Genomic DNA, 56,138 nt, shown 5'->3' on the forward strand with positions numbered 1-56,138 from the left:
AACGGCCACCTGCCTGCATCGGCCGGGATGCGCATCCCGGCCGATGCAAGCAAGTAAACCACATCTCATCCACACAAGCCCGAGGATGACGGAGGAGAGGAGAAGGCGACCTACAAGTTGCTCGGCGGTCGTCGGGCTATCGGGCGATGATCCCCCGCTCGTCACGACGACGGGTTGGAGGCTTCCACCACGGCAAGGGCGGCCATGTTGACGACGCCGCGGGAGGTGACCGACGGCGAGAGGATGTGGGCAGGCATGGCGGCGCCGAGGAGGATGGGGCCGACATGCAGGCTGTCCGTCGTCATCTTCACCACGCCGAGCGTGATGTGGGCGGCGTCGAGGTTCGGGAAGACGAGGAGGTTGGCTTCGCCCGTCAGCGCCGAATCCGGCATGACGCGCTGGCGCAGTGCCTCGGAGATGGCGGCATCGCCGTGCATTTCGCCGTCCGCCTCCAGCGTCGGGTCCATCTTGCGCACGAGTTCCATGGCCCGGCGCATCTTGAAGGCGCTTTCCGAATCGCGCGAGCCGAAGTTGGAGTGCGAGACGAGGGCGGCGCGCGGCGTGATGCCGAAGCGGCGGATTTCGTGTGCCGCCATCACCGTCATCTGCGCGACGGCTTCGGCCGTCGGCTCGCAGGTCACGTAGGTGTCGGTGAGGAACATGGCGCCGCGCTGGGAGATCAGCAGGCTGAGCGCCGAGAAATCGAGCGCGCCGTCCTTCTTGCCGATGATCTGGCTGACGTCGCGCAGGTGCCGGGCATAGCGGCCCTCGACGCCGCAGATCAGCGCATCGGCCTCGCCGCGCTTGACGGCGAGCGCGCCGATGACCGTCTGGTTCGTGCGCACGATCGTCCGCGCAGCTTCCGGGGTGATGCCCTTGCGGCCGACGATGCGGAAATAGTCGTCGACATAATCGCGGTAACGCGGATCGTCCTCGGGGTTCACCACCTCGAAGTCGGTGTGCGGGCGGATGCGCAGGCCGTAGCGCTTGAGGCGCGTTTCGATGATATGCGGGCGGCCGATGAGGATCGGCCGGGCGATCTCCTCCTCCAGCAGCACCTGGGCGGCGCGCAGCACGCGCTCGTCCTCGCCCTCGGCGAAGATCACGCGCTTCTTCTCGGCCTTCTTCGCCGCGGCGAAGATCGGTTTCATGATGAAGCCGGAGCGCCAGACGAAGCGGTTGAGCTGGTCGAGATAGGCGTCGAAATCGCTGATCGGGCGGGAGGCGACGCCGGTCTCGGCGGCCGCGCGCGCCACGGCCGGCGCGATGCGCAGGATGAGCCGCGGGTCGAAGGGCGAGGGGATGAGATAGTTCGGGCCGAAGCTCGGCGTGTCGCCGGAATAGGCGCGGGCGGCGACGTCCGACACTTCCTCGCGGGCGAGCGCGGCGATGGCGCGCACCGCCGCCATCTTCATCTCCTCGTTGATCGTGCGCGCGCCGCAATCGAGCGCGCCGCGGAAGATGTAGGGGAAGCAGATGACGTTGTTGACCTGGTTGGGGAAGTCCGAGCGGCCGGTGCAGATCATCGCGTCGGGGCGGGCGGCGCGCGCCTCCTCCGGCATGATTTCCGGCGTCGGGTTGGCGAGCGCCATGATGAGCGGCTTTTCGGCCATGCGCTGGAGGAGTTCCTGCTTCAGCACGCCGGCGGCCGAAAGGCCGAGGAAGACGTCCGCCCCGTCGATGCTTTCGGAAAGGGCGCGCTTGTCGGTCTCCTGCGCGTAGACGGCCTTCCACTGGTCCATCAGCGCCTCGCGGCCCTTGTAGACGAGGCCCTCGATGTCGTGGACCCAGATGTTCTCCACCTTCGCGCCGAGGGCGACGAGCTGGTTGAGGCAGGCGAGCGCCGCCGCGCCGGCGCCAGAGGCGACGATCTTGGCCTCGTGCAGCGACTTGCCGGCGAGCTCCAGCCCGTTCAGCACCGCGGCGGCGACGATGATGGCGGTGCCGTGCTGGTCGTCGTGGAAGACGGGAATGTCCATCTTCTCGCGAAGCTGGCGCTCCACCTCGAAGCATTCCGGCGCCTTGATGTCCTCGAGGTTGATGCCGCCGAAGGTCGGCTCCAGCGCGGAGATGACCTCGACCATCTTGTCGACGGTCGGCGCGTCGATCTCGATGTCGAAGACGTCGACGCCGGCGAATTTCTTGAAGAGGACGGCCTTGCCCTCCATCACGGGCTTGGAGGCGAGCGGGCCGATATTGCCGAGGCCGAGCACGGCCGTGCCGTTGGAGACGACGGCGACGAGGTTGGAGCGGGCCGTGTAGTCGGCGGCGGTATCCGGATCGTCGCGGATGGCAAGGCAGGGCGCGGCGACGCCCGGCGAATAGGCGAGCGCCAGGTCCCGCTGGTTGCCGAGCGGCTTGGTGGGCGTGATCTCCAGCTTGCCCGGGCGGGGGTGACGGTGGAAGAAGAGGGCCTGCTGGTCGATGTCGCCGCTCGCTGGGCCGTTCTGCGTCCTCGATTTGTCACCCGTGCTCATGTCGTCCTGCCCTGTATCGTTTTTCCTGCGACCTTTCCGGACATGGAAACGCCGCGACGTGAAGTTTTACGAGTCTTCCATAAAGCCGCAATCGGCGCCCCGTGCAATGGCTATTTGTCGATCGAAATTGCATAGGTGTGTCATCAATCTGAAACAGGAGTCTGGTTTTCAACGGGATGAAAGGCGCCCCTTCGGACGACGATCGCGGCGGCCGGCCACCCGGAGACAGATGCATGACCGCGACCCCCGCCAATCCCGACGTCCGCCACTTCCGCACGCTCTTCATCTCGGACCTGCATCTCGGCTCGAAAGCGGCCAAGGCGGACTTCCTGATCGATTTCCTGCGCCACCACGAGGCCGAGACCATCGTGCTCGTCGGCGATATCGTCGACGGCTGGCGGCTGAAGCGCAACTGGTACTGGCCGCAGGCCTTCAACGACGTGACGCAGAAGTTCCTGCGCAAGGCCCGCAAGGGCACCCGCATCATCTACATTCCCGGCAACCACGACGAGTTCCTGCGCGATTTCCCCGGCACGCATTTCGGCGGGGTGGAGGTCGCCGACCGCATCATCCACGAGGCGGCCGACGGGCGGCGTTATCTCGTGCTGCACGGCGACGAGTTCGACGTGGTGGTGCGCCATGCCCGCGTCGTCGCCTATCTCGGCGACTGGGCCTATGACGCGGCGATCGCGATCAACGTCGTCTTCGCCGCCGTCCGCCGCCGGCTCGGCCTGCCGTACTGGTCCTTCTCCTCCTGGGCCAAGCAGCAGGTGAAGACGGCGGTGAACTTCATCGGCGAGTTCCAGAAGGTGGTGGTCGAGGAGGCGCGGCGCAACGATGCCGACGGCGTCATCTGCGGCCATATCCACCATGCCGTCATCACCGAGATCGACGGCATCCGCTACATCAACAGCGGCGACTGGGTGGAAAGCTGCACGGCCATCGCCGAGCACCATGACGGCAGGATGGAGCTGATCACCTGGCAGAAGGTGGCAAGCCGGCCCGCCGAGGTGGTGCCGGTCTTACGCGACATGCCGGCGCTGGCCGCGCCCGAGGCCGCGTAGCGCCGGGCGGGCTTGGTAGAAATAGCGGATTGGCGGGCATGGGCCGGCGTGCTAGAGCCGGCAGCGTTCCAACGCAGGTTCCCCGCCAATGACGTCCCCTTCCGGGTTTTCCCCGACCGCCGGCGCGCCGCCGTTCTTCGCCGTGCGCATCGCGCTCGTCTTCTGCGCGCCGATGATGGTCAACGGCATCGCGCTGCCGTATTTTCCGGTCTGGCTCGAAACGCTCTCGATGAACGATTTCGAGATCGGCATCGTGCTGGCGGTGCCGCTCTTCATCCGCGTCTTCACCGCGCCGGTCGCCGGCGTCATCGCCGACCGGCTGGGCGAGCGCTCCATCGTGCTGTTGTGGTCGGGCGTGCTGTCGCTCTCCACCGCGCTTGCGCTGTTTGCGGCGGGCGGCTTCTGGCCGGTCCTTCTCCTCTACACCCTGCAGGGCGCGGTCTATTCGCCCTATGTGCCGATCACCGACGCCATCGCGCTTTCCGGCGTCAGGCGCTGGAATTTCGACTATGCGCGGATGCGGCTGTGGGGCTCGCTCGCCTTCATCTTCGCCACCATGGCCGGCGGCTGGCTCGCCGGGCTCTACGGCGGGGGAATGGTGCTTCCGGCGATGGCCGCCGCCTTCGTGCTGACGGTCTTCGGCGCGCTGATCGTGCCGAAGATCGGCAAGCCGCGCCGGCCGTCGCCGATTGCCGCCATCGCCTCGGTGCCGGCGGGCGGCACGCTCCGCCAGCGCGACGTGCAGCTGATGCTGATCGGCGTCTCGCTGGTCAATGCCAGCCATGCCATGCTCTACGCCTTCTCGGTGATCTACTGGCGCAAGCTCGGCTTCAGCGGCACGGATATCGGCATCCTGTGGAGCGTCGGGGTCCTGGCCGAGGTGATCCTCTTCCTCTTCGCGGTGCGCCTGCGTCGCCGTTTCAGCCTGTGGTCGATGATGATCTTCGGCGCGATGATGGCGGTGGGCCGCTGGCTCGTCTTCCCGCTCGACATGGGTTTTGCCGGTTATTTCGCGCTGCAATGCGCGCACGCCTTCACCTTCGCGATCCTCCATGCGAGCGTGCAGAGCCGTCTCGTGGAGCGGGTGGCGGAAGAGCAGGAGGCGGCCGCGCAGGGCCTCTATTTCTTCTACACAGGCATCTTCATGGCGCTCGCCACCTTCGTCTCGGGCTATGCCTACAACTGGTACGGCGTGCACGGCTTCTACCTGATGTCGGCGATTGCCGCGGTGGGGCTCGCCTTCGTCGTCGCCGGGCGCGTTGCCGCGCTTGCGGCCGGCGATCAGCCCCAGAGGGCGGCTTCCGGCGGATAGACGTCGGAGCCGTCATAGTGGAGGCCCGGCACTCTGTCCTCCGCGAGCAGCAGCGGGCCGTCGAGGTCGACGAAATCGGCGTCCTGCGCCAAAAGCACGGCCGGCGCCATGCCGAGCGAGGTGCCGACCATGCAGCCGACCATCACCTTGAGGCCGTGCGCGCGCGCCGCCGCGCGCAGCGCCAGCGCCTCCGTCAGTCCGCCGGCCTTATCGAGCTTGATGTTGATCGCGTCGTAGCGGTCGGCAAGGCCCGCCACGTCCTCCGTACGGTGCACGCTCTCGTCGGCGCAGACCGGGACCGGGCGCGCATGCCCGCGCAGCGCCGCGTCATCGCCGGCCGGAAGCGGCTGCTCGACGAGGGCGACGCGCGTCTCCGCGCACAGCGCGAAATGACGGGCGAGGTTTTCCGGCCGCCAGCCCTCGTTGGCATCGACGATGATCGCGCTTTGCGGCGCCCCGGCGCGCACGGCCCTGAGGCGCGCAGCATCGTCCGGCGTGCCGACCTTGATCTTCAGGAGCGGACGCCATGCCTCCCTGGCGGCCTGCCGCTCCATCGCCTCCGGCTCGCCGAGCGAGAGCGTATAGGCGGTGACGAGCTTGTGCGGCGCCGCGGAGCCGAGCACCTGCCAGGTCGGCACGCCCGACAGCTTGGCCTCGAGGTCCCAGAGCGCGCAGTCGACGGCGTTGCGTGCGGCGCCCGCCGGCATGAGGTCGAGAAGGTCCTCCCGGCCGACGCCGTCCTCGATCGCGCCGCGCATCGCCTCGATGGAGGCGAGCACGCCCTCGACCGATTCGCCGTAGCGGGCATAGGGCACGCATTCGCCGCGGCCGACGACGCCGGAGGCGCCGATGGTGCAGGTCACCACCTCGGCCTTCGTCTTGGCCCCGCGCGAAATGGTGAAGGTCCCGGCGATCGGGAAGGTTTCCGGGATGGCGAGAAGGCTTCGGCGCATGGGATCATCCTGACGGACCTCAAAAAAATCGAGGCGGGAAGGGAGCTTTTGCCGGTTCGTTCGGTGACAGACGGCCGGCGAGCCGGTAAGACAGGCGCATGTTGTCCCAAGCACGGGAAGATGCAAGAGACTTGACCGCCGCCGCCTCACCCGAGATCACGAGCGAGAGCCTGCCGGACAGGGACGGGGAGATCTGGCGTCTCTCCGGCCCCTGGATCAACACGACCGCCGTCGCCGCCGCCAAGCGCCTCGCGGACATGGCGAAGGGCAACAAGGGCAAGGGCCCGCTCGAGATCGATCTTGCTGGCGTCAGCGAGATGGACACGTCCGGCGCCTGGCTCCTGCGCCGCGCCATCACCGAGCGGCAGGCCGGCGGGGCCGAGGTGAACGTCACCGACCGCCAGGGCGCACGCTATGCCGACCTCGTCGGCGCGCTGCCGGCCGAGCTTGCCGAACCCAACAGGGACAAGGCGAAGCGCGGCACGCTCTTCGAGCGCCTCTTCACGCCGGTCGGCCGCATCATGGTCGACGTGTGGAACGACGCGGTCGCGGCCATGTTCATCCTCGGCTCGGCGGTGCGCGGTGCGCAGCTGAAGCTCGGCCGCAGGAGCGGCGTTTCCCCTGCCGCCATCGTGCACCAGATCGACCATATGGGGGTGCGCGCCGTGCCGATCATCCTGCTGATGTCCTTCCTCATCGGGGCGATCATCGCCCAGCAGGGCGCCTTCCAGCTCCGCTATTTCGGGGCGGAGGTCTTCGTCGTCGATCTCGTCGGCATCCTCCAGCTTCGCGAGGTGGGCGTGCTGCTCACCGCCATCATGATCGCCGGCCGCTCGGGCAGCGCGATCACCGCCGAGATCGGCTCGATGAAGATGCGCGAGGAGATCGACGCGCTGAAGGTGATGGGCCTCAGCCCCATCGGCGTCCTCGTCTTCCCGCGCCTCGTGGCGCTGACGGTGGCGCTGCCGCTGCTGACGATCCTCGCCAATTTCGCCGCGCTCGGCGGCGCGGCCTTCGTCGCCTGGTCCTATTCCGGCATCACCTTCGACACGTTCCAGTCGCGCCTTCGCGAGGCCATCGACCTTTCGACCGTGGTCTCGGGCATGATCAAGGCGCCGTTCATGGCGCTGATCATCGGCATCGTCGCCTCCGTGGAGGGCCTGAAGGTGGGCGGCAGCGCCGAATCGCTCGGCCGCCACGTCACGGCCGCCGTGGTGAAGGCGATCTTCGTCGTCATCCTCGTCGACGGCCTCTTCGCCATGTTCTACGCCGCCATCGATTTCTAGGGACGCATATGGATCCGGCTTCGGCAAAACAGGACGAGGTGGTGCTGTCGGTCAAGGACCTGACGGTGGGCTTCGGCAGCCATATCGTCCTCGACAGGCTCAACCTCGATATCTACCGTGGCGAGATCCTCGGCTTCGTCGGCGCCTCGGGCACGGGCAAGTCCGTGCTGATGCGCACGGTGCTGCGCCTCCTGCCGCGCCGCTCCGGCACGATCCGCATCTTCGGCACGGATTTCGACAAGGCGAGCGATGCCGAGCGCATGGCGCTGGACATGAAGCTCGGCGTGCTCTTCCAGCAGGGCGCGCTCTTCTCCTCGCTGACGGTGAAGGAGAATATCCAGGTGCCGATGCGCGAATATCTCGACCTGCCGCAGGCGATGATGGATGACCTCGCGCGGCTGAAGATCGAGCTGGTGGGCCTTGCGCCGGAGGCCGCGGACAAGTTCCCCTCCGAGCTTTCCGGCGGCATGATCAAGCGCGCGGCGCTTGCCCGGGCGCTGGCGCTCGACCCGGCGCTGGTCTTCCTCGACGAGCCGACCTCCGGCCTCGACCCGATCGGCGCTGCCGAATTCGACGAGCTGATCGCCAAACTGCGCGACACCCTCGGCCTCACCGTGTATATGGTGACTCACGACCTCGACAGCCTGTTTTCGGTGTGCGACCGCATCGCCGTGCTCGGGCAGAAGAAGGTTCTGGTCGAAGGCACGATCGAGGACATGCTGGCCTTCGACGATCCGTGGGTGCAGTCCTATTTCCAGGGCAAGCGCGCGCGATCGATCGTGCGAAAGACGTGAAGGACGAGCCGGGACCCGTTCGGCCCCGGCGAATGGAGCTGCGAGTACCGATATGGAAACGAAAGCCAACTACGCCCTCGTCGGCTTCTTCACCGTGCTGGTCATCGCGGCCGCCTTCTTCTTCGTCTACTGGATGTCGCAGTACGGGCGGGGCGGGGAGATGGCGCAACTCGCCATCCGCATCCCGGGCTCGGCCAACGGCCTTTCCGTCGGCTCGCCGGTGCGCTTCAACGGCATCCCGGTCGGCTCCGTGCGCAGCCTTGCCATCGACAAGGACGACCCGCGCTTCTCCATCGCCATGACGGAGGTCTCCACCAGCGCGCCGGTCAAGAAATCCACCTCCGCCGTGCTGGAAGTGCAGGGCCTCACGGGCGCGGCCTATGTCGAGCTTTCCGGCGGCAAGGCGGACGATCCGAACATCCTGCGCCAGGCCTTCGACACCGACACGGCGGCCGTGCTCGACGCCGAGCAGTCGAGCGTGACGAACATCCTGTCCACCGCCGACAAGATCCTCAAGCGGGCCGATGCGGCGATCACCGATATCCAGGGCTTCGTCGCCGACGCGCGCGGGCCGCTGACCACGACGATCAGGAACGCCGAGCAGTTCTCCGGCTCGCTCGCCCGCAACGGCGAGAATATCGACCAGTTCCTGCAGAGCGTCGGCGGGCTTTCCGACACGTTCAAGAACCTTTCCGGCCGGCTCGACACGGTGCTCGCCTCGGTCGATTCGCTCGTCAAGGCGGTCGATCCGGAGAAGGTCGATGATTTCGTCGGCAATGTCGACAAGGTCAGCAAGGACATCGCCGCCGCGTCCGGCGACGTGAAGACCACCATGGAGGGCTTCCGCAAGACCGCCGAGACCTTCAAGGCCTTCGGCGAGCGTGCGACGGCGACGCTCGACAAGGTGGACGGCCTCGTGGCCGCCGTCGACCAGCAGAAGGTCAGCGGCGCCATCGACAACATCTCCGTCGCCACCGCCGATGCGCGCAAGGCCATCGCCTCCGTCACGGGCGTCGCCAACAGCATCGGCGAGCGTCGGGAGGATATCGACCAGATCATCACCGACGCCAAGCAGATGGCAAACAAGCTGAACGCGGCCTCCTCGCGCGTCGACGGCGTGCTCGCCAAGCTCGACGGCTTCCTGGGCGAGGGCGATTCCGAATCGCTCTTCGCCGAGGCCAAGGCGACGCTGCAGTCCATCAAGCAGGCGGCCGACACGCTGAACGGGCGCATCGGCCCCATCGCCGACGGCCTGCAGCGCTTCTCGGGCTCGGGCCTTCGCGACGTCGAGGCGCTGGTGCTCGACACGCGCCGCACCATCCAGAACCTCGACAGCGCCATTTCCGGCTTCGAGCGCAACCCGCAGCGCCTGCTCTTCGGCGGCGAGACGGTCAAGCAGTACGACGGGCGCACCCGGCGCTGAGCCGCAAAGTGTGGCGCTATCCCCACAACGGGAAAGAGGCCGCCGACGCACGCGCATTTGTCCGCCCGGTGAGCGGTGACAGGCTGGCGTGCCGCTGCTACACAAGTGGCCTCAGGGTTCGAGGGATGACATGACGGTAACGGGTTTGGAGTTGTTGCGGAACGGGACGGCGGCGCGTGCCGCCCTCATCGCCGTTCTGGCGACGACCCTTGCGGCCTGCGGCAGCGCGCCGGCGAAGAACGACACGTTCAACCTCTCCGCCGTTCCCGCCGTCGAGGGACCTTCGGCGAGGAACCGGCAGATCCTCGTGCCCCAGCCCTCGGCGCTCAAGGCGCTCGACGGCGACCAGATCGTCATCCGCCCGTCGCCCTCGGAAATCCAGTATCTCGCCAAGTCGCAATGGAGCGACAGCCTCTCCAAGATGGTGCAGGCCAAGCTGGTGCAGGCCTTCGAGAATACCGGCCGCGTCGGCGGCGTCGGCATGCCGGGCCAGGGACTGGCGATCGACTATCAGATCGTGACGGATATCCGCGCCTTCGAGGTGCAGACCTCGGGCGCCGACACGGCCGTGGTGGAGATGTCCGCCAAGCTGCTCAACGACCGCAACGGCACCGTGCGGGCGCAAAAGGTCTTCCGCGCCGCCGTGCCGGTCCACGGCACCGGCAGCGTCGCCTTCGTGAAGGGGCTGGATGCGGCCTTCGCGACCGTCACCGCCGATATCGTCGGCTGGACGCTGAAGTCGATCTGACGGGTTCGAAGACTGCCCCTCATCCCGCTGCCGCGACCTTCTCCCCGCAAGCGGGGCGAAGGGAGTATGCCATAATGGTTTCCCCAAAAATCGATGTCGATTTAGAGCAGGGCTTTGCATCTTGCCTCCTTCTCCCCGCTTGCGGGGAGAAGGTGCCGGCAGGCGGATGAGGGGCTATTCTCCGCGCACGCCCTGGATGGCCGAAACCTTCCAGTCGCCGCCGCCCTGGCGCACGAAGGTCCAGATTTCGACTGCTTCCGTGAGCCTGTCCGGATCGCCCGAGACGACGCGGCCGCTGTCACGCTCGCGCATCACGTCGATGCTCTCGTAGCGCATGGCGACGGTGGCGTAGTCGTCCGCGCCCTCCCGCCAGGCTTCCGCGACGTCGCCCTGTACGAGATGGATATCACGCACCTCGTTGCGCAGGCCCCTGGTGGCGTTGTCGCCGATCTCCTCGGCAAGGTAGGACATCGCCTCCGGTGTGGTGATCTGGCGCAGCGTGCGGAAATCCTCCGCCGCATAGGCGGCCTGCAATTCCTTCAGCAAGCTTTCGAACCGGTCGAGGTCTGCCTGCTTGATGCCGATCTCGTCGCCCGACTGCGACTGCGATGCCGCCTGCCGCTGGCCGCCACCGATGCGCGGGATCTCGAAATCGGAGCTGCCGTTCTGGTAGGGGCTGCGGGCGTTGCTTCCGGCATAGGCCGGCGCGCTCCGCTGGGCGAAGAGACGGCGCAGGAAGACGAAGAGGCCGGCGATGATCGCCACCTGCAGGATGAGCCCGAGGAAGCCCACACCGCCGCCGAAGCCATGGCCGAGCAGCATACCGAAGAGGCCGCCGAACATCAGCCCGCCGAGGAGCGAGCCGCCGAAGCCGCCGAAAAGGCCCGGCCGCCCGCTGCCGAAGGGCGTGTTGCGGCCGGCCGAGGGCTGCGCGGACTGCTGGCGCGTCATCGTGCGGTCGATGGGCAGGGCCTCCGTCGGTGCCGTGCGCGTCGTGGACGGCATGGAGAAGGTGCGGCTGCCGCGGCTGCCGAAACCGCCGCCGGCGCGGCGGGCATCGGCGACATCCACCGTCGTCGCCACCGTCATCAGCGCTATCGCCAGCACCGCCATCACGCGCCTGAAACCATGTCTTCCCATCATGCCTGTCTCTCTTTCTCTGCCGCCCCGCGGGCGTGTCGAAAGGCATATAGAGGGCGGGGATGGGAATTTTAAGGTTTCGCATACGCGAAAGACGGCAGAGAGGGCGGTGGTAGAGATGCGGAGGGCGAAAAACAGAACGGCCGCCTCGAGGGCGGCCGTCTTTGTCTCGGGGGCGGGCCTGCTCAGTTGAAGCGGCCGGCGGCGTGGGCGAGCATGGTGTAGACCTTGCCCGTGTCGGAGGTGAGGTAGGTCTGTGTCATCACCTTGTCGCGGTCGTTGCGGGCGACGTCGGCGAGCAGCTTCTCGAAATCCGAGATGTAGCGGTCGACCGCGGTGCGGAACTCCGGCTCGCGCTCGTACTTGCGCTTGATCTCGTCGAAGGTCTGCTGGCCCTTCAGCGTGTAGAGGCGGCGCGTGAAGACGTCGCGCTCGCCGCGCTGGTAGCGGCGCCACAGGTCGACCGAGGCGTCGTGGTCGATGGCGCGGGCGATGTCGACCGACAGCGAGTTCAGCGATTCGACGACGTGGCGCGGGTTGCGGGCGTCCGTGGGGCGGGCCGCCTGGGCTTCGCCGCGCGGCTGGCCGAACTGGGCTTCCTCGCGCGAGACGGCGCCGCGCAGGAGATCGCGCATCCAGCCGCCTTCGCCGGCCGTCTTGGCGTCGGCCTCGGCGGGCAGGGGCTGCGCGCGCTGCGGCCCGGTGGCCGTTGCCGCACGCTCGATGCCGAGGCTGCCGCGCAGGGCCGGCTGCTCCTCGCGGCGCTGCTCGACGCGGGGCTGCTGCTGCACCGGCTGCTGGACGGCGGCAGCCGCGTGAACGGCCGGCCGCGAGACTTCCAGCGCCGAGGACGACTTGCCGATGATATCGGAAAGGTCCTGCAGGGCCTTGATCTGCTCGGAGACGGCGCGGCGCATCTGGGCCGCGTTCTCCTTGGCTTCCTCCGGCAGGTCGAAGGCGCCGCGCTTGAGTTCGCCGCGGGTCTGGTCGAGTTCCTTGCGGATCTCGCTCGCCGCGCGGCGGATTTCCTCGGTGGCGCCGGAGAACTTGCCGATGGCTTCTTCCACGGCCTCGCGCATCGCGTCGCGCATGACGGCCGTGGCGGTCTCGGCCTTCTTGCCGGATTCGCCGAGCAGGCGGTCGACATCCGACAGCGAGGCGCCGACGCTGCCGCGCAGGCGGTTCGCCACTTCCTTCGTCCGCTCCTCGGCGCGCACGAAGGCGCCCTCGACGGACTGGCCCGCTTCCTCGCCGGCCTTGACCAGCGAATCCCGCAATGTGCTGGCGGCGGCCTCGGCGCGCTTTTCGGTCTCGCCGAGGATGCGGCCGACTTCGGCGAACGAGCTCTGGATGCCGCCGCGCAGGTTGCCGGCGATCTGGTTCGAGCGTTCCTCGGCGCGGCTGAAGGCGCCTTCCACCATGCCTTCGAGCGACTGCATCGTCTTCTCGATCTCTTCCGACCGCTGGACGAGGCCGATGGAGAGCGAACGCAGCGCGTCCTGGCGCTCCTCGAGCGTCGAGACGAGGTTGGACTGGGCGGCCGCGAGCAAGTCGGAGGCCTGCGACAGGATCTTCGAGTGATCCTCGAAGCGCCCGACGATGCCGCCGATCTGCGAGAGCGTGCCGGCGGAGATGTCGGAGAGGCGGTCGACCTTGCCTTCGAGCAGGCGCGAGGTGGTTGCGACCATGTCGGAGGCGCGCTCGGCCGAGTTGGTGAAGCGCTCGGCGGTGTTGGTCAGGCGGCCGTCGATGGCGCCGAGCGTCTGGCTGGCGGCGTCGACGATGCCGGCGATGGCGCCGTTGCTTTCCGAAAGGCGCTCGATCAGGCTTTCGACATTCGCCTGGAGGCCGCTTTCGATGGCGCGCATGGCGCCGGCGGCTTCTTCCGTGCGGCTGGTAATGGCGGCGAGCGTGTCGGCCGTGCGGGCGGAGATCGCGTTGATGAGCGCGGCGTTCTCGTTTCGCAGCCGGTCCGCGCTCTCGCGGGCGACACCGCTGATGCGCTCGGCGGCTTCGCGGCCGACGGCGGCATAGTCGTCGATGACCGGGCGGGCTTCCTCGTTGATGAGGCGCGAGAGTTCTTCCGTGCGGCTTGCCAGCATGGAATTGAGCTCGCGCGTGCGCTCGTCGAGCGTCGAGCGGATGGAGGCGCCACGCGTTTCCAGCGCCTTCTCGACATCGCCGAGGCCGGAGCGCAGCGACTGGGCGTGGTTTGCCAGCCGGCCTTCCGTTTCCGCAAAGCGGGCGACGGCGGAAGTGGTGGTTTCCTCGATGGCGCGGGTGAAGGCCTCGTTGCGGGACGAAAGGTTCTCGGCGAACTCTTCGCCGGTCTTGGCGATGGTCTCCGCGACGCGCTGGGCTTCCACGCCCATGTCCTGCGCCGCGCGCGAGACCGCGCCACGCAGCGAGGAGGAGAGGCTGGCGAATTCCTCGCCGGTCTTGGCGAGCGACTGGGCCGAGCGGATCGCTTCGGCATCCATGTCCTGCGCGGCCTGCGAAACGGCTTCGCGCAGGGTCAGGGCGAGGCCGGCGGCCTTGCCGTCGATGGTGCGGTTGACGCTGTCGAGGCCGATGGTGAGGGCCTTGTCCATCGTGCCGAGGCGTTCCTCGATACGGCCGGTCTTCTCGTCGATGGTGGCGGCGATGCGCTCTGCGGCCTCGCCGGAGACGCGCTCGATGTCGCCGACGCGGCTGGCGAGCGTGCCGTCGATGCGGGCCGCAGCCGCGCCGGCGATGCGTTCGATCTCGCCGGCCCGCTCGGTGAGCGTGCCTTCGATGCGTTCCGCGGCTTCCCCCGTCACGCGCTGGATTTCGCCGAGGCGGCCGGAAAGCGCGCCTTCGATGCGGCTTGCGGCATCCGTGCTGACGCGCTCGATGTCGCCCACGCGGCCGGCAAGCGCGGCGGCGATGCGCGCCGTCGTCTCGTCGCCGATACGGTCGACTTCGGCGATCGGGCGGGAGAGGGCGTCGGAGACGCGCAGCGACACGTCGCCGCCGACCCGGTCGAGATCGGCGAGACGCTCGGCAAGCGTATCGGAAATGCGCGAGGCGGCCGTGTCGACGATGCCGGAGACATTCTCGACGCTGTGCTCGATGCGGGCCTCCAGCTTGCCGAGGTTTTCCTCGAGCCGGCTGCCGGTCGTGTCGAAGCGGTTCGCCACGCTGTCGACCGTCTGCTCCATGCGGGCGCTGAAGGCGTCGGCGGCCTCGGCGATCTTGGTGGAGGTCTCGCCGAGGCGTTCGGCAACGGCGCCGGCGCTTTCGCGCACGCGCTGGTCGAGCAGGGCGGCGCTGCCGTCGATGGTGCGGCGCAGGTTCTCCTCGTGCTGCTCCAGCGACATTTCCAGCATGCCGGCGCTGGTGGCGATCGACGTGCCGATGGAGGTCGCCTGGTCGTTCAGCGTCTCGGTGATCTGGCTGCGGCCTTCGGCAATCGCCACGTTGATGGCGTTGATGCGGTCGTCGAGCGTGGCGCGGATCTGCTCGTGGGTTGAGACGAGCGAGCCGGCAAGCTCGGAAGCGCGGCCCGAAAGGGCTTCCGCGATCTCGGCGGCGCGGCCGGAGAAGGCCTCTGCGAATTCGGCGGCCTGGCCGTGCAGGACGCCGCCGAGCTCGCGGCTGCCTTCGGTGAGCACGCTTTCCACGCGGTCGGCGGCCGTGTCGATGGCCGACTGCATGGCGCCGGCGCTGTTGGAGAGCACGGAGGCAAGGTTCGCCGTGCGGCCGGTGATGACCTCGTCGATCTGGCGGGCGGCGCCGGTCAGCGCGGTCTCGACGCGGCTTGCGGCCGAGCCGACCGACTGTTCGAGCTGGCTGCCGGTGTCGTTCAGCATGGACGAGAGGGCGGCGGTGCGCTCGGTGAGCGCGCTGTCGAGGCGGTTGTGGCTGGCGGCGATGGTCGAGGTGATCTCGTCGGCGCGGGCGCCGAGCGCTTCTTCCATGCGGGCCTGGGCGGCCTGGATGTCGGTGGCGATCGCCGTGCCGCGGCTGTCGAGCGCATCCACCAGGCGGCGCTCGCTGCCGGAGATGCTTTCGGCGAGCGCATCCGCGCGGGCGCCGAAGCCGTTCTCGATGCGGTCCTGCACCTCGGCAAGGCCCCCGAGCAGGGCGGCGGATTTTTCCGAAAGGACCGCGCCCATGCGCTCATGCGCGCCGCCGACGGCGTTGGTGATGGCGTCGGCATGGCCGGATACCGCGCTTTCCAGCACTTCCTGGCTGGTGGCGAGCGTCGTCGCCAGCGCGAAGGACTGGTCAGTCAGCGTGCTGCCGAGGCGGTCGATGCTGGTGGTGAGGATGCCGTCGATCGCCTCGCGGCCGCTGGCGACCGTCTCGTTGATCCGGGCAAGGCTCTCCATCAGCTTGGAATCGAGCGAGCCGGCGCGCTGGTCGAAGGCATTGGCGAATTCCTCGACGCGCTGGTCGAAGGCGCCGGCGATCTGGCCGATGGTCGTCTGCAGGCGTTCGTCGAAGAAGCCGGAGCGCAGGTCGAGGTCCATGACCGTGTCGTCGGCGGCGTTCTTGAGGCTCTGGCGGAACTGCGCACCCTTTTCGTCGAGGGCGGCGTTCATCGACTGGAGCACATGGTCGAGGCCGCTGGTGACGGCGTGCTGGCCGATGGACAGGCTCTCGCTGATCTCGCGGGTGCGGGCGATCAGCGTCTCGTTGAGCTGCTTTGCGCGCTCGTTGAGGGCGGCGTTCAGCTTTTCGGTGTTGATGTCGAGCGAGGTGGCGCGCGTCTCGAACTGCTGGAGCAGGTCGCGGCCGCGCGAATCGAGGCTCTGCGTCAGATGTTCGAGCCGGGTGTCGAACTCGTTGGCGAGCGCCACGCCCGAGGAGCTGAGGGTCGACAGCAGGCTGTCGGTGCGGGCCGAAAGCATGGCGCCGATGGTCTGCGTCGCGCTGTCGGACTTTTCCATCAGCATGGCGGCGCGGGTGTCGAGCATGGAGGCGAAGGCCTCGCCCGAGGTCGCAAGGCGCGCCGTGATGCTCTCGCCGGCGCTCGCCAGCTCGTCCTTGAGCTGCTCGTGGGCGCCGGAAATGGAGGAGCGGATGCGCTCGGCATGGCTGACGATGGCCTCGCGCTCGGTGCCCAGTTCCTGCACCAGCGTGCGCACGCGCATTTCATTGTCGGAATAGCTGCGCTCGAGTGCGTTGACTTCCGAATGGACGAGGGTTTCGAGCTCCGTCGCGCGGGCGATGGTGCGCTCGATGCCTTCGTTCATGGCGGAAACTTCGCGGCGCACGGCCTGGCCGACGGACATGATGCGGTCGGTGGCGACGGTCTCCGGCTCGGAGAGGCGAAGGGCGACTTCTGCCATGGAGCGGGCGGCGCTGCGCAGTTCGTGCGCACGGGCGATCATGATCGCGAAGGCGAAGAACAGCATGATCGGCATGACGATGGCGACGACCATGCCGATGGCGCCGGGAAGGGCGAGGAGATCGGCGACCGAGCGGATCTGCCAGATCTGCGGGGCATAGAGGAGGTTGGCGACGCCGAGGCCGCCGACGATCCACAAGACCGAGGCGAGGATCGCCATGCGGACCGGACCGCGCGAGGAGCGCATGTCGAGCGACTTGAGGATTGCCGCCGGCGCCTTGCGCGAGCCGTCGTTGGCCGGCGTGAAGGCGGGCGCCTTCGGGGCCGGTTCGGGGGCGAGGGTGCGCGGGGTCTCGCCGGAGGCCGGCTTTTCCTGCGTCTTGTTGGAACGGCTTGCAGGTTCAGACACGCGGGCCTCCGAAGCGCTGTTCTTCGCGGGCGTGTCCTTGACGGGTGTGTCGGGCGCCAGATCGTCGAAATCGATCTTCAATGCTTCTTCAAGGGCCTGGAAGGCCTTGTCGTCGATCGACTCGGTGGGCTTGTTCGTCGCCATGCGGATACGCCTCGTTACCATGTCCGGGAACGGTCTTCCTGCGCGCCGCCGCTGCTCAGCCGCATTGGAACCGTCCGGTTGGCGGCCGGTCTTGCTGCAAACCCTCATGGCAAGCAGCGTCCGGACCGCCGTTCATTCCAAATTCGCTCGATAAACCGAAACGGTGAAACGGTGTATCTCCGCGCACGGTTTATCCACCGGGACTACCCGGTCGTATCGTAGTGACACATTAGCCTGTATCACACAATTCATTGCCATCTCCCTTCGCCCGAAACTTAACAGGAAGTTAAAATCCGGCGATTCCGTATCGCGATGGAATGCTTGCGAAAATGGCAATTTTTCAGCCGTTAACCATAGTTTGCGATTCATGCCCATTTTGCGCCGTCTTTTAAGCGGATAGGCGCGCCGGCCACGCACAATGGCCCACCCCGCAACCGAAGGCACGGCACGCCCGCCGCATGCCTCGCGCGGGGCCGGCCTGCGTCACAACGAAACAAGCGGTCTTCGCAACGACAAGGATTATTGGCAAATGGCAGCGCTCAACATCGCCTTCGAGGCGCCGGACAATGCAAGCGGGGCCGGTCTTTCCGCCGGCCGGCCGATCGATTTCGACCATCTTGCCCGCCAGACGATGGGCGACAAGGCGCTGGAGCTGGAGGTGCTGCAGATGTTCGCGCGCCAGGCCCGCGAGAGCATGAAGGAACTGGCGGGCACGGAAGGCGCGGCCCGCGCGGCCGTCGCGCACCGCCTCAAGGGCTCGGCCCGGGCGGTCGGCGCCGATGCCATCGCCGCGGCCGCCGGCAGGCTGGAAGACAAGCCCGCGGACGCCGCCGCGCTTGCGGGCGTCGCGGCCAGCGTGGTCGAGGCGGAAAACTTCATCCTCAAGCTCTGCCGCTGACCGTCGCGCCGGGAAAAGCCGGCGGCGCGCCCGGGCCTGCAAGGGCCGGGCGGGCGCGCGATGTTGACTGGGGAGGGGTTTTGTTGGAAACAACCGCCGGAAAACCGGCGGCCGGCCACGCCCCCGCCGGTCAGTCTACGCCCGCACGGGCAGCCTCTAGGATCCGGAAGCCATCATGAGCAAACTCACCATCGTCGCCTTCGACGGCACGCGCAACGACCTCGATGTGGCAAACGGCACCACGGTCATGGAAAACGCCGTGCGCAACTCGGTGCCCGGCATCGAGGCCGAATGCGGCGGGGCCTGCGCCTGCGCGACCTGTCACGTCTATGTCGACGACGCCTGGAGCGCGGTCGTCGGCCCGCCGGAGGCGATGGAGGAGGACATGCTGGACTTCGCCTACGACGTGCGCCCCACCTCGCGGCTCTCCTGTCAGATCAAGATGTCGGATGCGCTGGACGGCCTCGTCGTGCATGTGCCGGAACGCCAGGCCTGACATCGTCCAGCCTTTCGTGACGTGACCGGCGGTCGCCGCCAAGGCGGCGGTCCCGTCCGTGCGCCGGAAGAACAGAACGGCGCGCTGGAAGTCTTTCCCGAAGAATAGATGGACAAAAAAAGAGCCTCGCCGGTCGGTCAGGACGAGCGAGGCCAGGAGGGCGCATCGCGGCAGGAGAGGGAGGAGACACCTGCTGCTTCTATTGGGACGCGCCAGGAGAACCTGTTGCAAACCATTACTGCGACTTCGGGAAGGAACGAACATCTTCCCGTTCAGTGTTGAAATGAAAATACGGTGATTTGCGGAATTGCGCTATCGCTAGAATTCACCAGTCATTTCACGCATGCGCTCCCGCATCGCGCCCGATCCGGTCCATCTGCATTAAGGGGATTTCAAGAAATACATGCGCGGCCGCGCGGCCTTACTGCAGCTTGCTCTTGAGGCGGTGGGTGAGGAGCCGCATCATGCGATCGTTGAAGTTCTTCGATTCCACCTTGTCGAAGCGGGCCTGGTCGGCGTCGTGCTTCGATACGGCGTCGGCGGTCGCGCGGTCGACGCGGGCCTGCATGCGCTCGCAGTCGGCCTCCGGCGGCAAGCGCTTCAAGGTGCGCTCCAGCTCGCGGGCGTGGTTGCGCGCGATTTCGGCGTGGCGTTCCTCGTGGCGCTTGATATCGGCGGAAAGCGTGTCCCAGATCAGGGCGAGCGAGGGCGTTGCGCGCTTGCGGTTCTTCCAGCGCGGCAGGATGATCTTGGTCGAGAGCGTGACCTTCGCGTCGCCCACGGCGCAGCGGTTGCCGCGCTTCACATAGGTGACCGAGCCGCCCCACTTGATCTTGGTGGCGCCGGGATGGCGCGAGCCGTTGTGCATCATCACCGGGCCGCGCTTGCCCAGTTCCTCGTCGAGCTCGGCAGCCGTGTGCCCGCCGACGGAGAAATAGGCGAAGGACTTGGAGGTGATCGTCTCCGCGCGGGCGGACTGGAAAGCGAGGCAGGCGAGGGCACCCAGGGCACCAAGCGCCATCAGGCGGGCGACGGTCTTCATACGGGTCTGCATTCCTTTTGCCGCCGGGTCCTTGCGGCGGTGGGCCGGCGAGGAGGCCGGTTGAACTTCCGCCAACCTTGGGGCATAGGCTCGGCGAGCGCAACACCCTTTGCCGGGTGCTGGTTAACCGCCGAAGGAAACCGTCATGTTCTCGCCGTTCGATCCCTTTGACTGGAGGCTCGCCCATGGCCGGCATCTGGAGCTCGGCCCGCGCGGCCTCCTGATGGCCATCGTCAACGTCACGCCCGATTCCTTTTCCGACGGCGGCCGGTTCGATAGTGCCGACCGGGCGGTCGCGCAGGCGATCCTCTGTCTGGAAGAGGGCGCCGCCATCGTCGATATCGGCGGGGAATCGACCCGGCCGGACGCCGCGCCCGTGGCAGCCGCGGAGGAGCAGGACCGCATCCTTCCCGTTATCGAGGCGCTGGCCGGCACGACGGACGCCATCATCTCCGTCGACACCTACCGCGCCGAGACCGCGCGGCTTGCCGTTGCCGCCGGCGCGCATATCGTCAACGACGTGCACGGTCTCCAGCGCGAGCCCGGCATCGCGCGCGTCGCCGCCGAGACCGGCGCGGGGCTCTGCATCATGCATACCGGCCGCGACCGCCGGAAGCTGCCCGACGTGGTGGAGGACCAGTATCTCTTCCTCGGCCGCTCGCTGGAGATCGCCCGCGAGGCGGGCGTTTCGCGAGAGGCCATGGTGCTCGATCCCGGCTTCGGCTTCGCCAAGGACACGGACGAGAATCTGGAGCTGATGGCGCGTTTCGGCGAGCTCTTCGGCTTCGGGCTGCCGCTTCTCGCCGGTACCTCGCGCAAGCGCTTCGTCGGGGCCGTCACCGGGCGCGATGCGGATGCGCGCGACGTGGGTACGGCCGCGACGACGGCGCTGCTTCGCGTTGCCGGCGCGGCGGTGTTCAGGGTGCACGATGTCGCAATCAACAGGGATGCGCTTGCCATGGCGGATGCTATGCTGGCGTCAGGGCGCAAGGTGAAGGCGCGCGAGACGCACGCCTGACGGCGGGCCAGACAGGACGAACCATGACCAGCACCTATACGATCACGCTCAAGAACTGCGCCTTCTTCGCCCGCCACGGGCTGCACGACGCCGAGGAATTCCTCGGCCAGCGCTTCTTCGTCGATGCGGAACTCGACGTGCGCCCGGAGCGCCCGCTTTCCGACGACGATATCGAATCGACAGTCGACTACGGCGTCGCCTTCAAGGAGATCGAGAAGATCGTGCTCGGCCGGCGCCGCTACCTCATCGAGGCGGTGGCGCAGGAGATCGCCGTCGCGCTCTGCGCCCGCTTCCCGCAGATTTTTCGCGCACGGATTACGGTTCGCAAGCCGAGCGCGCCGGTTCCGGGCGTGCTCGATTATGTGCAGGTAACGGTCGACCATGCCGTCTGAGGTGTTCCGCCGGGCCGCGCTCGGCCTCGGCGGCAATATCGGCGATCCCGTCCGCGCCATGGCCGATGCCCTGCAGGCGCTCGACGGGCGGGCGGATTGCCGCATCGCCGCCGTCTCGCGGCTCTATCGCACGCCGCCCTGGGGCAAGACCGACCAGGACTGGTTCTTCAACGCCTGCGCGCTGGTGGAGACGACGCTTTCCCCCGAGGCGCTGCTCGACACCTGCCTCGGCATCGAGCGCGACATGAAGCGCGAACGCAAGGAGCGCTGGGGACCGCGCACCATCGACATCGACGTGCTGACCTATGAGGGCGTGGCGCAGGCCGGCGGCCGGCTGGAGCTGCCGCATCCGCGCATGACCGGCCGCGGCTTCGTGCTGATGCCGCTCGCCGACATCGCGCCCGCGATGGAGGTCGAGGGGGGCGCGGTGGCGGACTGGCTGAAGGAGGCGGATGTGGCGGGGATCGAGCCGGCGAGCGCCGGCCCGGAGTGGTGGCGGGTTACTTGATCGAACCGACCGCGATGTCGTCGAGATTGCGGTCGAGCGACAGGCCGATGACCGGGATCATCCGGCTTTCGACTTTCACCGAGATGGTGATGTTCATCTTGTTCTCGCTTTCGAGGCGAGCGATCATCGCGCCGTTGAGCTTCTGGCGGTTGATGCCGACGACGACCTTGTTGCCGGCGACCTGGCCGGAGGTGATGTCGAGGCCCTTGCCGGCCGCCCCGTCGAGGAACTTGCCCTTGTAGGTGCCGCCCGAGCGGGTGATCAGCGCGGACATCGGCTGCTTAAAGACGCCGACGCGGCAGAAGCCGTCGAGCTGGATGCCGGCATCCCTGGCGGCTGCCGGATCGCCCGTCAGGTTGCAGTTGAACTTGGTGCCCTTGTACTTGCCGGCGACGATCTCGCCGCTGCCCTGCCAGTTGCCGGCGACCTGATCGAAGAAGGCCTTGTCGCGCGAGCCTGCGGCGGCCGGAAGGGCGAAGGTGGTGGCTGCGAGGATGGCCGCTGCGGAAGCGCGGGCGATCAAAGAAGTGCGCGAATACATGAACGATCCTTGACGGGCGATGGCCATCTGGCCTGCTTTTCTGGCGAGAAGGTTTGCGCGAAAATGGTTAATGGACAGTTTCCCGCCATGCCCGGCCCGCAGGATTTGATATCGGCTCACGCCCGGAAAACCGGGGTGTTGCCGTGAGGTCACGCTTCGTCGCGCCGGCCGGCCGCCGAACCCGGTGCAAGGTCGCCGATGAAATCGCCGATGCCCGGCCGTTTCAGCGCTCGGAAGGGCATCGGGCGGCAGAGGTCCATGGCGGCGATGCCGATCCGCGCCGTCATCAGCCCGTTGATGACGCCTTCGCCGAGCCGCGCGGAGAGCTTTGAGGCAAGCCCGTGGCCGAGCACCTGCTGCACGAGGCTGTCTCCCATGGCGATCGACCCGGTGACGGCAAGATGGGCGATGACGTCGCGCATCAGCCGCAGCATGCCGATCTTGCCTGGATGCCCGCCGTAAAGCTCGGCCATGGCGCGCACCAGCCGGCTGCTCTCGAAGATCACGTAGCCGAGGTCGACGAGCGCGCGCGGGCTAACCGCCGTGACGATGGAGACGCGCTTGGCCGCGCCGAGGATGAGGGCGCGGGCCTCGCGGTCGAGCGGGGCCATGAGCTCGCGTTCGGCAAGGTCGACGAGCTGGGCGGCGTCGATGATCTCGCCCTCCGTCTCGGCGAGCCGCGCCCGGCCGCGCGCCGTCTGCGGGCGGGCGGCGAGGAGGTGGACGAGGCGGGCGACGATGGCCCGGCCGACGGCCGGCGAGGGCGAGGCCGCCGCGTCCGCGATATCGCGCTTGAGGTCCTGCACAGCGGCAAGGCCGCGAAGGCCGGAAAGTTCGCGCACGACGAGGCCGAGGAGCGCCAGCACCGCGACGGCCGCGGCCGCCAGCGCCAGATAGCCGAGCCAGTCGTTGCGGCTGAAGAGGTCGCGGATCAGCGCGTCCACCCACAGGCCGACGGCGAGCGAGACGAGGAGGCCGAGCGCGCCTGTCGCGATTCGCCCGAGCGTCAGGCGGCGCGGGCGGGGCGTCGCCACCGGCGGCACGAGGTCCGGCAGGCCGGCGGTCGTCTCGATGAACGGGTCCTCCGCATCCGGCGTCAGCGTCACCGCATCCTCGAAGGCGGCGGGGCGGCGGGGCTCTTTTTCCGGTGCGTCGGGGGAGAGCGAGAAGGCGGCGGGCCTGCGCGGACGGTCGGTCATGCGAGCCGGTCTCCGATGAGATATTGCAGCGCGCGGTCGAGGCGGATGTGCGGCACCGACAGTTTCAGGCCGCCGCCGGTCTCCTCGATATGCGGCGGGCGGAAGCGCACGAAGTTGAGGAGCGGCGGATCGCCTTCGGAATGCGATTCAAGTTCCTGAAAAAGCGAGTCCGGATTCTTCGGCAAGTCCCCGGGAAATATGGCGGTTTTCCTCTCGCCGTCGAAGGTCTCGCCGTCGATCGTCTCGCCCGCCATCGGCGTTCCGACGATGACCGGCAGGTTCTCGCCGTCGTGCTTGACGGTCGCCTCGCGGGTGGCGCGCACGGAGGCGAGCGCCATCACCTCGATGCCCGCCCCGCTCATGCCGATGCGCTCGATGGCCCGCTCGACGAGCCGGCGCGTGACGGCCTCCAGCCGCGGATGGCTCTCGTGGTGCAGGTGGTCGGCCTTGGTGGCGGCGATCACGATGCGGTCGATGCGCCTCGTGACGAGCGAGGAGAGGAAGCCGTTGGTGCCGGCGCGGAAGCAGTCGAGCACGTCGCCGAGCGCGCGTTCTAGGTCGTGCACGGCCTCCGCGCCGCGGTTGATCGCCTGGAGCGCGTCGATCAGCACGATCTGCCGGTCGAGGCGGGCGAAATGCTCGCGGAAGAAGGGGCGAACGACATGGGTCTTGTAGGCCTCGTAGCGGCGCTCCATCATCGCGTGCAGCGAGCCCCGGGCCGGTTTTCCCTCCGGCAGGCCCGGCAGCGGTGCGAAGGTGAGGGCGGGCGAGCCTTCGAGGTCGCCGGGCATCAGGAAGCGGCCGGGCGGCAGGGTGGAGAGCGAGCGTTCGTCGGATTTGCAGGCCTTCAGGTAGGCGGTGAAGCTCTCCGCAAGGGAACGCGCCGTCGCCTCCTCGGCCGCGGCGGCGGGATCGACGGTGGCGGAAAGGGCGAGCCAGTCGCGGGCAAGCTCGGCGCGGATGCCGGAGCCGGCGAGCGCCACGGTATTTTCGCTGAAGGTGCGGAAATCCTGCCCGAGCAGCGGCAGGTCGAGCAGCCATTCGCCGGGATAGTCGACGATATCGATGGAAAGGCGCCCCGGCGAGAACATCCGGTTCCAGCCGGAGGCGCTTTCGTAGTCGAGCGTGATGCGCAGCTGCGAGATGGCGCGGGTCGAATCCGGCCAGAGCCGGTCGGCGACGAGGGCGCGGATATGGTCCTCGTACTGGAAGCGCGGCACGGCATCGTCCGGCTGCGGCTCCAGCCTGATCTTCGAGACGCGGCCCGAGCGCACCGCTTCGAGCAGCGGCAGGCGCCCGCCGTTGAGGAGATTGTGCACGAGGGAGGAGATGAAGACCGTCTTGCCGGCGCGCGAAAGGCCCGTCACGCCGAGGCGGATCGACGGGTTGACGAGGCCGGCGGCGCGCCCGGCGAGCGTATCGAGCGCCAGCAGGGCGTCGTCTGTGAGGGTGGTCAGGCTAGGCGGCACGGTCTCTTTCCAGCATCGAAGGCGATATAGGAAGCGCGGTCCGGCGAAAAAAGAGGCGCCGCCGTTTCGTTCAGGTGACCCGGTTCGGCGCCATGAAGCCTGCAAGGCAGGCGCCGCTGTAGTCCGCCTCCGTCGGGCGTTTGTCGAAATCGACGATGGCAAGGCCCGCGGTCGGATAGCCGAAGGGGGTGGCCGTCTCGGCCATCGCCTTGCCGACGAGGCGGAAGAAGAACTCCTCGATCATCGGATTGTGCCCGACGATCATCACGGCCTTTTCCTGCCGCTCGGCGAAGGCGAGCTCCGCATAGGTGTCGACCGTGCCGGAATAGAGCGAATCCACATAGGCGATGGGGAGCTCCTCGCTCATCGTGCGGTGGAAGGGTTCCGCCGTCTGGTGGCAGCGCACGGCGGTGGAGGAGAAGATGACGTCCGGGCGGTAGCCCTGGTCTGCCGCTTCCTCGGCGATCACCTCGGCCTCCGCGAAGCCCTCGTCGTCGAGCGCGCGGTCGAAATCCGACTGGCCGGGCTGCGTCCAGGCGGCGCGGGCGTGGCGGAGGATATAGAGCCGGAAAGCCGGCGTGCCGAGAGATGCCAAGTCGTGTCCTCCATCCGACCGCGGCCGGTGATCGGCGGCGCTTTCCGATTTCATGTCTTCCCGCGCCGGAAAGATCAACCGCTTTTGAACGGACGACAGCTTCGCGAAAGCAAAACGCGCACTATCTATGGGAAGGATGCGCGTTCCTGCCCGTATGGCGGCGGAACGGGGCCGGAAAGGCAGTCCGGTCGCGACCTCCGTCTTGCGGGAAAGGGCAAATGGTTTCGCCCTTCCATCGGCGGGTTTTGCCATCCCGTTGTAATCTTGATGAAATATTCGTCGGGCAAGGACCGCAGATCAAGGCAGGCGCGAAAACCGTGGGTAATTCCCGGCAGGCTTGAATCAGGAAACCCGTAGGGATATACAGCGCGCCTTGAGATGTTCTTCAGGAGAATCGCGTTGAGTGAGAAGATCGATCTTAGCAATTTCGTCCTCGACGAGGACGAGGAATTCATGAACGCAAACCAGCGGGCTTACTTTCGAGCGAAGCTGAACGCCTGGAAAAACGATATTCTGCGCGAAGCGCGCGAAACCCTCGATCATCTGGCGGAAGAAAGCGCCAACCACCCGGACCTCGCGGACCGGGCATCCTCGGAAACCGACCGGGCCATCGAACTTCGGGCACGCGATCGCCAGCGCAAGCTGATCTCCAAGATCGATGCGGCACTGCAGCGTCTCGACGAAGGCACCTACGGCTATTGCGAGGAAACGGGCGAACCGATCGGCCTCAAGCGTCTCGACGCCCGCCCGATCGCCACGCTCTCGATCGAGGCGCAGGAGCGCCATGAACGCAGGGAGAAGGTGTATCGCGACGAATAGGCGCGTCCCGCGGGCCCGAGGAGGCCTGCAGGCATCGCCTTGAAGGAACGACACCGGAATATCCGGTGCAGGCCGGCTTCGGGCTGTACCATCAATTGAAAGCCGCCGGAAACGTCCGTTTCCAGCGGCTTTTTCTTTGAGGTGTCGTGGCTTCAGGATTTGCGGTTGGCCGCGATCTCGCCGAGCAGGCGCGCCATTTCCGCCTCGGTCTCTTCCCGGCTCTTGGCGGGCGGCTGCTGGCCCTGACTGGTTGCGCCGAAGCCCTGCCCGGATGGGGCGACCGGCTGCACGGCGGCGCGCGCGGGCGCGGCGAGGGCCGCGTTGCTCGTCATTTCCGCTTCGAGGATCTTTTCGAATTCGCTGACCAGCGCCGGATTGTCGGCGGTTTTTTCCGCCGGCTTCGCATTCCCCGCCGTCACCGGGCGCTGCACGGCCTGGCCCTGGGCCGCGGTGGTGGTTGCCGCGACCTGCGGCGTCAGCACGCGCTGGCGGTTCTGTTCCAGAAGGTCTTCCACGCGCCGCTCCGGCGTGCGCTGCTGGGCCGCGGCCTGCACCTGATGGGCGGTTGCCGGCTGGGAAACCGGGCGGACCGGCACGGGGCGGGCGGCGGTCTCCTCGTCGGCGGCGTAGAGCACCTTGCCCATGGCGGAAACGCCGTCGGGCTGGTTGGCCGGGCGGCGCTCGGCGGCGCTTGCCGTCGCGACGGCGGCGGAACGGGCGGCGACCGGCGTTTCGACCGGCCTGGCGACGGTTTCCTGCGCCGGCTGCTGCACGGGCTCGGCCTTGTGCGCCTTCTGCTCCACCGGCTGCGCGGTGCTTTCGGCCGGCGTGGACACGATGCGCGATTCGATCACCACGTCCGTCGGTCCTCCGATCATGATGAGATGTTCCACGTCGTCGCGGCGCACCAGCACGAGCCGGCGGCGCGTATCGATCGCCGCGGCGTCGAGCACGGCAAGGCGCGGCAGCCGGTTGCGCCCGCCGCGGATGAACGGCGAGGAGGGGCGGCCGCGGACGATCCACAGCACGAGCGCGAGGCAGAGAAGGCCGAGCAGCACCACCACGGCGGCGACGATGAATTTCGTGCCGTTCTCGGTGAGAATCTCCTGGAACATGGGCGGTTACTCCTTTTCGGCACGGTGGCTGCATTTGAAGGCTTTTTTCGGGCTCCTACAAGCCGCCTTCGCCGGTTGTCCAGCGCCGATTGCTGGCCTGGGCGGCCCTGCGGCCGGCAATCGGCGGAATCAGCGGGAATATTCCCTGTGAATTGGCAACCTTGCTTCCCCTCGACGGCTTTTTGCGCTTCCCTCGGGCGGATAAACATGATTCCCGCATCGCATGCGGATGGCAGACAGTGCCGCGCGCCGGTGCAGACGAGGGATTGATGACGACGATGAAGCGGCCGGGCGAGGACACTATGCCGATCGTGGACCGCGGCATGCGGCCGGCGGTCGCGTTGCGGATCGTGCTGCTCGCCCTCGTGCTGGCGGCCTCCGCCGGCGCGTTCATCGTCTTCAAGAACCAGCTCGACAACGAACTGGTGCTCGGCGTTCTCGGCGTTCTCGCCATGGCCGGCATCTTCTTCGTCGTTTCCGCGCTCATCGGCTTCATCGAGGTGATGCCGGAGGCGAAGGATTCCGGCGAGCTGGCCCAGTCCTTCCTCGATTCCCATCCCGACGGCACCGTCGTCACCGACCGCAAGGGCCGCATCGTCTATGCCAACGCCGCCTATGGCGCGTTGACCGGGGCGAAGGGCGGCGCGGAAATCCAGACGCTCGAAACGCTGCTGTCGCGCAACCGCGAGGCGACGGAGGCCGTCTACCGCCTGACCAACGGCCTGCACGAGGGCAAGGAGGGCGCGGAGGAATTCCGTGTCCAGAAGACGCTCAACGCCACCTCCTCCAGCGGCTCCGGCGCCCACTGGTATCGCCTCAAGGCGCGCGTGCTGCCGAGCCGCAAGGGCGGCCAGCCGCTCTATATCTGGCAGATTTCCGACATCACCTCCGAGCGGGACGACCAGGAGCGCTTCTTCAAGGAATTGCAGAACGCCATCGATTATCTCGACCATGCGCCGGCCGGCTTCTTCTCCGCCGGGCGCAAGGGCGAGATCGTCTATCTCAATGCGACGCTCGCCGAATGGCTCGGCATCGACCTGACGAAATTCCAGCCCGGTTCGCTCGCCATTGCCGATGTCGTGGCGGGCGAGGGGCTTGCGCTCATCCAGTCCGTGCAGGCCGAGCCCGGCCTCAAGCGCACCGAGACGCTGGACCTCGACCTGCGCAAGACCAACGGCCAGAGCCTTCCGGTGCGCATCGTGCACCGCGTCTCCTCCATGCGCGACGGCGCGCCGGGCGAAAGCCGCACCATCGTGCTGGCGCGCGAGGAGGGCGGGCAGAACGACCAGTCCGCCTCCATCGCCTCGATGCGCTTCACGCGCTTCTTCAACAACACGCCGATGGCGATCGCCTCCGTCGACGGGGACGGGCGCATCCTGCGCACCAATGCGCCCTTCCTGAAGCTCTTTTCCGGCGTCGTCTCGCGGGACGACATCGACCGCGGCGTCAAGCTCGAGACCATCGTGCACGAGACCGATCGCGCGCGCCTCGAAGCCGCCGTGGAGGCCGCCAAGGACCGGCAGGGCGACATTCCGCCCATCGATTCCCTGCATCCGGCCGACGACGGCCGGCATTTCCGCTTCTACGTGAACGCCGTCATCGACCAGAGCGACGAGGCGCCGGAAGAGGCGGCCATCGTCTATGCCGTCGAGATCACCGAGCAGAAGGCGCTCGAAACGCAGATGGCGCAGACGCAGAAGATGAACGCGGTGGGCACGCTTGCCGGCGGCATCGCGCACGACTTCAACAACGTGCTGACGGCGATCCTGCTCTCCTCCGACCACCTGCTGCTCTCCGCGCGCCCTTCGGATGCGAGCTTCGCCGATCTCATGGAGATCAAGCGCAACGCCAACCGCGCTGCCGTGCTGGTGCGCCAGCTTCTCGCCTTCTCGCGCAAGCAGACGATGCGCCCGACGGTTCTCAACCTCACCGACGTCATCGGCGACCTGCGCATGCTGGTCGACCGCATGACCGGCACCAACGTCAAGATCGACGTGGAGTACGGCCGCGACCTCTGGGCGGTGAAGACGGACCTCGGCCAGTTCGAGCAGGTGCTGATCAACCTTGCCGTCAATGCGCGCGACGCCATGCCGGAGGGCGGCACCATCACCTTCCGCACGCGCAACGTGCCTGCCGAGGAAGCGGCCGCGCGCAACCTGCGCGACCTGCCGCCGGGCGACTATGTGGAGGTGGAGGTCGCCGACCAGGGCACCGGCATTCCGCAGGAGATCATCGACAAAATCTTCGAGCCCTTCTTCACCACCAAGGAAGTGGGCAAGGGCACGGGCCTCGGCCTTTCCATGGTCTACGGCATCGTCAAGCAGTCCGGCGGCTACATCTACCTCGATTCCGAGGTCGGCAAGGGCACGACCTTCCGCATCCTCATGCCGCGCCATATCGAGGAGATCGTGCCGGAAGCCGAGGCGGCGGTGCCGCAGGCCGGCGGCGGGCAGGCCGCTGCCGCCCTCCCGGCGCCGGAAAAGGAGCCGCGCGACCTGACCGGCGGCTCCGCCGTCGTTCTTCTCGTCGAGGACGAGGAGGCGGTGCGCCGCGGCGGCAAGCGCATGCTGGAGACCCGCGGCTACACGGTGCACGAGGCCGGCTCCGGCGTGGAAGCGCTCGAGATCATGGAAGAGCTGGACGGCGCGGTCGACATCGTCGTCTCGGACGTCGTCATGCCGGAAATGGACGGGCCGTCGCTGCTGCGCGAATTGCGCAAGACCTATCCGGACATGAAGTTCATCTTCGTCTCCGGTTACGCCGAAGACGCCTTCGCCCGCAACCTTCCCGCCGACGCCAAATTCGGCTTCCTGCCGAAGCCCTTCTCGCTGAAGCAGCTTGCCGAGGCGGTGCGGGAGATGCTGGACGCGTGAGGCTGCGGGGCGGCGTTTGCGCTGTGCGGCTTCGATGGATGGGGGGAGGCGGCTGCTTACTCTATCCCTACCATCCAGACCCCCACCATCCGGGCCACCCACCTCTCCGCCGTCATGCTCGGGCTTGACCCGAGCATCCACAGCCGCAGGTGCCGTGTGGATCCTCGGGGCAAGCCCGAGGATGACGACCTTGGAGGGAGGTGCTGCACGGCGGCGGGGCGACACGAAAGAGACGGCGAAGTGCCGAAAAATGCGGCCGGGTAACCCGGCCGCCATCCTTGTCAATCCACCAGTGCCACGGCGATCTCCGCCGCCAGCCGCGCGTTGTTCTCCACCAGTGCGATGTTCGTCTTGAGGCTGCGCCCGTCCGTCAGGTGGAAGAGGTTGTCGAGCAGGTAGGGGGTGACGGCCTTGCCGGCGATCTCGTCGCGCTCGGCGTTGTCGATCGCGCGGGCGATGTAGATCTCCATTTCCTCGCGCGGGATCTCGTCGGCCTCCGGCACGGGATTGGCGATCAGCATGCCGCCTGTAATGCCGAGCTCTTCGCGCACCGCCTGGAAATTGGCGATGGCGGCCGGGCTGTTGAGCATCAGCGGGCTCTTGAGGCCCGAATCGCGCGACCAGAAGGCCGGGAAGACCGGGCTGTCGTAGGTGACGACCGGCACGCCGCGGGTCTCCAGCACTTCCAGCGTCTTCGGAATGTCGAGGATCGCCTTGGCGCCGGCGCAGACGACGATGACACCGGTGCGCGCCAGCTCCTCGAGGTCGGCCGAGATGTCGAAGGTCTCTTCCGCGCCGCGATGTACGCCGCCGATGCCGCCGGTGGCGAAGACTTTGATGCCGGCAAGCGCCGCGCCGATCATCGTCGCCGCGACCGTGGTGGCGCCCGTGCGGCGCTCGGCGATGGCGAAGGCGAGGTCGGCGCGTGAGACCTTCATGGCGCCCTCGCTCTGCGAGAGCGCTTCGAGCTGCGCATCCTCAAGGCCGATATGCAGCACGCCGTCGATCACCACGATGGTGGCCGGCACGGCGCCTTCCTCGCGGATGATGCGCTCGACGCTGCGCGCCATGTCGAGATTGCCGGGATAGGGCATGCCGTGGGTGATGATGGTCGATTCGAGGGCGACGATCGGCGCGCCGCGTGCCTTGGCGGCGGCGACTTCGGCGGAATATTGCAGCGGCAGGCTGGGGGTGAGGGGGCGGGTCATGACGTGTCCTTACGCGATCCTGGGAGGAATCCTGGGCAAAAAAGTCTCATGACAGGATTTCGGCCTTCGGCACAAGAAAAAGTGCGCCGGCAAGCGCCTCTTCCGACATTTCCTCGGCGACGGCGAGGGGCGAGCGCACGGTGATGGCCGCCGCCGCCACGCCATGGCGCAGCGCCTCGCCGATCCCCGCGCCACGGGCCCAGGCGCTGAGGAAACCGGAGGCGAGCGAATCGCCCGCCCCGGTGACGTCGCCGAGCGCGGGGATATCCGGCGGCACGACGAGGGCGGCGCCCGTCCCGTCGAAGGCGACGACGCCCCGGCCGCCGCGCGTCACCACGCCTGCGGAAAGCCCTGCTTCGCGCAGCGCCTTCGGCCAGTCGGCCGGGTCCTCCGGCGAAGCGCCTGTCAGCGTGCGGGCCTCCGCCTCGTTCATGAAGAGGAAGGCAAGGGTGGAAAGGTTTTCCCTGAACCGCACGACCTTCGCCGGCGAGATGGCGATGCCGGCGAGCGGCAGCCGCGAGGACGTCGCAGCCCGGGCGATCGCGGCAAGCGTTTCGGCCGGCAGGTTGGCGTCGGTGAGGATAATATCGGCCTCCGCCATGGCCTCGCGCATCGCCCGCTGCTGCAGGCGGCGCGGCGAGAACAGCCGGTAGAGCTCCATGTCGGCGAGCGCGACGACGAGGTTGCCGTCCCGCTCGATGATCGCGGTATAGCTCGGCGTCGCGCGGTCGAGGAAGACGAAGGGCGTGTCCTCGACGCCCGCCGCTTCCGCCGCCGCCGTCACGATATCGCCGTCCGCATCCCCGCCGCGCGGCGAGACGAGCCGCACGCGGTGGCCGAGCCGGGCGAGGTTGCGCGCCGCGTTGAACGCGCCGCCGCCCGCCTCCACGAACCACGTTCCCGGATTGCTCGCCCCCGGCGCCGTCTCGCCGGCGATGCGCCCGCGCCTGTCCACATGGGCGCCGCCCAGCACCAGTATCCTGCTACCCGTCATCGTCATCCTCTATGCGCCGATTCGGCCCCGAACGCCCGCCGCGGCAGGGGTACCGGACCTGTTCGCCCGCCTGTTCCACCCACCGGAAACGAAAATAGAACACGCACTCAATTCACAAATCCATTCAAATGGATGATGGTGCCTTGCAAAACGAGAACAAAATGTGTACATAGCTTTCATCGGCGGCTTCGTTGCCTGTCTTGCTTCAATAACCTAAAGGTGGACCAAATGGCACAGAACACTTTGCGGCTCGTAGAGGATAAAACAGTGGATAAAAGCAAGGCACTCGAAGCGGCTCTCTCCCAGATCGAGCGCTCGTTCGGCAAGGGCTCCATCATGAAGCTCGGCGGCAAGGACAGCGTGATCGAGGTCGAGACGGTCTCGACGGGTTCGCTCAGCCTCGACGTCGCGCTCGGCATCGGCGGCCTGCCGAAGGGCCGCATCATCGAGATCTACGGGCCGGAAAGCTCGGGCAAGACGACGCTGGCGCTGCAGACCATCGCCGAATCCCAGAAGAAGGGCGGCATCTGCGCCTTCGTCGATGCCGAGCACGCGCTCGATCCGGTCTATGCCCGCAAGCTCGGCGTCGACCTTGAAAACCTGCTGATCTCGCAGCCGGACACCGGCGAGCAGGCGCTTGAGATCACCGATACGCTGGTGCGCTCCGGCGCCATCGACGTGCTGGTCGTCGACTCGGTCGCAGCGCTTACGCCGCGTGCCGAAATCGAGGGCGAGATGGGCGAGAGCCTGCCCGGCCTCCAGGCCCGCTTGATGAGCCAGGCGCTGCGCAAGCTGACGGCGTCCATCTCCAAGTCCAACACGATGGTCATCTTCATCAACCAGATCCGCATGAAGATCGGCGTCGTCTACGGTTCGCCGGAAGTGACGACCGGCGGCAACGCGCTGAAGTTCTACGCCTCCGTCCGCCTCGACATCCGCCGCATCGGCGCCGTCAAGGAGCGCGACGAGGTGATCGGCAACCAGACCCGCGTCAAGGTCGTCAAGAACAAGATGGCCCCGCCCTTCAAGCAGGTCGAGTTCGACATCATGTACGGCGAGGGCGTGTCCAAGACGGGCGAGCTCATCGACCTCGGCGTCAAGGCCGGCATCGTCGAGAAGTCGGGCGCTTGGTTCTCCTACAACAGCCAGCGCCTCGGCCAGGGCCGCGAGAACGCCAAGACGTTCCTGCGCGACAACCCGGATCTCGCCCGCGAGATCGAGACGGCGCTGCGCCAGAATGCCGGCCTCATCGCCGACCGCTTCCTGGAAAACGGCGGGCCGGATCCGAACGACGGCGGCGACGGCGAAGTGTAATCGCCGCGCAACGGTGGTGAAAAACTCGAAAGACCGGCCTCTTCTTCGCGAAAGGCCGGTTTTTTGGTGTCTGGACAGGTGCCGAGGCGGGCGATAAAAGCCTTGGGTTCTCGCGCGCGCCCGGGGTTTCCGGCCTTTTTGGGAAGGCTGTCGGCAGGCGCGCGCAACTTCGACGGAATTCGCGGATGGATGGCCCTTGCGGCCTCCGGCGGGCACTCCGGCCGGCGGGGCGATTTCGCATCTGCTGAACGTGACATTGGGTGGATGACGCGCCGGTCTCCGGCGTGCGCAGGGCAAGATGAAGGACGCGATATGAGCGGCGTGAATGAGATCCGGTCGACTTTCCTCGACTATTTCCGAAAGAACGGACACGAGGTCGTGCCGTCCAGTCCGCTCGTGCCGCGCAACGACCCGACCCTGATGTTCACCAATGCCGGCATGGTGCAGTTCAAGAACGTCTTCACCGGCCTGGAGACGCGTCCCTATTCCACGGCGGTCACCGCGCAGAAATGCGTGCGCGCCGGCGGCAAGCACAACGACCTCGACAATGTCGGCTATACCGCGCGCCACCACACCTTCTTCGAGATGCTCGGCAACTTCTCCTTCGGCGACTATTTCAAGGAGCGCGCGATCGAGCTTGCCTGGAACCTGATCACCAAGGAATTCGGCATCGACAGGACACGGCTGCTCGTCACCGTCTACCATACGGACGACCAGGCCTTCGACCTCTGGAAGAAGATCGCCGGCCTTTCCGACGACCGCATCATCCGCATCCCGACCAGCGACAATTTCTGGGCGATGGGCGATACCGGCCCGTGCGGCCCCTGTTCGGAAATCTTCTACGACCACGGCGACCACATCTGGGGCGGCCCGCCCGGCTCGCCGGAAGAGGACGGCGACCGCTTTATCGAGATCTGGAACCTCGTCTTCATGCAGTTCGAGCAGTTGACGAAGGAAGAGCGCGTCGACCTGCCGCGACCGTCCATCGACACCGGCATGGGCCTCGAGCGCATCGCCGCGCTCCTCCAGGGCAAGCACGACAACTATGACATCGACCTCTTCCGCGCGCTGATCGAGGCCTCGGTCGAGGCGACCGGCGTTCCGGCCGAGGGCGAGGCGCGCGCCAGCCACCGGGTCATCGCCGACCACCTGCGTTCCTCCGCCTTCCTGATTGCCGACGGCGTTCTGCCGGCCAAGGATGGCCGCGGCTATGTGCTGCGCCGCATCATGCGCCGCGCCATGCGCCACGCCCAGCTGCTCGGCGCCAAGGAGCCGTTGATGTGGAAGCTGCTGCCGACGCTGGTCGGCGAGATGGGCCGCGCCTATCCCGAGCTCCAGCGTGCCGAGGCGCTCATCTCCGAGACGCTGAAGCTGGAGGAAACCCGCTTCCGCACCACGCTGGAACGCGGCCTCACCCTTCTCTCCGACGCGACCAACACGCTTCACAAGGGCGACATGCTGGACGGCGAGACCGCCTTCAAGCTCTACGACACCTACGGCTTCCCGCTGGACCTGACGCAGGACGCGCTGCGCGCCCGCGAGATCGGCGTCGACCTTGCCGGCTTCACCGATGCCATGGAGCGCCAGAAGGCCGAGGCGCGCTCGCACTGGGCGGGCTCGGGCGACAAGGCGACCGAGACGATCTGGTTCGAGCTGAAGGAGAAGTTCGGCGCGAGCGAATTCCTCGGCTACGATACCGAGACGGCCGAGGGCGTCGTCCAGGCGATCGTCCGCGACGGCAAGGCGGTCGATTCCGCCTCGGCCGGCGATGAGGTGCAGATCGTCTTCAACCAGACGCCGTTCTACGGCGAATCCGGCGGCCAGATGGGCGATACGGGCACGATTGCGGGCGACAATGCGAAGCTTTCCGTTTCCGATACGCATAAGAAGGGCGAGGGCCTTTTCGTGCATGTGGCGACCGTCGCGGAAGGCACGCTCAAGGTCGGCGACGCCGTGGCGCTGACGGTCGACCATGCCCGCCGCTCGCGCCTTCGCGCCAACCATTCGGCGACCCACCTCCTGCACGAGGCGCTGCGCGAGGTGCTCGGCACCCATGTCGCGCAGAAGGGCTCGCTCGTCGCGCCCGAGCGCCTGCGCTTCGACGTCTCGCATCCCAAGCCCATGTCGGCCGAGGAACTGCGCGTCATCGAGGACATGGCCAACGAGATCATCGTGCAGAATGCGCCCGTCACCACGCGCCTGATGACCGTGGACGACGCCATTGCCGAGGGCGCCATGGCGCTCTTCGGCGAGAAGTACGGCGATGAGGTCCGCGTCGTCTCCATGGGCACGGGCGTTCGCGGCGCCAAGGCGAACCGGCCCTATTCGGTCGAGCTTTGCGGTGGCACGCATGTTTCCGCCACGGGCGAGATCGGCCTCGTGCGCATCGTTTCGGAAAGCGCCGTCGGCTCGGGCGTGCGCCGTCTCGAAGCGCTGACGGGCGAGGCGGCCCGCGCCTATCTCGCCGAGCAGGACGAGCGCGTGAAGGCGCTCGCCACGGCGCTGAAGGCCCAGCCGAACGAAGTGCTCGCCCGCGTCGAGGCGCTGGTCGACGAGCGCCGCAAGCTGGAGCGCGAACTCACCGAGGCGAAGAAGAAGCTGGCGCTGTCCGGCGGCGGTTCGGCCGGCGGGGACGAGGGCGTGCGCGAGGTCGCCGGTCTCAAATATCTCGGCAAGGTCGTCACCGGCGTCGAGCCGAAGGACCTGAAGAGCCTTGCCGACGAAGGCAAGAAGAGCCTCGGTTCCGGCGTCGTCGCCTTCGTCGGCGTTTCGCCGGACGGCAAGGCGAGCGCGGTGGTGGCCGTGACGGAAGACCTGACGGGCCGTTTCAGCGCGGTCGACCTCGTGCGCCGCGCCTCCGAGGCGCTCGGCGGCAAGGGCGGCGGCGGGCGTCCCGATATGGCGCAGGCCGGCGGGCCGGACGGCGGCAAGGCGGCCGATGCCATCGAGGCGGTCGCTTCGGCACTCGCCGGCTGACCTTTTTCGAGACGGAAAATCGATCATGCGGCGGGCCTCGGCCCGCCGTTTTCGTTTGCGAAGTCTTCAAGGTTTGCGCCTAGTCTCGCCGCGTGCGGAGTGCGTGCCTTGATTGAAGATATCATCAGCATATCGACCTTGATGATCTGTACCTTCCTGTCGACCATGGTCGTCGGGATTTTCATGCTCCAGGTCTGGCTGACCGACCGGCGCCATGCGGCGGCCGGCTACTGGTGCGTTTCCATGTGGGTCGGCTCGCTGTGCACGCTGCTCTATGCGCTTCGCCCGGTCGGCTTTCCCCTGTTAACCGTCGGGCTCAGCAATGCGCTCGCCGCCTTCGCCTATGCCCTCATGTGGGCGGGCTTCCGGGTGTTCGACCGCCGGCGGGTCCATCTGCCGGTCGTGCTCACCGGGCCGGCGCTTTGGGGGCTCGCCTATCTCTTCCTGCCGCAGGTTTCGGGCGATGTGAACAACCGCATCATCCTCTCCTCGGTGATCATCACCACCTATTCGCTCTGGATGGGCGTCGACATCTGGCGCGGACGCGGCGGCGAAAGGCTGCCGACCCGCACCATGTCCGCCGTCTTCTTCCTCACCCACGGCGTCATCTATTCGCTGCGCATCCCCATGGCGATCCTCACGCCGGCGCAGCTTGCCCACGGCACGGCCTATTCCGCCTGGTTCGCCGTGTTCTCGCTGGAGCTGTTCGCCCACACGATCCTTGCCGCCGTAGCCATGCTGGTGCTCATCAAGGAGCGCGGCGAGGCGCTTTACCGGCAGGCCTCGCGCACCGACGCGCTGACCGGGATACCCAACCGCGGCTCCTTCCTCGAAGATATCCAGACGTGGCTCTCCGGCAAGGGGCAGGGCACGCTGATGATCTTCGACCTCGACCGCTTCAAGGCGATCAACGACACGCACGGCCATGTCGCGGGCGATACGGTGCTGAAGCGTTTTTCCGCCCGCGTCAGCGCGCTATTGGAGGATGGCATGCTGTTCTGCCGCTTCGGCGGCGAGGAATTCGCGCTCTTCGCGCCGGTGCACGATATAGCCCGGGCCGAAGCCTTCGCGGAAATGCTGCGCCGGGAGACGGCGGGTATCGCCATCGCCTCCGGGGCGGGCGATATCCGCATGTCCGTCAGCATCGGCCTTGCCGATGTGGCGACCTTCGGGGCGGATTTCGACCGGCTGCATTCCGCCGCCGACAGCGCGCTCTATGCCGCCAAGGAGGCCGGGCGCGACCGCGTGATGCGGGCGACGCCCTCCGCCGGTCTTCCGGATATGGCCGGCCGCATGCGGGCTGCCGATGCGCCACCGGCAAGCACCGCGCTATCGGCGTGATCAGCCGGCGTTTGCCGCCTGAAGCTGGCGGTGCATCTCCTCGTCGTCGAGGGCCCTGGCTTTCAGGTAGGCGGGGCGATCCTTCAGGCGATCCCAATAGGCCTGGAATTCCGGCCGCGGCTCGATCGTGTTGAACTGCAGGCCCCAGTTGACGTGCGCGCCCACATAGACGTCGGCGGCCGTGAAGGCATTGCCGGTAATGTAGGGCGTGCGGCCGACGGCGAGCGACAGCGCGTCCATCACCGCTTCGAAGCTGCCGCAGCCGATGCTGCGCTGGCGTTCCTTCGGGATCTCGATGCCGAAGGCCTTGAGGGAAACGGCCGTTTCCAGAGGGCCGGCGGCGAAGAAGAGCCAGCGATAGTAGTCGGCGCGGGCATCGTTGGCCGGTGCGAGGCCGGCTTCGGGGAAGGCGTCGGCGAGATAGGCGCAGATCGCCGCGCCCTCGGTAACGACCGCCTTGCCGTGGCGGATGGCGGGCACCTTGCCCATCGGGTTGAGCGCGAGGTAGTCCGGCGCCTTCATCGAGCCGTCATAGGTCAGCCATTGTATGCGGTAGGGCGCGCCCACCTCTTCCAGCATCCAGCGGGCGATGCGCCCGCGCGACATGGGGTTGCTGTAGAAAACCAGTTCGTCTGCCATGGGCCTCTCCTGTGCTGGCGGGAGAATAGGGCAAGGGGCGGACGCTGCAAGAGGCAGAAAAAAGCCCGGCGGCGGGACCGTCGGGCTTTTTCGTTCAGACCGGCTTGTTGTGCGGCTGGAAGAGCTTTCCGCGCTCGGCGAGGAGCACGAAGACGAGGCCGACGATCGACACGGAGAAGAAGCCGGTGACGAGCGGCAGCGCCGTGCCGTTGAAGGACTGGCCGATGACCGCGCCGATGATCGTGCCGCCGGCCGTGCCCATGAAGCCGAGCACGGAGGAGGCCGTGCCGGCGACGTGGCCGAGCGGCTCCATGGCGAGCGAGTTGAAGTTCGAGCCGATCCAGCCGAACTGGAACATCGCCAGCGCGAAGAGCACGATGAAGATCGGGAAGGGCACATGCGGCGTCCACAGCAGCGTCAGCACCAGCCAGAGCGTGTTGATGCCGAGGAAGCCCAAAAGCGCGCCATGCGACAGGCGCCGCATGCCGAACCGGCCGACGAGGCGCGAATTGACGAAGGACGACAGCGCCATGAAGGTGGCGACGCCCGCAAAGGCGAGCGGGAACCACACGCCGAGCTCGTAGATGCCGACATAGATCTGCTGGGCCGAGTTGATGAAGCCGAACAGCGCGCCGAAGATGAACGTGCTCGCCAGCGTATAACAGAGCGCCACGCGGTCCGTCAGCACGATGCGGAAGCCGCCGAGCACCGAGCGCACCGTGAAGGGGCGCACGTCGTCGGCGTGCAGCGTCTCGGGCAGGCGCAGATACATCCAGGTGCCGATGACGGCGGCCATCACCGCCATGAAGACGAAGATCAGGTGCCATTCGCCGAACAGCATGACGATCTGCCCCGTGCCCGGCGCCATGACCGGCACGACCATGAACACCATCATGATCAGCGACATGACCTCGGCCATCGCGCGCCCGCCGAAGACGTCGCGGACGATGGAGACGGTGATGACGCGCATGGCGGCCGAGCCGATGCCCTGGATGAAGCGCAGCGCAAGGAGCGCGGCAAAGCTCGGCACGAGGATCGCCGCAAGCGAGGAGACGACGTAGATGGCAAGGCCGAAGAACATGGGGCTGCGCCGGCCGAAACGGTCGGAGACCGGGCCGTAGAGAAGCTGCGCGAAGGCAAAGCCGATCAGGTAGGCCGAAATGACATACTGCCGATGGTTCTCGTTTTCCACGCCGAGGCTGGCGCCGATCTGCTGGAGGCCGGGCAGCATGATGTCGATGGCAAGCGCGTTGAGCGCCATGAGGAGTGCCATGAGCGCGATGAATTCTATCTTGCCCATGCCTTTCAGGCGCTGGGCCGCTTCGGGGGAAAGTCCAGTCATATCAATTTAATCCATGAAAGAGATAAGGCGCCGCTTTATGCGGCGCCTTTGAAAAGCTCTGGGCCGGAATGGACCGTTAAGCGTCAGGCGGCGCCCTTGACGGCGATGCCCTGTCCCTGAAGGTGGGACTGCAACTCGCCCGACTGGAACATCTCGCGCACGATGTCGCAACCGCCGACGAACTCACCCTTCACGTAGAGCTGCGGGATGGTCGGCCAGTTGGAATAGTCCTTGATGCCCTGGCGGATGTCGGCGTCGGCGAGCACGTTGATGCCCTTGTAGTCCACACCCACGTAGTCGAGGATCTGCACGACCTGGCCGGAGAATCCGCACTGGGGGAATTCCGGCGTGCCCTTCATGAACAGGACGACGTCGTTGCTCTTCACTTCGTTTTCGATGAAATCGTGGATGCCGCTCATTGTCGTATTCCCTAGCAAATCGGTTTCAAGGACCGATGCGATGAACCATTCGCCCTAGATAACAACCTCGGGTGACAAATGCCATAAGGCCCTCGCAAATTTTGCAAGGGCCGTTCCCGCTCCCGTTCAAGGTGTTGCGCGTTGGCCGCGGTCTACCGGCTGCGCTGGCGGCTGCGGCTTGCCGCCGTCTTGCGGCGGCTCACCTGCTTGCGCGGGCGCTTGGCCGCCTTCTTCTCCGGCTTCAGCGCCGCCTCGAGGATATCGCCGAGGAGGCCGCCGGAGGCTTTCTTGCGCGTCGTCGTCTTGCGGCGCGTGCGCCGGGTGGTCGCCTTGCGCACGCCGGTCTTCTTCAGCACCTCTTTCAGGGCTGCATCGACCACGCCGGAAACGAGCTCGTCGAGAAGGCCGGCCATGGCGATCAGTCCGGGATGGAGGTCTGGAGGGCGAGGGCGTGCAGGACGCCGCCCATGTTGCCCTTCAGGGCGTCGTAGACCATCTGGTGCTGCTGCACGCGGGTCTTGCCGCGGAAGGCTTCCGCGATGACCTCGGCGGCATAGTGGTCCCCATCGCCGGCAAGATCGCGGATGACCACCTTCGCTCCGGGAATGCCGGTCTTGATGAGGTCTTCGATATCGCCGGGTGACATGGCCATGGAATTCTCCCTTATCGTTATTCTGCGGCGGCAGCGGCGTTGCCGTTGCCATCCATGAAGTCAGGGAACCATGATTCATGGGTGTCGCGCAATTGTGCAATCGGCAGCGAGAAGAGGCCTTCCACGGTCAGCGCATCGCCGCCGACCTTGCCGAGGCGACGGAAGGGCACGCCGGCGCCTTCCGCATTGGCGGAGATGAAGTTGGCGAGATCGGCCGGGACGGCGATCACGTAGCGGGCCTGGTCCTCGCCGAAGAGGAGGGCATGGGCCGGGCCGTTCGCCTCGGAAAGGTCGACCGTGGCGCCCTTGCCGGAGGCCATCGCCATTTCGGCGAGCGCGACGGCAAGGCCGCCGGAGGAAATGTCGTGGCAGGCCGTGACCTGGCCGTTGCGGATGGCCGAGCGGACGAAATCGCCGTTGCGGCGTTCGGCGTGGAGGTCGACTTCCGGGGCGGGGCCGTCGATCCTGCCGACGACGTCGCGCAGATAGACGGACTGGCCGAGATGGCTGCCGTCGACGCCGATGAGCAGGAGGTGGTCGCCGTCCTTCGCCCCGCCGATCTTCGCCATGACGGACCAGTCGGGCAGGAGGCCGACGCCGGCGATGGTCGGGGTCGGCAGGATCGCGACGCCGTTCGTCTCGTTGTAGAGCGAGACGTTGCCGGAGACGATCGGGAAATCGAGCGCGCGGCAGGCTTCGCCGATGCCTTCGATGGCCTTGACGAACTGGCCCATGATCTCCGGCTTTTCCGGATTGCCGAAATTGAGGTTGTCGGTGGAGGCGAGCGGCTCGGCGCCCGTCGCCGTGATGTTGCGCCAGCATTCGGCGACGGCCTGCTTGCCGCCCTCGAACGGATCGGCCTCGACATAGCGGGGCGTGACGTCCGAGGAGAAGGCGAGCGCCTTGGTGGCATGGCCCTCGACGCGCACGACGCCGGCATCGCCGCCGGGGATCTGCAGCGAATTGCCCTGGATGAGCGTGTCGTACTGCTCATAGACCCAGCGGCGGCTCGACTGGTTCGGCGAGCCGACGAGCTTCAGCAGCGCCTCGCCGTAGTCGGCGGGTTCGGCGACGAGGTTTGCCGGCAGCGGGGCGGGCTTGCCCGGCTCGCGCCAGGGGCGGTCGTATTCCGGGGCCTGGTCGCCGAGGTCCTTGATCGGCAGGTTGGCGACTTCCTCGCCCTGGTGCAGGACGCGGAAGCGCAGGTCGTCCGTCGTGCGGCCGACGATGGCGAAGGCAAGGCCCCACTTGATGAAGATCGCCTTGGCGACCTCTTCCTTGGCCGGCTCCAGGACCATGAGCATGCGCTCCTGGCTTTCCGACAGCATCATCTCGTAGGCGGTCATCTGTTCTTCGCGGACGGGCACGAGATCGAGGTTCAGTTCGATGCCGAGGTCGCCCTTGGCGCCCATCTCGACGGCCGAGCAGGTGAGGCCGGCCGCGCCCATGTCCTGGATGGCGATGACGGCGCCGGTCTGCATCAGCTCCAGGCAGGCTTCCAGCAGGCACTTTTCGGTGAAGGGGTCGCCGACCTGCACGGTCGGGCGCTTCTCCTCGATGCTCTCGTCGAACTCCGCCGAGGCCATCGTCGCGCCGCCGACGCCGTCGCGGCCTGTCTTGGCGCCGAGATAGACGACCGGCAGGCCGACGCCCTTGGCTTCCGAAAGGAAGATGGCGTTGGATTTGGCAAGGCCGGCGGCAAAGGCGTTGACGAGGATATTGCCGTTGTAGCGGGCGTCGAACTCCACTTCGCCGCCGACGGTCGGCACGCCGAAGGAGTTGCCGTAGCCGCCGACGCCGGCGACGACGCCCGAGACGAGATGGCGGGTCTTCGGATGATCCGGCTCGCCGAAGCGCAGCGCGTTCATCGCCGCGACCGGGCGCGCGCCCATGGTGAAGACGTCGCGCAGGATGCCGCCGACGCCCGTCGCCGCGCCCTGGTAGGGCTCGATATAGGAGGGGTGGTTGTGGCTCTCCATCTTGAAGACGACGCAGTCGCCGTCGTCGATGTCCACCACGCCCGCGTTCTCGCCCGGGCCCTGGAGGACGCGCGGCCCCTTGGTCGGGAGCGTGCGCAGCCAGCGCTTGGAGGACTTGTACGAGCAATGCTCGTTCCACATGGCCGAGAAGATGCCCAGTTCCGTGAAGGTCGGCTCGCGGCCGATCAGCGAGAGGATGCGGTCGTATTCATCCGGCTTCAGCCCGTGGGCGGCAATCAGCTCCGGGGTGATCGGGCGGGTGTTCGAAATGGTCATCGTCGCTCGTCTTGTCGTGGAGGGCAGGATTGCGGTCTCTTTAACCCAAGCCGCCTTGCAGCGCGACAGGAAAATGACCGCAGGCCACAGGCTGGGCGGCGGTCACGCGGGGCTGTCGTAACCCGTCGGGCCATGGGTCAAAAGATTGCGCAGCCGCCGGAAGCCGGCCGCGACCTCCGCGCGGCTTTCCGGCGACGAAAAGCCGACGCGCACGCGGTAGAAGGTCTTCTCCGTGCGGCCGGCCTTGAACTCGTCCTCGTCGTCGATGAGGATATCTTCGGCAAAGGCCGCCTGGCGGAACGTGCCGGCGAGCCAGGGGTCCGGCAGCTTCAGCCAGAGGAAGGGCACGCGCGGGTGCGAATTGAAGTCGAGGCCGGCGAGGATCGCGCGTGCCTCCGCCTCGCGCGCGCCGACCTCTTCCGAGACCTTCGTGCGGATCGTGTCGGCCGTGCCGGAAAGTACCAGCCGCGAGGCCAGCTCCGCCAGCAGGAAGGGCAGGCCGCCGCTCACCATCTTGTGGGCGATGCGCACGCGCTGGGCAAGGTGCGGCGGGCAGGCGATCCAGCCGCCGCGCACGCCCGCGGCGACGCTCTTCGACAGGCCGCCGACGAGGAAGGTGCGATCCGGCGCGATCTCGGCGATGAGCGGCACATCGCCGCCCGTCGTCGCGCCGTAGAGATTGTCCTCCACGAGAAAGACATTGTGCCTCTTGGCGATGGCGGCAATCGCCCGGCGCCGGTCTTCCGGCAGGGTGGCGAGCGTCGGGTTCTGCGCCGAGGACATGAGGAAGGCGAGTTTCGGATGCTGCTGCAGGCAGACCCGCTCGAAATCCTCGGGAATGACGCCGTGCTCGTCCGACTCGACGAGGGCGGTCTGGCGGCCGAGCAGCGCGATGCCGCGACTGATCTGCGAATAGGTGACGTGCTCGAAGACGATGCGGTCTCCCGGCGCGGTGATGACGGAGACGGCGGCGATGACGGCGGCATGGGCGCCGAGCGTCGGCACGATGCTGTCGATGCCCGGCTGCCAGTCGCCGTGCCTCAGCCAGCGCCGGCCGGCCTCCATCCAGTGTGCCGGGAAATTGCGGGTGTAGCTGGCGATCTCGTTCGGCATGTCGCGGCAGATGCCGGAGAGGATATCGGTGATCGCGGCGGATTGCCCGACATCCGTGGCGGCCGTCGTGTCGAAGCGCAGCTTGCCGGGCGGGGCGTGCGCCGCGCGCGTGCCGGAAAGCCGGGCGCTGACCGGATCGACCGCGGCGGGCGCTTCCTCTTCCTCGGTGGTTCCGAGCACATAGGTGCCGCGCCCGACCTCGCCGCTGACGAGGCCGCGTTCGCGCACCATGCTGTAGGCCCGGCTGATCGTGCCGATCGTCACGCCGATGTCATAGGCGAGATTGCGTTGGGGCGGCAGCTTGCTGCCGGCGGCAAGCGAACCGGCGTGGATCGCCTGCTCGATCTGGTCGGCGATGCGGACATAGAGAGGCCCGTCGGAGGCCTGCAGATCGGGAAGCCAATTTGTCATGGTGTCAATTCTTATATTGCACCGTTTCAGGAGTCAATTCATTCCTGAATGCACCGATTTTGGCAAAGCTGGGTGCTTTGGAGACACGACAATGGCAATCGATACAATCTTCGCCGGCACGGATGCCGAGGATAGCTCCACCTTGCGCGCCGCGGGCCGTCGCCTCTGGCTGGCCTTCCGTGCGTGGTACGTGAAGCGGCAGACGCGCCATGCGCTGCTCGGCATGACCGACGATCAACTGGCGGATATCGGCATCAGTCGCCGCGAGGCGGAGCGGGAAGCCGCGAAATCGTTCTATTGGGATTGAGGGCGCGTCAGCAGCCCTTGCCGCCGGCGGCCCAGCGCCTGACGTCGGTGGCGACGCGCGTGCCGACGGCTTCGCTCATCAGCGGGCCGAAGGCATCGAGTCGCGCCGGATTGCCCTCGGCCTGGACGACCAGCAACGGGCGCGCTTCCGGCGAATGGCCGTGAACGAGGAGGATGCGCGGCCGGCCGGAGAAGGAATTGAGCTCGGGTGCAAGGCGGTAGGCCTTGAAGGCCGGATCGCCAGACTTGAACCAGCAGCTGTTCGCCCCCAGTGCAACGCGCTCCATGGTCGGCAGGGCCGCATTGTCGGCCTTCGGCGCCGGTGGTTTTGTCTGGCAACCGGCCAGCGCCGCGGCGAGGGCGAGCGGCAGAAGGAGCGTCGCGGGGGAAAGAGGGCGCATGGAAAGCCTTTCGGGGATGAGCATGCGCCCTTGATAGCAAAGGCCGGTTAAGCGGCGATTACGTCGAGCACCGAGGCGAAGAGGCCGCGGCCGTCCGAACCGCCATGGGCGGCTTCGATCAGGTTTTCCGGGTGCGGCATCAGGCCGAGCACATTGCCCTTCACGTTCATCACGCCGGCGATGTCGTTGACCGAGCCGTTCGGGTTGGTGTCTTCGGCATAGCGGAAGACGACCTGCCCGTTGCCTTCGACGGAGGCGAGCGTCTCGGCGTCGGCGAAATAGTTGCCGTCGTGATGGGCGACCGGGCAGCGGATGATCTGGCCCTTCCCGTAGGCGCGGGTGAAGTCCGTCTCGGCGTTCACGACTTCCAGCTTCACTTCGCGGCAGACGAACTTCAGCGAGGCATTGCGCATCAGCGCGCCCGGCAGGAGGCCCGCTTCGAGCAGGATCTGGAAGCCGTTGCACACGCCCAGCACCTTCACGCCCGCCTCGGCCTTCGCCTTGATCGCCTGCATGACCGGCATGCGGGCGGCAATCGCGCCGCAGCGCAGGTAGTCGCCGTAGGAGAAGCCGCCGGGGATGACGATGAGATCGACGTCCGGCAGCTCGGTTTCCGTCTGCCAGACGGTGACCGGCGCCTTGCCGGAAATCTTGGTCAGCGCTGCGATCATGTCGCGGTCGCGGTTGAGGCCGGGAAGTTGGACGACGGCGGACTTCATGGGTGCGGTTCAAACCTTGCCTGGGCCTCGGCGAGTTCACGCAGTTCGAGGCGGTTTTCGATACGGTCGAGGCGCTGGTCCATCTGGGCGAAGGACCCACGAAGACTGTTGATGTCGCCCTGCATGGCATGAATCTGGTTGCGTATGGCGAGGTTGTCCTGGCGAAGGTCACGTTGGCCTTCCTTCAGCAGGGCAATGTCCGTCTGGATACGCTTCAGGATTTCATAGACGAGATCAGCATCCACCGTGGCCATCATCCACCTCAACCATTAAGAGAGGGCGATAGTATAGTTCTCGATTACCGTGTTGGCCAGAAGCTTCTCGCACATGGCCTTGAGGTCGGCTTCGGCCTTGGCGCGGTCGGCGGTCGCAAGCTCGAGGTCGAAGACCTTGCCCTGGCGGATTCCGCCGACGCCATCGAAGCCGAGGCTGGAAAGCGCGCCTTCGATCGCCTTGCCCTGCGGGTCGAGGACGCCGTTCTTGAGCGTAACCGTTACGCGTGCCTTGATCATGTCTTTCCGTTCCATCCTTGGGGAGCGCGTTACTTCACCAGTACCGGGCCGGTGCCGCGGACGGGTTCGTTCTCGTTGATGATGCCGAGGCGGCGGGCCACTTCCTGGTAGGCTTCCACGAGGCCGCCCATGTCGCGGCGGAAGCGGTCCTTGTCCATCTTCTCCTGCGTGGCGATGTCCCACAGGCGGCAGCTATCGGGCGAGATCTCGTCGGCGATGATGATGCGCATCATGTCGCCCTCGTAGAGGCGGCCGCATTCGATCTTGAAATCGACGAGCTGGATGCCGACGCCGAGGAAGAGGCCGGAAAGGAAGTCGTTGACGCGGATGGCGAGCGCCATGATGTCGTCGAGTTCCTGCGGGCTCGCCCAGCCGAAGGCGGTGATGTGCTCCTCGGAGACCATCGGGTCCTCGAGCGCATCGGCCTTGAAGTAGAATTCGATGATCGAGCGCGGCAGCACGGTGCCTTCCTCGATGCCGAGGCGCTTGGAGAGCGAGCCGGCGGCGACGTTGCGCACGACCACTTCGAGCGGGATGATCTCCACTTCCTTGATCAGCTGCTCGCGCATGTTGAGGCGGCGGATGAAATGGGTCGGAATGCCCATCTTGTTCAGCTGCGTGAAGATGTACTCAGAAATGCGGTTGTTGAGCACGCCCTTGCCGTCGATGACGTCATGCTTCTTCTTGTTGAAGGCGGTGGCGTCGTCCTTGAAGAACTGGATCAGCGTGCCCGGCTCGGGACCCTCATAGAGAATCTTGGCCTTGCCCTCGTAGATACGGCGGCGACGGTTCATGGATTTTATCTCTGTTGTTGGCGCGCTTGGGGCCGCGCAGGTGTCGTTCGTTTGCGCTCCCTTAAACGAAATGCCGCCCTTTAACAATCGCCGTGACGTCCGATCCCCCGATTTCCGGCCTTCGTGCCAAGTTCCGCAGGGACGAAAGTTCGCATTGCACTTTTGCCTTCGTTTTGATTTATGGGCGGGGAAAGCCTATCGGGTCACAGAATCTACGGGAGCCATGGATGACCAGCATACAGGATCGGGAAAAGGCCTTCGAAGCCAAGTTCGCGCTGGACGAAGAGCTGCGCTTCAAGGCCGAGGCACGCCGCAACAAGCTGGTCGGCTTGTGGGCTGCCGGCCTGCTCGGCAAGACGGACGGTGATGCCGAGGCCTACGCCAGGGACGTCGTCGCCGCCGATTTCGAGGAAGTCGGCCATGAGGATGTCGTGCGCAAGATCAAGGCCGATTTCGACGCCGCCGGCGTCGTCCGCAGCGAGGACGACATCCGCGTGCAGATGATCGAGCTTCTGGCCGTCGCCATCGCGCAGGTCGAAGCCGGCTGAGACCGGACTTTGCTATGTCTTTGGAAAGCCGTCCGGCGCTGCCGGGCGGCTTTTTCGTTGGCTAGCGGGCGGCGGTGCGGCGGAGGTCGCCGTGAGGGGCCGGCGCCGTCCCGGCATGATCGCGCCATTCCTGCGCCTCTACGAAGCCGGGAACGGCGGATGCCGGCATGGGGCGGGCGAGGGCGTAGCCCTGGAGGATATCGCAGCCGAGATCGCGCATGATGGAAACATGGGCGGGCGTTTCCACGCCCTCGGCGACGACCTCGATGTTCAGCGAGCGGCCGATCTCCACGATGGTGCCGACCAGCTTGCGCTGGCCCGGCGAGCGGCTGACCGGCTTGATGAGCTGGCGGTCGATCTTGAGGCGCCGCGGGCTCAGCTTCATCAGGCTGACGATGGAGGCATGGCCGGTGCCGAAGTCGTCGATCTCGATATCGATGCCGAGCCTGCGCATCTCGGCGAGGTTTTCCAGGACCGTACGGTCGCAATCGTCGAGGAAGATCGATTCCAGCAGCTCGAAGGAAAGCGATTTCGGCGCGATCTCCAGCGTGCGCAGCGAACGGCCGAGCTCCGGGTCGTGCAGGCGCTTGGAGGAGACGTTGGCCGAGATCTTGCCGATGCCGAGCCCGAGCCTCTGCCATTCGGCTAAATCGGCCAGCGACCGTTCGAGCACGATCCTGTCGATCATCGCCACGCAGTCAAGGTCCTCGGCGATCTTCAGGAAGGTGTCGGGCGTGAGGATGCCGCGCGTCGGGTGATCCCAGCGCGCCAGCGTCTCGACGCCGATGAGGTCGAGCGTGCGCGCGCAGAACTGCGGCTGGTACCAGGGCAGGAAACGGCGCTGCTCGATGCCGGAGAGAATGTCGTCGGCGGTCTGCTTGCTGACGATGATCTGTGCCTGGAAATCGCTGGTGAAGAATTCGTGCCGGCTTCGGCCGCGGTTCTTGGCGCGGTAGAGCGCAAGGTCCGCATTGACGAGGAGCTGCTTTGCGTCGATGGCCGTGCCGGACTGGCTGGCGATGCCGACGCTGGCCCCGAAACGGCAGACATGGCCGTTGAAGGTGACGGGCTTGCGCATGGCCTCGACGATCGCCTCGGCGAGCGTTGCAAGGTTGCGCCCGGCTGAGACCGAGGAGACGAAGACGAATTCGTCGCCGCCGATGCGCGCGACGAAATCGCCGGGGCCTCTCAGCTCGTTCAGAACGCCGGCGGCATGCACCAGCATCCGGTCGCCGGCAACGTGGCCGAGCGTGTCGTTGATCTCCTTGAAACGGTCGAGGTCGATATGCAGCACGGCAAGGCGGCTGCCGGCCTGGCGCGCCTCCTCGGCGGTCGCCTCGATGGCGGCGTCGAGATAGCGCCGGTTCGGCAGGCCCGTCAGGTGGTCGTGCAGGGCCGTGTATTCGATGCGGGCCCTTGCGGCCTCCAGCTCGGCGGCGCGGGCTTCGGCGAGGTCCTTCGCGCGCTTCAGCTCCTCCTGCAGCAGCACGTCCTCCGTCACGTCCCAGTTCGCCCCGATGAGGCGGGGAACGCCCGTCAGGTCGACATAGGGCGCGGAACGGCCGCGCAGGTGGCGGACCTCGCCGTCGCCGCGCACGATGCGGAATTCGTTGGCGAAATCCTGGCCGCTGGAGATGCCGTCGCTGACCCTGGCGGAGGCCTTGCGGCGATCCTCCGGGTGCAGCGAGCGCTCCCAGGTCTCGCCGTCGGGCGTGCCGGCAAAGCCGTACATCTCGAGCATGCGGTCGTCCCAGCGCACTTCGCCGGTGCGCAGGTTGACCTCGAAGACGCCGATGCGCGAGACGCCGAGCGCCAGCTCCAGGCGGCGGGACATCTGTGCTAGGCGCTCTTCCGCCTCCTTGCGGTCGGTGATGTCGGTATCGGTGCCGGCGATGCGGACCGGCTTGCCGGCCGCATCGTATTCCACCACCGCCCCGCGGCTCTCGATCCAGATCCAGCGCCCGTCCTTGTGCCGTTCGCGGTAGCTGAAGACGTTGAACGCCGCTTCGCCGGTTTCCTGCTTGGCGATCTGCGCGAGCACATGCGCGCGGTCGTCCGGATGGACGGACTGGATCCACGCCTCCAGGGAAGCCTCGATGGGCTCGTCCGACCTCAGGCCCCGGATAGCGCGCCACTGGCGGGAATAGAAGAGGTCGCCGCGGGCGAAATCATGGTCCCAGACACCCTGGCCGGCGGATTCGAGCGCGTGGTTCCAGCGGCTTTCCCGCTCGGCCAGCTCCAGCGCGTTGCGCTTGCGTTCGTCGATGTCGAGGGTCTGGACGAGGAGGGCGGGCGCGCCTTCGCCCGGAAGGGCAGGCGGCGTGACGAAGGAGGCAAGCACCCAGAATTCCGTGCCGTCGGCCCGTTGCAGGCGAAGTTCCCACGGGGCCTGCTCGGCGAGGCTCGCCCGCATGGCGAAGGAAAGGACGCTCCGGTCCTTCGGCGAGACGCAGTCTTCGAAGGCGGGAAGGCCGGTGACGGAAGCGACGCCGAAAGGCGCGAGGAAGGCGGCATTCGCATCGACGATGCGGCCCCTGCCGTCCAGCGCGGCAAAGCCGAATCCGGAGCGCGCGAAAAGGCCGCGATAGAACGGCTCCTCGTCCGCTTCCCGCATGGCAATGGAGGTCGAACCGGACGGTTTGGCCATAAACGCGGCGCCTGCAATGAACTCAACAGCCGCAGCGTGCAACAGTTCTATGAAATTCCTCTTAATGACGAGGAGGGGCGCCGGTCAGGCCGGCGCCTTCAGCTTGCCGAGGAACTGGGCGAAGACCATCGTGCCCTCCGGCCAGGGACCGTGCCCGGACTCGGCATTGATATGGCCGGCCTCGCCCGCGTCGAGCAGCAGCGAGCCCCAGGCGGCGGCGATGTCGTCGGCATGCTCGTAGCTGCCGAACGGATCGTTGCGGCTGGCGACGAGAAGCGAGGGGAACGGCAGCGGGTCGCGCGGATAGGGGCCGAAGGTCATGAAGTGCTTCGGCCGTATATCGGGATTGGCGACGTCCGGCGGCGCGACGAAAAAGGCGCCGGCGACCTTGCCGCCGATCTGCGGGACGGCGTGGATGGCGGCTGCGACGCCCAGCGAATGGGCGACGAGGACGACCGGTTTCGTCGCGGCCGAGACCTCCTCGGCCACGCGCTGCACCCAGTCCTCGCGCACGGGCTTTGCCCATTCGGCCTGTTCCACGCGGCGCGCGGTGGACAGTTTCGACTGCCAGCGGCTCTGCCAGTGGTCGGGGCCGGAATTGGTGTAGCCGGGGACGATGAGGATATCTGCTTCGGAGGCTTTCATGCCCCGGCATGTGCGTTCACGAAGTGCTGAAGTCAAGGGGACGGGACAAATCCGCGCACGGGGTGTATGATTCGCGCTCTGCAAAGCCAGTCACGGTGCACCATGGTGGCCGATGGTCGCCTTCTGCGCCTCATGCCGTGACGGTTTGGAACCGGCAAGGAGGAAGCCTATGACGACGTTTCATGTCATGGCCGGCCCTGACGCGATGGTTGCCCATCCGGCTGTCCGGCGGATCGCACTCACGGATGTCCGCGATGCGCTCGCGCAAGGGTTCGACGATTTCCGCGCAAAGCCCTCCCACTACGTTTTCCTGAGCCTCATCTACCCGATCTGCGGGGTCGTGCTCGTCACGTGGAGTTCCGGGGCGAACATGCTGCCGCTGATCTTTCCGCTGGTCGCGGGTTTTGCGCTGCTCGGGCCGTTCTTCGCCATCGGCCTCTACGAGATCAGCCGGCGGCGCGAACTGGGCATGGATACGTCCTGGCGCCATGCGCTGGACGTGCGCCGTTCGCCGGCGCTGCCGTCGATCCTCGCGCTCGGGGCCATGCTGATGGTGCTCTTCGTCGCCTGGCTGGTCTTCGCGCAGATGCTCTATACGAGCCTCTTCGGGCCTGAGCCGCCGCGCTCGCTGTCGCTGTTCCTCGCCTCGATCTTCGGATCGGAGAACGGGCTGCTGCTGATGCTGGCGGGCAATGCCATCGGCTTCTGCTTCGCCCTCGTCGTGCTGGCGACGACGGTGATCGCCTTTCCGCTGCTGCTCGACCGCGATGTCGGGGCGGTTGCCGCCATCGAGACGTCGCTGCGCGCGACGCTCGCCAATCCGGTGCCGATCGCCTGCTGGGGCCTGATCGTCGCGGCGTTGCTCATCGTCGGGACGATCCCGATCTTCGTGGGCCTTGCCGTGATCATGCCGATCCTCGGCCATGCGACCTGGCACCTCTACCGCAAGATCGTCGTCGACGGGCGGTAACGTCTTTCGCGGGCGGTACGCGCCGGAGGAGTGCGCAAGGCCGCCCGCCAGAGGGGAGCGATGGCGCCACTGGCGCCATCGCCGTTTTTCAGGCGATCAGACCGTGCCGAAGACACGGCGGAAGATCGTGTCGACGTGCTTGGTGTGGTAGCCGAGGTCGAATTTCTCGCGGATCTGCTCTTCCGAGAGCGCGGCGCGCACCTCCGCGTCGGCCAGAAGCTCCTCGAGGAAGTCCTTGCCCTGTTCCCAGACCTTCATGGCGTTGCGCTGCACGAGGCGGTAGGCGTCCTCGCGCGAAACGCCGGCTTGCGTAAGGGCAAGCAGCACGCGCTGCGAGTGAACGAGCCCGCGGAACTTGTTGAGGTTCTTCAGCATGTTCTCCGGATAGATCACCAGCTTCTCGATGACGCCGGCAAGCCGGTTGAGCGCGAAGTCGAGGGTGATCGTCGTATCCGGGCCGATGCCGCGCTCGACGCTGGAATGGGAGATGTCGCGCTCGTGCCAGAGCGCCACGTTCTCCATGGCGGGCGTCACGGCCATGCGCACGAGGCGGGCAAGGCCCGTCAGGTTCTCCGTCAGCACCGGATTGCGCTTGTGCGGCATGGCGGAGGAGCCCTTCTGGCCCGGCGAGAAGAATTCTTCCGCTTCCAGCACTTCCGTGCGCTGCATGTGGCGGATCTCGATGGCGACGTTCTCGATGGACGAGGCGATGACGCCGAGCGTGGCGAAGAACATGGCATGACGGTCGCGCGGGATGACCTGCGTGGAGACCGGCTCGGGCGCAAGGCCGAGCTTGGCGCAGACATGCTCTTCCACGCGCGGGTCGATATTGGCGAAGGTGCCGACGGCGCCCGAGATTGCGCCGGTCGCGATTTCCGCGCGGGCGGCGACAAGGCGGGCGCGGTTGCGGTCCATCTCGGCATAGAAGCGGGCGAGCGTCAGGCCCATCGTCGTCGGCTCGGCATGGATGCCGTGGCTGCGGCCGATGCGGATCGTGTCCTTGTGCTCGAAGGCACGGGCCTTGAGGGCGGAAAGCACCCGGTCCATGTCGGCGATCAGGATATCGGCGGCGCGCACGAGCTGGATGTTGAAGGTCGTGTCGAGCACGTCGGAGGAGGTCATGCCCTGGTGCACGAAGCGGCTGTCCGGGCCGACGAATTCGGCAAGGTGCGTCAGGAAGGCGATGACGTCGTGCTTGGTGACGGCCTCGATCTCGTCGATGCGGGCGACGTCGAATTCGGCCTTGCCGCCCTTTTCCCAGATCGTTTCGGCGGCGGATTTCGGGATGACGCCGAGATCGGCAAGCGCGTCGCAGGCATGGGCCTCGATCTCGAACCAGATGCGGAACTTCGTTTCGGGCGACCAGATGGCGACCATGTCCGGTCGGGAATAACGAGGGATCATCGGCTGAGGCTTTCCTTGGGACGGGTGGGAATTGCCGCCGCTTTAGCAAAGATGGCCGGCAAGCTCAACGCATGGTTCTGGACATCCGGCCCGCAAGCCACAGGCTGACGCCCGCAAGAAGCGGCAGGCCGGCGGGAAGATAGAGCCTGAGCCCCATGACGAGGAACTGGTAGGCGGCGCCGGCGATGGTGAACGCGAACTGGTACGCCCAGATGCGCGTGCCGAAGGGCTGGTGCCAGCGGGCGTAGAAGACCCGGTAATCCAGGGCGAAGACGAAGGCCGTCACGGCGACCGTGCCGAGGCCGAGCAGCGCGAAATGGCCGGCAAAGCGCGTTTCGATGCCGTGCCGGCGCGTGAGGAGCCGCGCCATCGGCAAGGCAAGGAGCCAGGCGCCGAAGCCGCCGGAGAAATAGACGAGCATCAGTTCGCCGAGATGGAAGGTCTGCCAGCGGCCTTCGAGGACGAGGGAGGCGAAGGCGCAGCCCGTCATGGCAAGGCCCCAGCAGACGGCGCCGGCGACGTGGCGGGTGAGGGGCGGAAAGGCCGGCATCGGGCCGCCGGCCGGAACGCTGGAAACCTCGCCTGTTCCCTCGCTCATGTCAGGGCCGGAAGGGAACGGCGAGCCAGCGCCCGTCCGCACCCTCGAAGCCGACGCTGCGCAGGAGGACGAGCGCGACATGGACGGGGTCGCCCTCGGCCGGATGGAAGGTCACAGCGCCCGAGACCTGGTAGGAGAGCGGGCAGTTGCGGCTGTCGGGAATGCGCGCGTCTTCGTGGATCACGCGGTCGGCCGCCGCACCGTCGCGCGCGACGAGTTTCAGGCGGAAACCCTTGCCGCCGGGCGTGATGTCCCGGCAGCGCTCGGGAAGCGCAAGCGGGATCTCCTCCAGCGCCAGCGCATAGGCACCGCCGGGAGCGGGCTCGACGGCATGCTCGATATAGTCGATGCGCTTGCGGTCGACGCCGGCCTCGCCCATCGGGTTGAAGGCGGCAAGAACGCCGGGATTGGAGAGGACGGCGTGCTGCTCGATCAGCGGCCTGGCGAGAGCGAGGCTTGCGGCGCGTGCCTTACCGATATCGGCCGCCTCGTCCTCTATGCGCACGCGCACCGGCGTGCCGGCAAGGAAGGCGTCCTTCTCCGTATCGATGAAATAGAGCGTGGAATAGGCAAAGCCGGAGCCGTCCTGCACGCCGAATTCCTCGAAGGCGTAGACCTTTCCGTCCGGCGAGAAGCCGAGCGACTGGAAGGTGGCGAAATCGCCGGCCGCAGCGCCCGTCGCCGTGACGAGGCCAATGAGGAGGCCGGCCGCCGCTTTCGCCAGGATTTTCACGCGCGCGCGCCCTCCGCATTGCCGCGGAGGGTCTCGACGGTCTTGCGGTAGGCATCGACATGGCCGCCGCCGAAGATGGCCGAGCCCGCGACGAAGACATTCGCGCCGGCCGAGGCGGGCAGCGCGATTGTGTCCGTCGCGATGCCGCCGTCCACCTGGAGATCGATAGGGCGCTCGCCGATCATCGCGCGCACGCGGCGGATTTTTTCCTCCATCGCCGGGATGAACTTCTGGCCGCCGAAGCCGGGGTTCACCGTCATGACGAGGATGAGGTCGAGCTTGTCGAGGAGGTATTCCAGCACGCTTTCGGGCGTCGCCGGGTTGATCGCCACGCCGGCGCGCTTGCCGAGCGCCTTGATCGCCTGCACCGAGCGGTCGAGATGGTGGCCGGCCTCGGCATGGACGGTGATGCTGTCGCAGCCCGCCTTGGCGAAGGCTTCCAGATAGGGATCGGCCGGGGCAATCATCAGGTGGCAGTCGAAGAAGGCGTCGGTATGCGGGCGCAGCGCCTTGATGACATCCGGCCCGAAGGAGATGTTCGGCACGAAATGCCCGTCCATGATGTCGAGATGGATCCAGTCCGCGCCGGCCGCAACGACATCGCGCACCTCCTCGCCCAGCCGGGCATAGTCGGCGGCGAGGATGGAGGGCGCGATCCGGATGGGAAGGGTCATGTCAGGCTCCGTGGGGCAGAAGGGTCTTGCGGCCCGCAATACCATTCGCCGCGGGGGCGAACAACGGGAATTACCGCGCCGACCAGCCCGGCAGGAGATCGCCGGGCATCGGCCGCGCGTCGTGCACGCCCCTTGCGATGGCGCGGGCCATGGCGGAGGCTGCGGCCGCGCAAAGGCCGATGAAGTCTTCCGGTGCCGGCGCGCGGCCGCTACGGCCGGTCGACAGCGCGAAGACGAGGTCGCCGTCCATCGGCGTGTGCGCGGGCCAGAGGGCGCGGGCGAAGCCGTCATGGGCGGCAATCGCCAGCCGCCTGGCCTCCGCCTTGGTGAGGATCGCATCGGTGGCGATGACGGCGATGGTCGTGTTCTCGACGCCGGCGGGCCTTGCGGAGAGCTTCGTGCGCGGCAGGCGGGCATTTTCCGGGAAAGGCGCGGGCAGGCCGAGCCCGCCGAATTCCGCGCCTTCCTCGAAGGGCGCGGCCCAGAAATGC

The 56,138-nt window shown here is 67.1% G+C and carries 50 protein-coding genes (1 of these 50 running past the window's edge); 19 read left to right on the top strand and 31 right to left on the bottom strand.

From position 1 onward, the window contains the following. Nucleotides 1-161: 161 nt before the first annotated feature. Nucleotides 162-2,477, bottom strand: coding sequence for an NADP-dependent malic enzyme (locus HNQ66_RS04525; RefSeq protein WP_184141352.1), 2,316 nt, complete (start codon nt 2,475-2,477; stop codon nt 162-164). A gap of 233 nt (nt 2,478-2,710) precedes the next feature. Here HNQ66_RS04525 and HNQ66_RS04530 point away from each other — a divergent pair, with 233 nt between their 5' ends. Both HNQ66_RS04530 and HNQ66_RS04535 read left to right on the top strand, forming a co-directional pair. After that, on the top strand, nt 2,711-3,541 hold the full coding sequence (locus HNQ66_RS04530; protein WP_184141353.1) for a UDP-2,3-diacylglucosamine diphosphatase: 831 nt from the start codon (nt 2,711-2,713) through the stop codon (nt 3,539-3,541). Nucleotides 3,542-3,629: 88 nt separating this feature from the next. Then, nucleotides 3,630-4,853, top strand: a complete 1,224-nt coding sequence (locus HNQ66_RS04535; protein WP_184141355.1) for an MFS transporter — start codon at nt 3,630-3,632, stop codon at nt 4,851-4,853. On the opposite strand, the gene dgcA is transcribed toward HNQ66_RS04535, so the two are convergent. Further along, the gene (gene dgcA / locus HNQ66_RS04540; protein ID WP_184141357.1) at nt 4,823-5,806 is read right to left on the bottom strand and encodes an N-acetyl-D-Glu racemase DgcA; all 984 of its coding nucleotides are present in this window, start codon (nt 5,804-5,806) and stop codon (nt 4,823-4,825) included. The two genes, HNQ66_RS04535 and dgcA, sit on opposite strands and share 31 nt — an antisense overlap. Before the next feature lie 98 nt (nt 5,807-5,904). Between dgcA and HNQ66_RS04545 the strand changes: the two genes are divergently transcribed. From HNQ66_RS04545 to HNQ66_RS04560, 4 genes are all read left to right on the top strand, one after another. After that, on the top strand, nt 5,905-7,092 hold the full coding sequence (locus tag HNQ66_RS04545; RefSeq protein ID WP_184141359.1) for an ABC transporter permease: 1,188 nt from the start codon (nt 5,905-5,907) through the stop codon (nt 7,090-7,092). An 8-nt stretch (nt 7,093-7,100) separates the two neighbouring features. Then, nucleotides 7,101-7,886: an ABC transporter ATP-binding protein gene (locus tag HNQ66_RS04550; RefSeq protein WP_184141361.1), complete on the top strand. Its 786-nt coding sequence runs from the start codon at nt 7,101-7,103 to the stop codon at nt 7,884-7,886. A 52-nt stretch (nt 7,887-7,938) separates the two neighbouring features. After that, complete coding sequence (locus HNQ66_RS04555) at nt 7,939-9,309, top strand: MlaD family protein (RefSeq protein WP_184141363.1); 1,371 nt, start codon at nt 7,939-7,941, stop codon at nt 9,307-9,309. 130 nt (nt 9,310-9,439) lie between these two features. Beyond that, nucleotides 9,440-10,057 (top strand): ABC-type transport auxiliary lipoprotein family protein, encoded by a 618-nt coding sequence (locus HNQ66_RS04560; protein WP_184141365.1) that lies wholly within the window; start codon nt 9,440-9,442, stop codon nt 10,055-10,057. Nucleotides 10,058-10,231: 174 nt separating this feature from the next. On the opposite strand, the gene HNQ66_RS04565 is transcribed toward HNQ66_RS04560, so the two are convergent. Beyond that, nucleotides 10,232-11,197: a Tim44 domain-containing protein gene (locus tag HNQ66_RS04565; RefSeq protein ID WP_184142201.1), complete on the bottom strand. Its 966-nt coding sequence runs from the start codon at nt 11,195-11,197 to the stop codon at nt 10,232-10,234. 185 nt (nt 11,198-11,382) lie between these two features. Continuing rightward, nucleotides 11,383-17,067 (bottom strand): apolipoprotein A-IV repeat region-like domain-containing protein, encoded by a 5,685-nt coding sequence (locus tag HNQ66_RS04570; RefSeq protein WP_184142203.1) that lies wholly within the window; start codon nt 17,065-17,067, stop codon nt 11,383-11,385. Nucleotides 17,068-17,596: 529 nt separating this feature from the next. Between HNQ66_RS04570 and HNQ66_RS04575 the strand changes: the two genes are divergently transcribed. Next, nucleotides 17,597-17,965: an Hpt domain-containing protein gene (locus HNQ66_RS04575; protein ID WP_184141366.1), complete on the top strand. Its 369-nt coding sequence runs from the start codon at nt 17,597-17,599 to the stop codon at nt 17,963-17,965. A gap of 175 nt (nt 17,966-18,140) precedes the next feature. Next, complete coding sequence (locus HNQ66_RS04580; protein WP_184141369.1) at nt 18,141-18,461, top strand: 2Fe-2S iron-sulfur cluster-binding protein; 321 nt, start codon at nt 18,141-18,143, stop codon at nt 18,459-18,461. A 421-nt stretch (nt 18,462-18,882) separates the two neighbouring features. Here HNQ66_RS04580 and HNQ66_RS04585 read toward each other — a convergent pair whose 3' ends face one another. Continuing rightward, on the bottom strand, nt 18,883-19,515 hold the full coding sequence (locus HNQ66_RS04585) for a DUF922 domain-containing Zn-dependent protease (RefSeq protein WP_380779856.1): 633 nt from the start codon (nt 19,513-19,515) through the stop codon (nt 18,883-18,885). A gap of 133 nt (nt 19,516-19,648) precedes the next feature. Here HNQ66_RS04585 and folP point away from each other — a divergent pair, with 133 nt between their 5' ends. Genes folP through folK form a run of 3 tightly spaced genes read left to right on the top strand, consistent with a single transcriptional unit; the run spans nt 19,649 to nt 21,421 of the window. Continuing rightward, on the top strand, nt 19,649-20,521 hold the full coding sequence (gene folP, locus HNQ66_RS04590) for a dihydropteroate synthase (protein ID WP_184141371.1): 873 nt from the start codon (nt 19,649-19,651) through the stop codon (nt 20,519-20,521). Between the two features lie 23 nt (nt 20,522-20,544). After that, nucleotides 20,545-20,913 (top strand): dihydroneopterin aldolase, encoded by a 369-nt coding sequence (folB, locus tag HNQ66_RS04595; RefSeq protein WP_184141373.1) that lies wholly within the window; start codon nt 20,545-20,547, stop codon nt 20,911-20,913. After that, nucleotides 20,903-21,421 carry a 2-amino-4-hydroxy-6-hydroxymethyldihydropteridine diphosphokinase gene (gene folK / locus HNQ66_RS04600; protein ID WP_184141375.1) on the top strand — a complete coding sequence of 173 codons (519 nt, stop codon included), beginning with the start codon at nt 20,903-20,905 and terminating at the stop codon, nt 21,419-21,421. Before folB ends, folK begins: the two co-directional genes overlap by 11 nt. Here folK and HNQ66_RS04605 read toward each other — a convergent pair. The 4 genes from HNQ66_RS04605 to HNQ66_RS04620 all read right to left on the bottom strand — a co-directional run bounded on the left by HNQ66_RS04605 (nt 21,414) and on the right by HNQ66_RS04620 (nt 25,225). After that, complete coding sequence (locus HNQ66_RS04605) at nt 21,414-21,962, bottom strand: hypothetical protein (RefSeq protein WP_184141377.1); 549 nt, start codon at nt 21,960-21,962, stop codon at nt 21,414-21,416. The two genes, folK and HNQ66_RS04605, sit on opposite strands and share 8 nt — an antisense overlap. 149 nt (nt 21,963-22,111) lie before the next feature. Beyond that, entirely contained in the window at nt 22,112-23,161 is a 1,050-nt protein-coding gene (locus tag HNQ66_RS04610) for a YcjF family protein (RefSeq protein ID WP_184141379.1), read from the bottom strand. Beyond that, on the bottom strand, nt 23,158-24,630 hold the full coding sequence (locus HNQ66_RS04615; protein WP_184141381.1) for a YcjX family protein: 1,473 nt from the start codon (nt 24,628-24,630) through the stop codon (nt 23,158-23,160). The genes HNQ66_RS04610 and HNQ66_RS04615 overlap by 4 nt, the downstream gene beginning before the upstream one ends. A gap of 70 nt (nt 24,631-24,700) precedes the next feature. Then, nucleotides 24,701-25,225, bottom strand: coding sequence for a SixA phosphatase family protein (locus tag HNQ66_RS04620; protein WP_246434212.1), 525 nt, complete (start codon nt 25,223-25,225; stop codon nt 24,701-24,703). Between the two features lie 399 nt (nt 25,226-25,624). Here HNQ66_RS04620 and dksA point away from each other — a divergent pair, with 399 nt between their 5' ends. Continuing rightward, nucleotides 25,625-26,044 (top strand): RNA polymerase-binding protein DksA, encoded by a 420-nt coding sequence (gene dksA / locus HNQ66_RS04625; RefSeq protein WP_184141385.1) that lies wholly within the window; start codon nt 25,625-25,627, stop codon nt 26,042-26,044. A 152-nt stretch (nt 26,045-26,196) separates the two neighbouring features. Here dksA and HNQ66_RS04630 read toward each other — a convergent pair whose 3' ends face one another. After that, the gene (locus HNQ66_RS04630; RefSeq protein ID WP_184141387.1) at nt 26,197-27,159 is read right to left on the bottom strand and encodes a flagellar biosynthetic protein FliO; all 963 of its coding nucleotides are present in this window, start codon (nt 27,157-27,159) and stop codon (nt 26,197-26,199) included. 269 nt (nt 27,160-27,428) lie between these two features. Between HNQ66_RS04630 and cckA the strand changes: the two genes are divergently transcribed. Further along, nucleotides 27,429-30,032 carry a cell cycle histidine kinase CckA gene (cckA, locus tag HNQ66_RS04635; RefSeq protein WP_184141389.1) on the top strand — a complete coding sequence of 868 codons (2,604 nt, stop codon included), beginning with the start codon at nt 27,429-27,431 and terminating at the stop codon, nt 30,030-30,032. Nucleotides 30,033-30,313: 281 nt separating this feature from the next. Here the strand turns inward: cckA and HNQ66_RS04640 are convergent, their stop codons facing one another. Next, on the bottom strand, nt 30,314-31,240 hold the full coding sequence (locus HNQ66_RS04640; RefSeq protein WP_184141391.1) for a pseudouridine-5'-phosphate glycosidase: 927 nt from the start codon (nt 31,238-31,240) through the stop codon (nt 30,314-30,316). Between the two features lie 46 nt (nt 31,241-31,286). Next, nucleotides 31,287-32,234, bottom strand: coding sequence for a carbohydrate kinase family protein (locus HNQ66_RS04645; protein WP_184141393.1), 948 nt, complete (start codon nt 32,232-32,234; stop codon nt 31,287-31,289). A gap of 228 nt (nt 32,235-32,462) precedes the next feature. On the opposite strand from HNQ66_RS04645, the gene recA reads away from it, so the two are divergent. From recA to HNQ66_RS04660, 3 genes are all read left to right on the top strand, one after another. After that, a complete protein-coding gene (recA, locus tag HNQ66_RS04650) occupies nt 32,463-33,548 on the top strand; it encodes a recombinase RecA (RefSeq protein ID WP_184141395.1) in 1,086 nt (361 codons plus the stop codon). 312 nt (nt 33,549-33,860) lie between these two features. Further along, entirely contained in the window at nt 33,861-36,524 is a 2,664-nt protein-coding gene (gene alaS, locus HNQ66_RS04655; protein WP_184141397.1) for an alanine--tRNA ligase, read from the top strand. Nucleotides 36,525-36,632: 108 nt separating this feature from the next. Then, nucleotides 36,633-37,865, top strand: coding sequence for a GGDEF domain-containing protein (locus HNQ66_RS04660; protein ID WP_184141399.1), 1,233 nt, complete (start codon nt 36,633-36,635; stop codon nt 37,863-37,865). Here HNQ66_RS04660 and HNQ66_RS04665 read toward each other — a convergent pair whose 3' ends face one another. The 7 genes from HNQ66_RS04665 to HNQ66_RS04695 all read right to left on the bottom strand — a co-directional run bounded on the left by HNQ66_RS04665 (nt 37,866) and on the right by HNQ66_RS04695 (nt 44,696). Further along, the gene (locus HNQ66_RS04665) at nt 37,866-38,504 is read right to left on the bottom strand and encodes a glutathione S-transferase family protein (protein ID WP_184141401.1); all 639 of its coding nucleotides are present in this window, start codon (nt 38,502-38,504) and stop codon (nt 37,866-37,868) included. 94 nt (nt 38,505-38,598) lie between these two features. Then, complete coding sequence (locus HNQ66_RS04670; RefSeq protein ID WP_184142207.1) at nt 38,599-39,804, bottom strand: multidrug effflux MFS transporter; 1,206 nt, start codon at nt 39,802-39,804, stop codon at nt 38,599-38,601. Between the two features lie 125 nt (nt 39,805-39,929). Further along, entirely contained in the window at nt 39,930-40,265 is a 336-nt protein-coding gene (gene grxD, locus HNQ66_RS04675; RefSeq protein WP_184141403.1) for a Grx4 family monothiol glutaredoxin, read from the bottom strand. A gap of 152 nt (nt 40,266-40,417) precedes the next feature. Continuing rightward, nucleotides 40,418-40,678, bottom strand: coding sequence for a hypothetical protein (locus HNQ66_RS04680; RefSeq protein WP_184141405.1), 261 nt, complete (start codon nt 40,676-40,678; stop codon nt 40,418-40,420). Between the two features lie 5 nt (nt 40,679-40,683). Then, nucleotides 40,684-40,917: a BolA/IbaG family iron-sulfur metabolism protein gene (locus HNQ66_RS04685; RefSeq protein WP_184141407.1), complete on the bottom strand. Its 234-nt coding sequence runs from the start codon at nt 40,915-40,917 to the stop codon at nt 40,684-40,686. Nucleotides 40,918-40,934: 17 nt separating this feature from the next. Beyond that, nucleotides 40,935-43,172: a phosphoribosylformylglycinamidine synthase subunit PurL gene (gene purL / locus HNQ66_RS04690; RefSeq protein WP_184141409.1), complete on the bottom strand. Its 2,238-nt coding sequence runs from the start codon at nt 43,170-43,172 to the stop codon at nt 40,935-40,937. A 102-nt stretch (nt 43,173-43,274) separates the two neighbouring features. Beyond that, nucleotides 43,275-44,696, bottom strand: coding sequence for an aminotransferase-like domain-containing protein (locus HNQ66_RS04695; protein ID WP_184141411.1), 1,422 nt, complete (start codon nt 44,694-44,696; stop codon nt 43,275-43,277). Between the two features lie 91 nt (nt 44,697-44,787). Between HNQ66_RS04695 and HNQ66_RS04700 the strand changes: the two genes are divergently transcribed. Beyond that, complete coding sequence (locus HNQ66_RS04700) at nt 44,788-45,003, top strand: DUF1127 domain-containing protein (protein ID WP_184141413.1); 216 nt, start codon at nt 44,788-44,790, stop codon at nt 45,001-45,003. A 7-nt stretch (nt 45,004-45,010) separates the two neighbouring features. On the opposite strand, the gene HNQ66_RS04705 is transcribed toward HNQ66_RS04700, so the two are convergent. From HNQ66_RS04705 to purC, 5 genes are read right to left on the bottom strand one after another with little or no spacing between them, the layout of a single operon-like run. After that, nucleotides 45,011-45,403, bottom strand: a complete 393-nt coding sequence (locus tag HNQ66_RS04705; RefSeq protein WP_184141415.1) for a hypothetical protein — start codon at nt 45,401-45,403, stop codon at nt 45,011-45,013. A gap of 47 nt (nt 45,404-45,450) precedes the next feature. Then, nucleotides 45,451-46,122, bottom strand: a complete 672-nt coding sequence (gene purQ / locus HNQ66_RS04710; RefSeq protein ID WP_184141417.1) for a phosphoribosylformylglycinamidine synthase subunit PurQ — start codon at nt 46,120-46,122, stop codon at nt 45,451-45,453. Beyond that, nucleotides 46,119-46,379, bottom strand: coding sequence for a hypothetical protein (locus tag HNQ66_RS04715; protein ID WP_246434213.1), 261 nt, complete (start codon nt 46,377-46,379; stop codon nt 46,119-46,121). The genes purQ and HNQ66_RS04715 overlap by 4 nt, the downstream gene beginning before the upstream one ends. A 12-nt stretch (nt 46,380-46,391) precedes the next feature. Beyond that, nucleotides 46,392-46,634, bottom strand: a complete 243-nt coding sequence (gene purS, locus HNQ66_RS04720) for a phosphoribosylformylglycinamidine synthase subunit PurS (RefSeq protein ID WP_184141419.1) — start codon at nt 46,632-46,634, stop codon at nt 46,392-46,394. Nucleotides 46,635-46,663: 29 nt separating this feature from the next. Further along, nucleotides 46,664-47,428, bottom strand: a complete 765-nt coding sequence (gene purC / locus HNQ66_RS04725) for a phosphoribosylaminoimidazolesuccinocarboxamide synthase (protein ID WP_064330132.1) — start codon at nt 47,426-47,428, stop codon at nt 46,664-46,666. 227 nt (nt 47,429-47,655) lie between these two features. Here purC and HNQ66_RS04730 point away from each other — a divergent pair, with 227 nt between their 5' ends. Further along, entirely contained in the window at nt 47,656-47,976 is a 321-nt protein-coding gene (locus HNQ66_RS04730; protein ID WP_184141421.1) for a DUF1476 domain-containing protein, read from the top strand. A 61-nt stretch (nt 47,977-48,037) separates the two neighbouring features. On the opposite strand, the gene HNQ66_RS04735 is transcribed toward HNQ66_RS04730, so the two are convergent. Then, on the bottom strand, nt 48,038-50,623 hold the full coding sequence (locus HNQ66_RS04735) for a sensor domain-containing protein (RefSeq protein WP_184141423.1): 2,586 nt from the start codon (nt 50,621-50,623) through the stop codon (nt 48,038-48,040). An 84-nt stretch (nt 50,624-50,707) separates the two neighbouring features. Beyond that, a complete protein-coding gene (locus HNQ66_RS04740; RefSeq protein ID WP_184141425.1) occupies nt 50,708-51,268 on the bottom strand; it encodes an RBBP9/YdeN family alpha/beta hydrolase in 561 nt (186 codons plus the stop codon). A gap of 169 nt (nt 51,269-51,437) precedes the next feature. Here HNQ66_RS04740 and HNQ66_RS04745 point away from each other — a divergent pair, with 169 nt between their 5' ends. Beyond that, nucleotides 51,438-52,238 carry a DUF2189 domain-containing protein gene (locus HNQ66_RS04745; protein WP_184141427.1) on the top strand — a complete coding sequence of 267 codons (801 nt, stop codon included), beginning with the start codon at nt 51,438-51,440 and terminating at the stop codon, nt 52,236-52,238. A 96-nt stretch (nt 52,239-52,334) separates the two neighbouring features. Here the strand turns inward: HNQ66_RS04745 and purB are convergent, their stop codons facing one another. The 5 genes from purB to HNQ66_RS04770 form a co-directional block, all read right to left on the bottom strand. Further along, nucleotides 52,335-53,642 carry an adenylosuccinate lyase gene (purB, locus tag HNQ66_RS04750; protein ID WP_184141429.1) on the bottom strand — a complete coding sequence of 436 codons (1,308 nt, stop codon included), beginning with the start codon at nt 53,640-53,642 and terminating at the stop codon, nt 52,335-52,337. A 64-nt stretch (nt 53,643-53,706) separates the two neighbouring features. Next, on the bottom strand, nt 53,707-54,240 hold the full coding sequence (locus tag HNQ66_RS04755) for a hypothetical protein (protein WP_246434214.1): 534 nt from the start codon (nt 54,238-54,240) through the stop codon (nt 53,707-53,709). 1 nt (nt 54,241) lies between these two features. After that, nucleotides 54,242-54,973 carry a DUF2259 domain-containing protein gene (locus HNQ66_RS04760; protein WP_184141431.1) on the bottom strand — a complete coding sequence of 244 codons (732 nt, stop codon included), beginning with the start codon at nt 54,971-54,973 and terminating at the stop codon, nt 54,242-54,244. Further along, nucleotides 54,970-55,647 carry a ribulose-phosphate 3-epimerase gene (gene rpe, locus HNQ66_RS04765; protein WP_184141433.1) on the bottom strand — a complete coding sequence of 226 codons (678 nt, stop codon included), beginning with the start codon at nt 55,645-55,647 and terminating at the stop codon, nt 54,970-54,972. The genes HNQ66_RS04760 and rpe overlap by 4 nt, the downstream gene beginning before the upstream one ends. A gap of 70 nt (nt 55,648-55,717) precedes the next feature. After that, nucleotides 55,718-56,138 carry the 3' portion of a P1 family peptidase gene (locus HNQ66_RS04770; RefSeq protein ID WP_184141435.1) on the bottom strand. 581 nt of this gene lie beyond the right edge of the window, so the window shows 421 of its 1,002 coding nt (coding positions 582-1,002); the start codon falls outside the window, past its right edge — the gene reads right to left on this strand; its stop codon occupies nt 55,718-55,720.

Source organism: Shinella fusca, from assembly GCF_014203155.1.
Taxonomy (GTDB): domain Bacteria; phylum Pseudomonadota; class Alphaproteobacteria; order Rhizobiales; family Rhizobiaceae; genus Shinella; species Shinella fusca.

What these genes read in the sequence shown, in the direction of transcription:
- HNQ66_RS04715 (WP_246434213.1), bottom strand. Translation starts at nt 46,379, where the DNA reads ATGATGGCCACGGTGGATGCTGATCTCGTCTATGAAATCCTGAAGCGT.
- HNQ66_RS04645 (WP_184141393.1), bottom strand. Translation starts at nt 32,234, where the DNA reads ATGACGGGTAGCAGGATACTGGTGCTGGGCGGCGCCCATGTGGACAGG.
- HNQ66_RS04550 (WP_184141361.1), top strand. Translation starts at nt 7,101, where the DNA reads ATGGATCCGGCTTCGGCAAAACAGGACGAGGTGGTGCTGTCGGTCAAG.
- HNQ66_RS04685 (WP_184141407.1), bottom strand. Translation starts at nt 40,917, where the DNA reads ATGGCCATGTCACCCGGCGATATCGAAGACCTCATCAAGACCGGCATT.
- HNQ66_RS04670 (WP_184142207.1), bottom strand. Translation starts at nt 39,804, where the DNA reads ATGGGCAAGATAGAATTCATCGCGCTCATGGCACTCCTCATGGCGCTC.
- HNQ66_RS04535 (WP_184141355.1), top strand. Translation starts at nt 3,630, where the DNA reads ATGACGTCCCCTTCCGGGTTTTCCCCGACCGCCGGCGCGCCGCCGTTC.
- HNQ66_RS04640 (WP_184141391.1), bottom strand. Translation starts at nt 31,240, where the DNA reads ATGACCCGCCCCCTCACCCCCAGCCTGCCGCTGCAATATTCCGCCGAA.
- HNQ66_RS04755 (WP_246434214.1), bottom strand. Translation starts at nt 54,240, where the DNA reads ATGAGCGAGGGAACAGGCGAGGTTTCCAGCGTTCCGGCCGGCGGCCCG.
- dgcA (WP_184141357.1), bottom strand. Translation starts at nt 5,806, where the DNA reads ATGCGCCGAAGCCTTCTCGCCATCCCGGAAACCTTCCCGATCGCCGGG.
- HNQ66_RS04680 (WP_184141405.1), bottom strand. Translation starts at nt 40,678, where the DNA reads ATGGCCGGCCTTCTCGACGAGCTCGTTTCCGGCGTGGTCGATGCAGCC.
- purB (WP_184141429.1), bottom strand. Translation starts at nt 53,642, where the DNA reads ATGATCCCTCGTTATTCCCGACCGGACATGGTCGCCATCTGGTCGCCC.
- HNQ66_RS04560 (WP_184141365.1), top strand. Translation starts at nt 9,440, where the DNA reads ATGACGGTAACGGGTTTGGAGTTGTTGCGGAACGGGACGGCGGCGCGT.
- HNQ66_RS04605 (WP_184141377.1), bottom strand. Translation starts at nt 21,962, where the DNA reads ATGTATTCGCGCACTTCTTTGATCGCCCGCGCTTCCGCAGCGGCCATC.
- HNQ66_RS04740 (WP_184141425.1), bottom strand. Translation starts at nt 51,268, where the DNA reads ATGAAAGCCTCCGAAGCAGATATCCTCATCGTCCCCGGCTACACCAAT.
- HNQ66_RS04555 (WP_184141363.1), top strand. Translation starts at nt 7,939, where the DNA reads ATGGAAACGAAAGCCAACTACGCCCTCGTCGGCTTCTTCACCGTGCTG.
- HNQ66_RS04630 (WP_184141387.1), bottom strand. Translation starts at nt 27,159, where the DNA reads ATGTTCCAGGAGATTCTCACCGAGAACGGCACGAAATTCATCGTCGCC.
- folP (WP_184141371.1), top strand. Translation starts at nt 19,649, where the DNA reads ATGTTCTCGCCGTTCGATCCCTTTGACTGGAGGCTCGCCCATGGCCGG.
- HNQ66_RS04580 (WP_184141369.1), top strand. Translation starts at nt 18,141, where the DNA reads ATGAGCAAACTCACCATCGTCGCCTTCGACGGCACGCGCAACGACCTC.
- cckA (WP_184141389.1), top strand. Translation starts at nt 27,429, where the DNA reads ATGACGACGATGAAGCGGCCGGGCGAGGACACTATGCCGATCGTGGAC.
- HNQ66_RS04735 (WP_184141423.1), bottom strand. Translation starts at nt 50,623, where the DNA reads ATGGCCAAACCGTCCGGTTCGACCTCCATTGCCATGCGGGAAGCGGAC.
- purS (WP_184141419.1), bottom strand. Translation starts at nt 46,634, where the DNA reads ATGATCAAGGCACGCGTAACGGTTACGCTCAAGAACGGCGTCCTCGAC.
- purC (WP_064330132.1), bottom strand. Translation starts at nt 47,428, where the DNA reads ATGAACCGTCGCCGCCGTATCTACGAGGGCAAGGCCAAGATTCTCTAT.
- HNQ66_RS04570 (WP_184142203.1), bottom strand. Translation starts at nt 17,067, where the DNA reads ATGGCGACGAACAAGCCCACCGAGTCGATCGACGACAAGGCCTTCCAG.
- rpe (WP_184141433.1), bottom strand. Translation starts at nt 55,647, where the DNA reads ATGACCCTTCCCATCCGGATCGCGCCCTCCATCCTCGCCGCCGACTAT.
- purQ (WP_184141417.1), bottom strand. Translation starts at nt 46,122, where the DNA reads ATGAAGTCCGCCGTCGTCCAACTTCCCGGCCTCAACCGCGACCGCGAC.
- grxD (WP_184141403.1), bottom strand. Translation starts at nt 40,265, where the DNA reads ATGAGCGGCATCCACGATTTCATCGAAAACGAAGTGAAGAGCAACGAC.
- folK (WP_184141375.1), top strand. Translation starts at nt 20,903, where the DNA reads ATGCCGTCTGAGGTGTTCCGCCGGGCCGCGCTCGGCCTCGGCGGCAAT.
- HNQ66_RS04730 (WP_184141421.1), top strand. Translation starts at nt 47,656, where the DNA reads ATGACCAGCATACAGGATCGGGAAAAGGCCTTCGAAGCCAAGTTCGCG.
- alaS (WP_184141397.1), top strand. Translation starts at nt 33,861, where the DNA reads ATGAGCGGCGTGAATGAGATCCGGTCGACTTTCCTCGACTATTTCCGA.
- HNQ66_RS04575 (WP_184141366.1), top strand. Translation starts at nt 17,597, where the DNA reads ATGGCAGCGCTCAACATCGCCTTCGAGGCGCCGGACAATGCAAGCGGG.
- HNQ66_RS04565 (WP_184142201.1), bottom strand. Translation starts at nt 11,197, where the DNA reads ATGGGAAGACATGGTTTCAGGCGCGTGATGGCGGTGCTGGCGATAGCG.
- HNQ66_RS04695 (WP_184141411.1), bottom strand. Translation starts at nt 44,696, where the DNA reads ATGACAAATTGGCTTCCCGATCTGCAGGCCTCCGACGGGCCTCTCTAT.
- HNQ66_RS04610 (WP_184141379.1), bottom strand. Translation starts at nt 23,161, where the DNA reads ATGACCGACCGTCCGCGCAGGCCCGCCGCCTTCTCGCTCTCCCCCGAC.
- HNQ66_RS04585 (WP_380779856.1), bottom strand. Translation starts at nt 19,515, where the DNA reads ATGCAGACCCGTATGAAGACCGTCGCCCGCCTGATGGCGCTTGGTGCC.
- HNQ66_RS04665 (WP_184141401.1), bottom strand. Translation starts at nt 38,504, where the DNA reads ATGGCAGACGAACTGGTTTTCTACAGCAACCCCATGTCGCGCGGGCGC.
- HNQ66_RS04545 (WP_184141359.1), top strand. Translation starts at nt 5,905, where the DNA reads ATGTTGTCCCAAGCACGGGAAGATGCAAGAGACTTGACCGCCGCCGCC.
- purL (WP_184141409.1), bottom strand. Translation starts at nt 43,172, where the DNA reads ATGACCATTTCGAACACCCGCCCGATCACCCCGGAGCTGATTGCCGCC.
- HNQ66_RS04525 (WP_184141352.1), bottom strand. Translation starts at nt 2,477, where the DNA reads ATGAGCACGGGTGACAAATCGAGGACGCAGAACGGCCCAGCGAGCGGC.
- HNQ66_RS04530 (WP_184141353.1), top strand. Translation starts at nt 2,711, where the DNA reads ATGACCGCGACCCCCGCCAATCCCGACGTCCGCCACTTCCGCACGCTC.
- HNQ66_RS04705 (WP_184141415.1), bottom strand. Translation starts at nt 45,403, where the DNA reads ATGCGCCCTCTTTCCCCCGCGACGCTCCTTCTGCCGCTCGCCCTCGCC.
- HNQ66_RS04745 (WP_184141427.1), top strand. Translation starts at nt 51,438, where the DNA reads ATGACGACGTTTCATGTCATGGCCGGCCCTGACGCGATGGTTGCCCAT.
- recA (WP_184141395.1), top strand. Translation starts at nt 32,463, where the DNA reads ATGGCACAGAACACTTTGCGGCTCGTAGAGGATAAAACAGTGGATAAA.
- HNQ66_RS04700 (WP_184141413.1), top strand. Translation starts at nt 44,788, where the DNA reads ATGGCAATCGATACAATCTTCGCCGGCACGGATGCCGAGGATAGCTCC.
- folB (WP_184141373.1), top strand. Translation starts at nt 20,545, where the DNA reads ATGACCAGCACCTATACGATCACGCTCAAGAACTGCGCCTTCTTCGCC.